Source organism: Acinetobacter chengduensis, assembly GCF_003664645.1.
GTDB classification, from domain to species: Bacteria; Pseudomonadota; Gammaproteobacteria; order Pseudomonadales; family Moraxellaceae; genus Acinetobacter; species Acinetobacter chengduensis.
In genome coordinates this window covers 1-57,671 of the sequence record NZ_RCHC01000001.1, presented here as the reverse complement: position 1 = coordinate 57,671, position 57,671 = coordinate 1, and the positions used below count along the sequence as shown (strand labels likewise).

General features: G+C 41.3%; 55 protein-coding genes (1 of these 55 running past the window's edge). 36 read left to right on the top strand and 19 right to left on the bottom strand.

The window, feature by feature from the left end; translation table 11 throughout:
• From D9K81_RS00280 to D9K81_RS00250, 7 genes are all read left to right on the top strand, one after another.
• Window positions 1-347, top strand: partial view of a helix-turn-helix domain-containing protein gene (locus tag D9K81_RS00280; protein WP_120374226.1) — the end only. It extends 442 nt beyond the left edge of the window; the window shows 347 of its 789 coding nt (coding positions 443-789); the start codon falls outside the window, past its left edge; it ends in the stop codon at window positions 345-347.
• 24 nt (window positions 348-371) lie between these two features.
• Complete coding sequence (gene ispG, locus D9K81_RS00275; protein ID WP_120374225.1) at window positions 372-1,487, top strand: flavodoxin-dependent (E)-4-hydroxy-3-methylbut-2-enyl-diphosphate synthase; 1,116 nt, start codon at window positions 372-374, stop codon at window positions 1,485-1,487.
• 7 nt (window positions 1,488-1,494) lie between these two features.
• A complete protein-coding gene (gene hisS / locus D9K81_RS00270; RefSeq protein ID WP_120374224.1) occupies window positions 1,495-2,790 on the top strand; it encodes a histidine--tRNA ligase in 1,296 nt (431 codons plus the stop codon).
• A gap of 29 nt (window positions 2,791-2,819) precedes the next feature.
• Window positions 2,820-3,518, top strand: a complete 699-nt coding sequence (locus D9K81_RS00265; RefSeq protein WP_120374223.1) for a YfgM family protein — start codon at window positions 2,820-2,822, stop codon at window positions 3,516-3,518.
• Entirely contained in the window at window positions 3,515-4,663 is a 1,149-nt protein-coding gene (gene bamB / locus D9K81_RS00260) for an outer membrane protein assembly factor BamB (protein ID WP_120374222.1), read from the top strand. The genes D9K81_RS00265 and bamB overlap by 4 nt, the downstream gene beginning before the upstream one ends.
• A 174-nt stretch (window positions 4,664-4,837) precedes the next feature.
• On the top strand, window positions 4,838-6,247 hold the full coding sequence (der, locus tag D9K81_RS00255; protein WP_120374221.1) for a ribosome biogenesis GTPase Der: 1,410 nt from the start codon (window positions 4,838-4,840) through the stop codon (window positions 6,245-6,247).
• Window positions 6,248-6,352: 105 nt separating this feature from the next.
• Window positions 6,353-6,991: a 4'-phosphopantetheinyl transferase family protein gene (locus D9K81_RS00250; RefSeq protein ID WP_227601995.1), complete on the top strand. Its 639-nt coding sequence runs from the start codon at window positions 6,353-6,355 to the stop codon at window positions 6,989-6,991.
• A 45-nt stretch (window positions 6,992-7,036) separates the two neighbouring features.
• Here D9K81_RS00250 and D9K81_RS00245 read toward each other — a convergent pair whose 3' ends face one another.
• Entirely contained in the window at window positions 7,037-7,807 is a 771-nt protein-coding gene (locus D9K81_RS00245) for an SDR family oxidoreductase (RefSeq protein WP_120374219.1), read from the bottom strand.
• A gap of 96 nt (window positions 7,808-7,903) precedes the next feature.
• On the opposite strand from D9K81_RS00245, the gene mazG reads away from it, so the two are divergent.
• The 9 genes from mazG (at window position 7,904) to yjgA (ending at window position 14,537) form a co-directional block, all read left to right on the top strand.
• The gene (gene mazG / locus D9K81_RS00240) at window positions 7,904-8,698 is read left to right on the top strand and encodes a nucleoside triphosphate pyrophosphohydrolase (RefSeq protein WP_120374218.1); all 795 of its coding nucleotides are present in this window, start codon (window positions 7,904-7,906) and stop codon (window positions 8,696-8,698) included.
• Complete coding sequence (locus tag D9K81_RS00235) at window positions 8,676-9,074, top strand: ComEA family DNA-binding protein (RefSeq protein WP_120374217.1); 399 nt, start codon at window positions 8,676-8,678, stop codon at window positions 9,072-9,074. The genes mazG and D9K81_RS00235 overlap by 23 nt, the downstream gene beginning before the upstream one ends.
• 134 nt (window positions 9,075-9,208) lie before the next feature.
• A complete protein-coding gene (pcnB, locus tag D9K81_RS00230) occupies window positions 9,209-10,669 on the top strand; it encodes a polynucleotide adenylyltransferase PcnB (protein ID WP_120374216.1) in 1,461 nt (486 codons plus the stop codon).
• Window positions 10,666-11,154, top strand: coding sequence for a 2-amino-4-hydroxy-6-hydroxymethyldihydropteridine diphosphokinase (gene folK, locus D9K81_RS00225; protein ID WP_120374215.1), 489 nt, complete (start codon window positions 10,666-10,668; stop codon window positions 11,152-11,154). Before pcnB ends, folK begins: the two co-directional genes overlap by 4 nt.
• A 42-nt stretch (window positions 11,155-11,196) precedes the next feature.
• Window positions 11,197-12,006, top strand: a complete 810-nt coding sequence (panB, locus tag D9K81_RS00220; RefSeq protein WP_120374214.1) for a 3-methyl-2-oxobutanoate hydroxymethyltransferase — start codon at window positions 11,197-11,199, stop codon at window positions 12,004-12,006.
• Window positions 12,007-12,009: 3 nt separating this feature from the next.
• On the top strand, window positions 12,010-12,858 hold the full coding sequence (gene panC, locus D9K81_RS00215) for a pantoate--beta-alanine ligase (RefSeq protein ID WP_120374213.1): 849 nt from the start codon (window positions 12,010-12,012) through the stop codon (window positions 12,856-12,858).
• Between the two features lie 25 nt (window positions 12,859-12,883).
• Entirely contained in the window at window positions 12,884-13,735 is an 852-nt protein-coding gene (gene rapZ / locus D9K81_RS00210; RefSeq protein ID WP_120374212.1) for an RNase adapter RapZ, read from the top strand.
• Window positions 13,732-14,001: an HPr family phosphocarrier protein gene (locus tag D9K81_RS00205; protein WP_120374211.1), complete on the top strand. Its 270-nt coding sequence runs from the start codon at window positions 13,732-13,734 to the stop codon at window positions 13,999-14,001. The genes rapZ and D9K81_RS00205 overlap by 4 nt, the downstream gene beginning before the upstream one ends.
• A 2-nt stretch (window positions 14,002-14,003) precedes the next feature.
• A complete protein-coding gene (gene yjgA, locus D9K81_RS00200) occupies window positions 14,004-14,537 on the top strand; it encodes a ribosome biogenesis factor YjgA (protein ID WP_120374210.1) in 534 nt (177 codons plus the stop codon).
• Window positions 14,538-14,668: 131 nt separating this feature from the next.
• Here the strand turns inward: yjgA and D9K81_RS00195 are convergent, their stop codons facing one another.
• A complete protein-coding gene (locus D9K81_RS00195) occupies window positions 14,669-16,309 on the bottom strand; it encodes an acyl-CoA synthetase (protein ID WP_120374209.1) in 1,641 nt (546 codons plus the stop codon).
• A gap of 424 nt (window positions 16,310-16,733) precedes the next feature.
• Between D9K81_RS00195 and D9K81_RS00185 the strand changes: the two genes are divergently transcribed.
• On the top strand, window positions 16,734-18,020 hold the full coding sequence (locus D9K81_RS00185) for a D-arabinono-1,4-lactone oxidase (RefSeq protein WP_120374207.1): 1,287 nt from the start codon (window positions 16,734-16,736) through the stop codon (window positions 18,018-18,020).
• A gap of 1 nt (window position 18,021) precedes the next feature.
• Entirely contained in the window at window positions 18,022-19,176 is a 1,155-nt protein-coding gene (locus D9K81_RS00180; RefSeq protein WP_120374206.1) for an alanine racemase, read from the top strand.
• A gap of 55 nt (window positions 19,177-19,231) precedes the next feature.
• Here the strand turns inward: D9K81_RS00180 and D9K81_RS00175 are convergent, their stop codons facing one another.
• A complete protein-coding gene (locus D9K81_RS00175; protein WP_198488286.1) occupies window positions 19,232-20,857 on the bottom strand; it encodes a glutamate synthase-related protein in 1,626 nt (541 codons plus the stop codon).
• A 337-nt stretch (window positions 20,858-21,194) separates the two neighbouring features.
• On the opposite strand from D9K81_RS00175, the gene thrS reads away from it, so the two are divergent.
• From thrS to D9K81_RS00150, 5 genes are all read left to right on the top strand, one after another.
• A complete protein-coding gene (thrS, locus tag D9K81_RS00170; RefSeq protein WP_120374204.1) occupies window positions 21,195-23,117 on the top strand; it encodes a threonine--tRNA ligase in 1,923 nt (640 codons plus the stop codon).
• A 5-nt stretch (window positions 23,118-23,122) separates the two neighbouring features.
• The gene (gene infC / locus D9K81_RS00165) at window positions 23,123-23,671 is read left to right on the top strand and encodes a translation initiation factor IF-3 (protein ID WP_120374203.1); all 549 of its coding nucleotides are present in this window, start codon (window positions 23,123-23,125) and stop codon (window positions 23,669-23,671) included.
• Window positions 23,672-24,006: 335 nt separating this feature from the next.
• On the top strand, window positions 24,007-24,624 hold the full coding sequence (locus D9K81_RS00160; RefSeq protein ID WP_120374202.1) for a glutathione S-transferase N-terminal domain-containing protein: 618 nt from the start codon (window positions 24,007-24,009) through the stop codon (window positions 24,622-24,624).
• A gap of 93 nt (window positions 24,625-24,717) precedes the next feature.
• Window positions 24,718-25,002, top strand: a complete 285-nt coding sequence (locus D9K81_RS00155; RefSeq protein ID WP_121523068.1) for a hypothetical protein — start codon at window positions 24,718-24,720, stop codon at window positions 25,000-25,002.
• A 25-nt stretch (window positions 25,003-25,027) separates the two neighbouring features.
• Window positions 25,028-25,453: a YqaA family protein gene (locus tag D9K81_RS00150; protein ID WP_120374200.1), complete on the top strand. Its 426-nt coding sequence runs from the start codon at window positions 25,028-25,030 to the stop codon at window positions 25,451-25,453.
• A gap of 149 nt (window positions 25,454-25,602) precedes the next feature.
• On the opposite strand, the gene D9K81_RS00145 is transcribed toward D9K81_RS00150, so the two are convergent.
• Both D9K81_RS00145 and D9K81_RS00140 read right to left on the bottom strand, forming a co-directional pair.
• The gene (locus tag D9K81_RS00145) at window positions 25,603-26,346 is read right to left on the bottom strand and encodes an energy transducer TonB (protein ID WP_120374199.1); all 744 of its coding nucleotides are present in this window, start codon (window positions 26,344-26,346) and stop codon (window positions 25,603-25,605) included.
• Window positions 26,347-26,446: 100 nt separating this feature from the next.
• A complete protein-coding gene (locus D9K81_RS00140; protein ID WP_120374198.1) occupies window positions 26,447-27,700 on the bottom strand; it encodes an MFS transporter in 1,254 nt (417 codons plus the stop codon).
• A gap of 231 nt (window positions 27,701-27,931) precedes the next feature.
• On the opposite strand from D9K81_RS00140, the gene rpmI reads away from it, so the two are divergent.
• The 3 genes from rpmI to D9K81_RS00125 all read left to right on the top strand — a co-directional run bounded on the left by rpmI (window position 27,932) and on the right by D9K81_RS00125 (window position 28,982).
• Window positions 27,932-28,126 (top strand): 50S ribosomal protein L35, encoded by a 195-nt coding sequence (rpmI, locus tag D9K81_RS00135; RefSeq protein WP_004804484.1) that lies wholly within the window; start codon window positions 27,932-27,934, stop codon window positions 28,124-28,126.
• A gap of 11 nt (window positions 28,127-28,137) precedes the next feature.
• Window positions 28,138-28,497: a 50S ribosomal protein L20 gene (gene rplT, locus D9K81_RS00130; protein ID WP_004723060.1), complete on the top strand. Its 360-nt coding sequence runs from the start codon at window positions 28,138-28,140 to the stop codon at window positions 28,495-28,497.
• Between the two features lie 272 nt (window positions 28,498-28,769).
• Window positions 28,770-28,982, top strand: a complete 213-nt coding sequence (locus tag D9K81_RS00125) for a KOW domain-containing RNA-binding protein (RefSeq protein ID WP_120374197.1) — start codon at window positions 28,770-28,772, stop codon at window positions 28,980-28,982.
• Window positions 28,983-29,048: 66 nt separating this feature from the next.
• Here the strand turns inward: D9K81_RS00125 and D9K81_RS00120 are convergent, their stop codons facing one another.
• The gene (locus tag D9K81_RS00120; protein WP_120374196.1) at window positions 29,049-30,071 is read right to left on the bottom strand and encodes a hypothetical protein; all 1,023 of its coding nucleotides are present in this window, start codon (window positions 30,069-30,071) and stop codon (window positions 29,049-29,051) included.
• Between the two features lie 156 nt (window positions 30,072-30,227).
• On the opposite strand from D9K81_RS00120, the gene pheS reads away from it, so the two are divergent.
• From pheS to D9K81_RS00105, 3 genes are all read left to right on the top strand, one after another.
• Complete coding sequence (pheS, locus tag D9K81_RS00115; protein WP_106986225.1) at window positions 30,228-31,208, top strand: phenylalanine--tRNA ligase subunit alpha; 981 nt, start codon at window positions 30,228-30,230, stop codon at window positions 31,206-31,208.
• A gap of 139 nt (window positions 31,209-31,347) precedes the next feature.
• On the top strand, window positions 31,348-33,729 hold the full coding sequence (pheT, locus tag D9K81_RS00110) for a phenylalanine--tRNA ligase subunit beta (RefSeq protein WP_120374195.1): 2,382 nt from the start codon (window positions 31,348-31,350) through the stop codon (window positions 33,727-33,729).
• Window positions 33,726-34,022 carry an integration host factor subunit alpha gene (locus D9K81_RS00105; protein WP_004649746.1) on the top strand — a complete coding sequence of 99 codons (297 nt, stop codon included), beginning with the start codon at window positions 33,726-33,728 and terminating at the stop codon, window positions 34,020-34,022. Before pheT ends, D9K81_RS00105 begins: the two co-directional genes overlap by 4 nt.
• A gap of 193 nt (window positions 34,023-34,215) precedes the next feature.
• Here the strand turns inward: D9K81_RS00105 and D9K81_RS00100 are convergent, their stop codons facing one another.
• The 3 genes from D9K81_RS00100 to trxA form a co-directional block, all read right to left on the bottom strand.
• Window positions 34,216-34,461 carry a hypothetical protein gene (locus D9K81_RS00100; RefSeq protein ID WP_106986223.1) on the bottom strand — a complete coding sequence of 82 codons (246 nt, stop codon included), beginning with the start codon at window positions 34,459-34,461 and terminating at the stop codon, window positions 34,216-34,218.
• 408 nt (window positions 34,462-34,869) lie between these two features.
• On the bottom strand, window positions 34,870-36,138 hold the full coding sequence (gene rho / locus D9K81_RS00095) for a transcription termination factor Rho (RefSeq protein WP_106986222.1): 1,269 nt from the start codon (window positions 36,136-36,138) through the stop codon (window positions 34,870-34,872).
• Window positions 36,139-36,466: 328 nt separating this feature from the next.
• On the bottom strand, window positions 36,467-36,793 hold the full coding sequence (gene trxA / locus D9K81_RS00090) for a thioredoxin (protein WP_120374194.1): 327 nt from the start codon (window positions 36,791-36,793) through the stop codon (window positions 36,467-36,469).
• A 267-nt stretch (window positions 36,794-37,060) separates the two neighbouring features.
• Between trxA and ppx the strand changes: the two genes are divergently transcribed.
• The 5 genes from ppx to D9K81_RS00065 are packed head-to-tail and all read left to right on the top strand — an operon-like array spanning window position 37,061 to window position 42,187.
• The gene (ppx, locus tag D9K81_RS00085; RefSeq protein ID WP_120374193.1) at window positions 37,061-38,581 is read left to right on the top strand and encodes an exopolyphosphatase; all 1,521 of its coding nucleotides are present in this window, start codon (window positions 37,061-37,063) and stop codon (window positions 38,579-38,581) included.
• A gap of 34 nt (window positions 38,582-38,615) precedes the next feature.
• Complete coding sequence (locus D9K81_RS00080) at window positions 38,616-39,440, top strand: acetyl-CoA carboxylase carboxyltransferase subunit alpha (RefSeq protein ID WP_120374192.1); 825 nt, start codon at window positions 38,616-38,618, stop codon at window positions 39,438-39,440.
• Window positions 39,377-40,768 (top strand): tRNA lysidine(34) synthetase TilS, encoded by a 1,392-nt coding sequence (tilS, locus tag D9K81_RS00075; protein WP_120374191.1) that lies wholly within the window; start codon window positions 39,377-39,379, stop codon window positions 40,766-40,768. The genes D9K81_RS00080 and tilS overlap by 64 nt, the downstream gene beginning before the upstream one ends.
• On the top strand, window positions 40,765-41,595 hold the full coding sequence (gene proC / locus D9K81_RS00070) for a pyrroline-5-carboxylate reductase (RefSeq protein WP_120374190.1): 831 nt from the start codon (window positions 40,765-40,767) through the stop codon (window positions 41,593-41,595). Before tilS ends, proC begins: the two co-directional genes overlap by 4 nt.
• Before the next feature lie 22 nt (window positions 41,596-41,617).
• Window positions 41,618-42,187 (top strand): YggT family protein, encoded by a 570-nt coding sequence (locus D9K81_RS00065; RefSeq protein WP_120374189.1) that lies wholly within the window; start codon window positions 41,618-41,620, stop codon window positions 42,185-42,187.
• A 114-nt stretch (window positions 42,188-42,301) separates the two neighbouring features.
• Here D9K81_RS00065 and polA read toward each other — a convergent pair whose 3' ends face one another.
• Window positions 42,302-45,067, bottom strand: coding sequence for a DNA polymerase I (gene polA / locus D9K81_RS00060; RefSeq protein ID WP_120374188.1), 2,766 nt, complete (start codon window positions 45,065-45,067; stop codon window positions 42,302-42,304).
• A 161-nt stretch (window positions 45,068-45,228) separates the two neighbouring features.
• Between polA and D9K81_RS00055 the strand changes: the two genes are divergently transcribed.
• Window positions 45,229-47,979 (top strand): DUF2339 domain-containing protein, encoded by a 2,751-nt coding sequence (locus D9K81_RS00055; protein ID WP_120374187.1) that lies wholly within the window; start codon window positions 45,229-45,231, stop codon window positions 47,977-47,979.
• 94 nt (window positions 47,980-48,073) lie between these two features.
• On the opposite strand, the gene D9K81_RS00050 is transcribed toward D9K81_RS00055, so the two are convergent.
• Together D9K81_RS00050 and D9K81_RS00045 are read right to left on the bottom strand one after the other, a co-directional pair.
• Window positions 48,074-48,997 (bottom strand): mechanosensitive ion channel family protein, encoded by a 924-nt coding sequence (locus D9K81_RS00050; protein WP_120374186.1) that lies wholly within the window; start codon window positions 48,995-48,997, stop codon window positions 48,074-48,076.
• 9 nt (window positions 48,998-49,006) lie between these two features.
• On the bottom strand, window positions 49,007-49,828 hold the full coding sequence (locus D9K81_RS00045; protein WP_120374185.1) for a hypothetical protein: 822 nt from the start codon (window positions 49,826-49,828) through the stop codon (window positions 49,007-49,009).
• Between the two features lie 101 nt (window positions 49,829-49,929).
• On the opposite strand from D9K81_RS00045, the gene gspE reads away from it, so the two are divergent.
• The gene (gspE, locus tag D9K81_RS00040) at window positions 49,930-51,417 is read left to right on the top strand and encodes a type II secretion system ATPase GspE (protein WP_120374184.1); all 1,488 of its coding nucleotides are present in this window, start codon (window positions 49,930-49,932) and stop codon (window positions 51,415-51,417) included.
• Between the two features lie 54 nt (window positions 51,418-51,471).
• On the opposite strand, the gene D9K81_RS00035 is transcribed toward gspE, so the two are convergent.
• From D9K81_RS00035 to D9K81_RS00005, 7 genes are all read right to left on the bottom strand, one after another.
• Window positions 51,472-52,716, bottom strand: coding sequence for a hypothetical protein (locus D9K81_RS00035; protein ID WP_120374183.1), 1,245 nt, complete (start codon window positions 52,714-52,716; stop codon window positions 51,472-51,474).
• 177 nt (window positions 52,717-52,893) lie between these two features.
• Window positions 52,894-53,319: an organic hydroperoxide resistance protein gene (locus D9K81_RS00030; RefSeq protein WP_120374182.1), complete on the bottom strand. Its 426-nt coding sequence runs from the start codon at window positions 53,317-53,319 to the stop codon at window positions 52,894-52,896.
• Window positions 53,320-53,520: 201 nt separating this feature from the next.
• Entirely contained in the window at window positions 53,521-53,913 is a 393-nt protein-coding gene (locus tag D9K81_RS00025; RefSeq protein ID WP_120374181.1) for a DUF4951 domain-containing protein, read from the bottom strand.
• 113 nt (window positions 53,914-54,026) lie between these two features.
• Window positions 54,027-54,872, bottom strand: coding sequence for a carbon-nitrogen hydrolase family protein (locus D9K81_RS00020; protein WP_120374180.1), 846 nt, complete (start codon window positions 54,870-54,872; stop codon window positions 54,027-54,029).
• 33 nt (window positions 54,873-54,905) lie between these two features.
• Complete coding sequence (gene gigB, locus D9K81_RS00015; RefSeq protein WP_120374179.1) at window positions 54,906-55,427, bottom strand: anti-anti-sigma factor GigB; 522 nt, start codon at window positions 55,425-55,427, stop codon at window positions 54,906-54,908.
• Between the two features lie 112 nt (window positions 55,428-55,539).
• The gene (gene gigA / locus D9K81_RS00010; protein WP_120374178.1) at window positions 55,540-56,508 is read right to left on the bottom strand and encodes an RsbU family protein phosphatase GigA; all 969 of its coding nucleotides are present in this window, start codon (window positions 56,506-56,508) and stop codon (window positions 55,540-55,542) included.
• Window positions 56,509-56,611: 103 nt separating this feature from the next.
• Entirely contained in the window at window positions 56,612-57,499 is an 888-nt protein-coding gene (locus tag D9K81_RS00005; RefSeq protein ID WP_120374177.1) for an MlaA family lipoprotein, read from the bottom strand.
• Between the last annotated feature and the right edge of the window lie 172 nt (window positions 57,500-57,671).

The following is a 57,671-nucleotide window of genomic DNA, read 5'->3' as shown; positions in this document are numbered from 1 at the left end:
CAATCGTGATGGCTGTGCAGAATATGTCATCAACGTCTTCAGACAGTGAAGGTACACCTGTAAAAACCTCTGATGTAGAAGTCATTAATATGGATGGTTCATCAGCTGTTTCTGGTGAGCAATTGGAATTGAATTTTAGTCGCCCAACATCAGTGAATATTGTTGATTCTACAGGTAAAGTGCTGGCGACTGGTCGTCAAGCAACGACATTGACTTTACATGGTGAATCACCATTCCAAATTCGTTTAGACGATGCAGAAGCTGTGACTCTAAGCCTCAATAATGAAAATATTTCATTGTCGCCGTATACCGTAAATGGTCGAGCAGACTTCCGTTTATCTCGTTAAGGCATAACAGAGCAGATTCGAACAATGATTGAAAATCCGATTAAACGCCGCCCAACTCGTAAAATCCGTGTGGGTTCGGTGTATGTAGGTGGTGATGCACCTATCAGTATTCAAAGCATGACCAATACTGAAACCTGTGATGTAGATGCAACGGTTGCACAAATTCAGCGCTGTGCAGATGCTGGTGCCGATATTATGCGTGTTTCTGTACCGAGTATGGAAGCGGCAGCTGCTTTTGGTGAAATTCGTAAGCAAGTTTCTGTACCTTTGGTAGCAGACATTCACTTCGATTATAAAATTGCCTTGGCTGTTGCGGACTTTGGTGCAGACTGTTTGCGTATTAACCCAGGTAATATTGGTTCGGAAGCCAAAATCCGTGAAGTAGTTGCAGCGGCACGTCATCACGATATTTCTATGCGTATCGGCGTGAACGCGGGTTCACTCGAAAAAGATATTCAAAAAAAATATGGTGAACCTACAGGCCAAGCTTTGCTTGAATCTGCAATGCGCCACATTGATATTTTAGACCGTTTAAATTTTCATGAATTTAAAGTGTCGGTAAAAGCATCAAACGTGTTTTTAACCATGGATGCCTATCGTTTACTGTCGCAACAAATTGATAATCCACTTCATTTGGGCGTGACTGAAGCAGGTATTTACCGCACAGGTTCAGTCAAGTCTGCAATCGCTTTAGGTGGTTTGCTGATGGAAGGCATCGGTGACACGATGCGTATTTCATTGGCTGCAGAACCTGAAGAAGAAGTTAAAATTGGTTTTGATATTTTAAAATCATTGGGCCTGCGTTCAAATGGCATTAACTTTATTGCGTGTCCGAGTTGTTCACGCCAAGAGTTTAATGTCATTTCTGTGATGCAAGCGCTTGAAGAGCGTTTAGAAGATGTACGTGTGCCAATGGATGTCTCTGTGATTGGTTGCAAAGTCAACGGTCCAGGTGAAGCGAAAGAAGCTGATATTGGTGTGGTGGGTGCAAGTCCGCGTTCACTGGTGTATCGTAATGGTGAAAAGAGCCATTTAATCGACACTAATCAATTGGTTGACGAAATTGAAGCGATGGTTCGTCAACGTGTTTTAGAGCTTGAAGAAGCGAAATCTAAAGAAATCATTCGCACCAGTTTTTGAGTAGGTCATGAGTTCAATTGTAGCAATTAAAGGTTTTAACGATATTCTCCCAACGCAAACGCCAGCATGGAGACGTTTAGAACAGCATTTAGCATCGTTGATGGATGCATACGGCTATCAACAAATTCGTTTGCCGATTGTTGAGCAAACAAATTTGTTTAAACGTTCAATTGGCGATGCAACTGATATCGTTGAAAAAGAAATGTATACGTTCTTAGACAAAGGTCAACCACCTGAGTCTTTAACCCTGCGTCCTGAAGGAACTGCAGGCTGTGTACGTGCAATGCTAGAACATAACTTGTTACGTGGCGCGACACCAAAAGTTTGGTATGTTGGCCCAATGTTTCGTTATGAAAAACCGCAAAAAGGTCGCTACCGTCAATTCCATCAATTTGGTGTAGAAACATTTGGTGTTTCAACGCCAGATCAAGATGCTGAATTGATTCTCATGACAGCGCGTCTTTGGAAGCGTATGGGCGTTGCAGATAAAGTTCAACTTGAACTCAATACATTGGGTGAGTCTGATGAACGTGCAAACTACCGTGCAGCGTTGGTTGAATTCTTGCAAGCGCACAAAACAGATTTAGATGAGGATTCACAGCGTCGTTTGACGACAAACCCGCTTCGTATTTTGGATTCTAAAGACGCAAAAACACAAAGCATTTTGGAAAATGCGCCAAAACTTCATGACTTTATGGGTGAAGAAACACTGGCACATTTTGCGCAGTTACAGCAATATTTGACTGATGCAGGCGTAAGCTTTGTGATCAATCAAAAACTAGTACGTGGCTTAGACTATTACAACAAAACTGTATTTGAATGGACTACAACACATTTGGGTTCACAAGGTACTGTTTGTGCTGGTGGTCGTTATGATGGTCTCGTTGGGCAACTCAAAGGTAAGCCGGATCAATCTGTACCAGCAGTTGGCTTTGCGATGGGGATGGAGCGCTTATTGCTTCTTCTTGAACAAGTCGAAGACAATACACCTGTACGTGATTGTGAAGTCTTTTTGGTGTCTGAACCTGCATATCAATCTAAAGCTTTGGTGCTTGCAGAGCAGATTCGTGACCAATTAGATGATGCTGCATCGATTATTCGTTTTAAAGTGGGCTCACAAGGTTCAATGAAATCACAAATGAAAAAGGCCGATCAGTCTGGTGCGCTTTTTGCCGTGATTTTGGGTGAACGAGAGTGGGATGCACAGCAATTATTGGTGAAAGAGCTTGCGACAGCGACACAAATAGAAGTTGCTGTTTCAGCCATTGTGCCATTTATTATCGAACAAATTTCTTCAAAATAAGCCATAACAGATAAGGAAAAGGGAATCACATGAGCGCATTAAGTGATGATGAACAGCTTGATAACTTGAAATCATTCTCTAAGAAGTATGGTTCTGCCATGATTAGTGGGATTTTAATTGCGTTGATTGCCTTTTTCGGTTGGGAATATTGGCAGAAGAAAAATCTGGCTGAGTCTCAAGTGGAAACAGCCAGAGTGCAACAGTTGATTGGTGATGCACAGTCAGCTCAAGGCGATGCATTTACTCAATTGTCGACATCTGCAGATAAAATTGTGAAAGATGCACCTGACTCAGCTCAGGCGATTCAAGCACAACTGTTAATGGCTAAATTGGCGTATGATAAGTCAGATTATGCAAGTGCCGAAAAAGCTTTGAAAAAAGTTGAAAATTCAAAAGTAAATGATCAGGGCTTGGTTCAAGTCGTGAAATTACGTTTGGCTTATGCACAATTGGCACAAAAGAAATATGATGAGGCCTTAAAAACCTTAGCTGCGGTAACTGATCCAGCATTTAAAGCAACAGCCGATGAAGCACGCGGTGATGTTTATGTTGCAAAAAATGATATTGAAAATGCGAAAAAAGTATATCAAAGTGCATGGGATGCGTTGGTAGAACGTAAAGAAGAACGTCAAATTTTACAAATTAAACTCGAAAGTGTAGGCGTTTTAGTTGATGATCCAGAAATTGAACGTCCGATATTAGATACACATGTGGAAGAAGCTGAATGAATAGAAAATACAAATTTGCATGTGCACTGACTGTTTTAACGCTTGCACTTACGGGATGTGCGAGCAAGGGGCCAAAGGTAGAAGAGCTTAAGCCGAATCCTTTACCAAAATTAGTCAACGCACAAACACTGACTCCTGTATTTTCTACCAGTGTTGCATCGACCAGCCAAGCTGATCCATTACGTTTACGTTTAGATTCAAACAACGGCGTGGTCTATGTCATTAATCCTAAGGGTGAGGTTGAAGCTTACCAAGGGAAGCAGCGTCTTTGGCAGAAAAAAGTGAGCAAACAAGGTCTGAGTTCTGGTATAGAAGCCGCTGAAGGTCTTGTGATTGTTGGTAATCAAAAAGGTCAACTGTTTGCTTTGGATCAAGCAACAGGTGAACAAAAGTGGACAGCACAATTGTCTGGTGCAATTTTAGCATCATCGCTAATTCATGCGGGTCGTGTGATTACGATTGCCAACGATGGTACTGTATATGCACATGAGCTCGGTACAGGCAAACAAGCGTGGACATACAGCTTGCCAAATGTACAGTTTAGTTTGCGTGGCCAAGCAGCGCCTGTAGCGCTCGATGCTCGAAATGTATTGATTGCATCTGCAAATGCATATATTTATGCAATTGATGCTTTAAGTGGTGCGCCGCGTTTACAACGTCGCATGGCAGTGACCGAAGGTCGTTCGGATATTCAGCGTTTAGTCGATATTGATGGCGAACCGACGGTTGCAGGTCAATTTTTGGTAACAACTAGCTATCAAGGTCAAGTGACAGTGATGGACATGGTGAGCCAACAAGTGATTTGGAGCGAAGATGCGAGTAGCACGCAGCGCCCTGAAGTTTCAGGCAATGGCGTGTTTGTTGCACAAAATGATGGCAAAATCACGGCTTATGAAATTACCACAGGTCATAAACTTTGGGAAAACGATCAGTTGTTGAATCGTAAACTGAGTAATCCTGTAATGCTCGGTCAAAACCTTGTGGTGGGTGATTTGGATGGTGTATTGCACTTGATTGATCCAACTACAGGAAATATTATTGGCCGTGCAAAAACCAGCGGTGATGTCCGTACTTTACGCGTAATTGACAATCAATTATTTGTTGCGACGCGTAAGGGTGCAATGAGCATTTGGCAGAACCGTTAATTTTTCGTTGGCTTATGCTAAAATAAGCTAACCGTATTTTTGAACGCGGGGTGATTGTTATTCAATACCCCGTGTTTTTATTTATTTTTGGGCCTAAATCCAATTCTTATTCTTCCCAAACTTTCTGATGTTCAGACCAGACCTAGCTGGCTGATCTTGAATAAAGGTTAATCTATGAAACCCGTAATTGCGCTCATTGGTCGTCCGAACGTCGGAAAATCAACGTTGTTTAACCAGATTACTAAGAGCCGTGATGCACTTGTTGCCGATTTTGCAGGTCTTACACGTGACCGTAAATATGGTGATGCAACGTATCAAAATAAATCATTCATTGTTGTTGATACTGGTGGTATTGGCGAAAATGAAGGTGGTATTGACTCCTACATGGCTGAGCAGTCAAAAACCGCAATCAACGAAGCAGATATCATCATTTTTGTGGTTGATGCTCGTGCGGGGCTGTTGGCATCTGATGAACAGATTGCACGAGAGCTACGTACATTAGGTAAAAAAGTTCATCTTGTTGCCAATAAAGTTGATGGTGTACATGCTGAAGCGGCACTGGTTGAATTCTTTAAACTCGGTATGGGCGAACCTTTGCAGGTTGCAGCTAGCCATGGTCGAGGTGTTCAACAAATGCTTGAGGAAGTCTTAACAGACGTACCTGAAGATGAAGATGCTGATGAACATGATAAAGATACAGGTTTACGTTTAGCGATTATTGGTCGTCCAAACGTAGGTAAATCTACGCTTGTAAACCGCTTGCTGGGCGAAGATCGAGTAGTTGCATTTGACCAACCAGGTACAACACGTGACTCGATTTACATTCCGTATGAACGTGATGGCCGTAAATACACATTAATTGATACAGCTGGTGTACGTCGTAAAGGTAAAGTCGATGAAATGATCGAGAAATTCTCGATTGTAAAAACTTTACAAGCGATGAAAGATGCCAACGTGATTGTGGTTGTTGTCGATGCGCGTGAAGGTATTGTTGAGCAAGACTTGCACTTAATTGGTTATGCATTAGAAGCTGGCCGTGCCATTGTGATTGCGGTCAACAAATGGGACAACATGACTGAATACGATCGTAAGCAATGTAAGCTTGATGTAGAGCGTCGCTTCGACTTTATTCCATGGGCAAGAGTTCACTTGATTTCTGCACTGCATGGTACAGGTGTAGGTGACCTTTATCCTTCAATTCACCGTGCTTATGACTCATCACGCTTAAAAGTATCACCAGCAAAAATTACGCAAATTTTGCAAGATGCAACTGAGGCACATCAACCAGGTATGGTTGCTGGTCGTCGTATCAAGATGCGTTATGCACATATTGGTGGTCAAAACCCACCAACAATTGTGATTCATGGTAACAAGGTTGATAAAACACCTGCAGATTATCGTCGTTATTTAGAAAATGTATTCCGTAAGGTGTATAAGCTTGAAGGTACGCCAGTACGTATCGAGTTTAAAACTTCCGAAAATCCATTCGAAGGGCGTAAATCTCAAATAGATGAACGCGTTGCAGCACGTAAGCGTCGTTATGTTCAGAAGTTTAAAAAAGCTGAAAAGAAATTTAAACGTTAATTCGTTGTGATTGAAAAAGCCTGCAATTGCAGGCTTTTTTAGCTTTAAGCTAAACTAACTGGGCGGTAGTTAGGAGAGTGAAAAAATGAAATGGAGTTCATGCTGATGGCGCAGATTCGGATTGATTTACAGCAGATTGTAGAAACACCAAATCCGCACCTGAATCGTCAGCAACTGATGCAGCGGCGTAAAGAATGGATAGCAGAAAGACGTAATACTTATTTATCTGCTGTGCTTGAGCAACCAATTCATAATTCAGATTTTGCAAGGACTGAGTATGGTAAGCCTTATTTAATGGCACACCCTCAATTTTATTTTAATCATAGTCATAGCCAAAAACATTATGCCTTGGCTACAAGCCACCGCGTAGCTGATTTGGGGGTAGATGTTGAAGACCTAGACCGTATTGTACGCTTTGAGGCTCTGGCTCAACATGCTTTTCACGCAGATGAAATGGCGAATTGGTCTAATTTAGAAGAAGATCGGGAGTATTGGTTTAAGATTTGGACCATTAAGGAAGCGGTATTAAAAGCATCAGGTTTAGGTATACGCATTAGTTTAAATGAACTGAATACACAAGCGCATGCAACGCAAAACAATGGAATATGTAGCCATCCAAAACTCGGTGTATTTGCATATCAATGCTATGTGATTGGTCGAGTAATGTTGAGTGTGGCTTGGCGCACAGAACTTTCTTGTCATGGATTTCGCTTGCCTGTGATCGCAGTTCATACTCATCCTTAAAAAATTAAAGTTTGAGCGATTCGATGCTGAGGCAAGCAGATGATTTTATTTTTTACTGATCCAGTCATTGCTCAAGCGGTTAATAAACTGCGGGCTGAGGTCCGATAGTGTCATTAACACCCGTGTTTTTAGCCCCACAGGTTGATGCGTTGCACTGAACACGGAGTTTTTTATCCGTACAGTTTTCAAAATTTGTGTAGCAACATCTTGAGCACTGAGGCTGACGCCCATATTTTGAATGCTACCCGCGTTCATATTTTTGACCATATTGGTTTGTACAAATAAAGGCATAATGTCGAACACGCGAATACCGTATTTTTGCCATTCAATGTCTAGACCTTCTGTGAGGCCTCGGACTGCAAACTTAGAGGCTGCATAGCTGACTAAATCGGGTTGTCCATAAATTGCGGACGCAGAAGATAAGTTGATGACACGCGCGAAAGACGCTTGGCGTAAATAGGGCAATGCCACATAGCAACCAGTTAAAACGCCCTTAATATTAATATCGACAGTTTTTAAGTGTGCGCTAAGTTCGGTATCTTCAAAAGGTCCAGAGTAGAGAATACCTGCATTATTCACCAAAATATTGAGTTCACCTGCCCAAGCGCTAAATTCTGCGAGTGCATTTTCCCAATGCTGGGTATTACTTACATCGAGTAAGCCAGCTTTGGCATGTGGGCCGAGTTGCTGAGCCAATTGCTGGGCTTGTACAACATTGATGTCATAAATGCCGACTTTATAACCTTGTTGATAAAATAATTGTGCAGTTGCTGCGCCAATCCCTTGTGCTGCCCCACTAATAAATATACTTTGCATTTTTATGATTCGCCTTATTTTTTCCCTATGCGATTTTGAGCATAGCAAAATAAAATGAGGAAATCTTGAGCAGTATTAAAAAGACCGAGGTGAAATGTGGAACGTTTATTGAATATCATGCAAGAGTTACGTGCGAAGTGCCCTTGGGATCAACAACAAACACCACAAAGCCTAACGAAATATGCCATTGAAGAAGCGTATGAAGTCGAAGCGGCCATTCGTGAAGGTCACATCGATGACATTAAAAATGAACTGGGTGATTTACTGTTACAAGTGGTATTTCAATCGCAAATGTACAGTGAAATGGGCGCCTTCAGCTTTGAGGATGTGGTCGATGCCATTTCAGAGAAATTAATTCGACGTCATCCACATGTGTTTCAAGCAGAACAATTTAGCCAATTAAATGCAGATGATGTTGCACAGCTTTGGCAGAAAATTAAAGCAGAGGAACGTGTAGGAAAAAGTGCATCACGTTTAGATTCTATTAAACCTGGCCCTGCATTAAATCAAGCTGAAGACATTCAAAAAAATGTTGCCAAAATTGGCTTTGATTTTCCAGATGTGCAACAGGCCTATGGCAAGGTCGAAGAAGAATTGGCAGAATTTCAAGAGGCTTTGGCTTCGCAAAATTCCGATGAAATTATAGACGAATTTGGAGATTGCTTATTTTCACTGGTCAATGTTGGTCGTAAACTAGGTATCTCAAGTGAGATTGCATTGCTGGGCACGATTCAAAAGTTTCGCTCACGTTTTGCATATATAGAATCTCAAGTTGCATTACACAATAACAATATAGAAGACCTGTCACTGGCTGAAATGGATCAGCTGTGGGAACAGGCAAAACAATATTTAAAACAGCAGGTACAGCATGAAACAGGGCGGATTGAGTAAAGCACAACTTCTTCTTTGGTTAATGATATTAATGACACTGAGCATCTCTTGGGCTAAGGCCGAAACTGCGCAATATACACAGTGGAAAGCGACGCAGCAGGCACATGATCAGCGTTTGAAAACGTCAGATACAGAGGCGAAGCACTATTTGTCTAAACCAACACTGAATGCCAATACTTTGGGCACTAAGGTAAATTTAAACACGGCCAATATTGAGCAGTTACAACAATTACACGGTATTGGTCAGAAAAAAGCTGAAGCGATCGTTGACTATAGAAGCAAAAATGGAAAATTCAAAACCATTGAGGAAATCCAACAAGTCAAAGGTATAGGGCCAGCTTTGTATAGTAAAAATAGGCCACGCTTAAGTTTATAAACACCGTAATTGTAGAAAATTCGACTGTAGGCAATACGCTTGGATTGACAGAATCAAATTGCCCTTTGATTGTGTTAGAGATATGATTACGGCATCTTAAAATTTTTACGTCTAGACGTAGGAGACAGCGTCTTTTGCAAACTTTGCGCGCGTCCAAATGCGGTTTATCTACCGCACAATTACCTTCTTCCATATTAGATGTGATTGATGCCTTAACTAAGGCAGGCTATGAAGCTTATATCGTCGGCGGTGGTGTACGTGATTTAATGCTGGGTCTGAATCCTAAGGATTTTGATGCGGTGACGAACGCCACACCATCACAAGTTAAAGAAGTCTTCGGACGACGTTGTCGAATTATCGGCCGTCGCTTTGAGTTGGCACATGTCTATTCAGGTCGCGAACTCATTGAAGTTGCTACATTTCGTGCACCTCCGAAAAAAGCAGTGACTTCTGCTGCAGGTATGATTTTACGTGATAACAACTGGGGAACCATCGAGCAAGATTTTGCACGACGTGATTTTTCAATTAACGCCATGTATTACCAACCTCGCAAAGGTATTGTGCTCGATTTTTGTAATGCTTATGAAGATATCAAAGCGAAAAAGTTAAGCTTATTGGGCGATCCAATGCTTCGTTTTGAAGAAGATCCTGTACGTATGTTGCGCACATTACGTTTTGCAGCCAAATTAAACTTCTCTATTGATCAAAGTATTTTGGATGTCTTCACGCCTGAAGCTGCGCAATTGCTCCGTGATGTATCTCCACATCGTTTATATGATGAGTCTCAGAAACTCTTTACCATGGGACACCTCAATCGTGTCATGCCAATGCTGATTGAGTTTGAGATCTGGCATCAGTTATTTGCTGATATTCAGCCAAACATCACGCCATTTATAGAGCGTGCAGCAAAAAATACCGATCAACGTATCTCGATTGGTAAGACCATCAATCCTGCATTTTTCTATGCAGTGTTGCTGTGGAAGCCTTTCCTTGAGCGCTGTGAGTTTTATGCGAAAAAAGGCGTAGTTGCAGCAGAAGCGCGTGCTCAGGCTGGTTTAGATGTACTGAAACGTCAAGCGACACGGACTGTTATTCCACGTTTTGCAGAAACCTTTATTCGTGAAGTTTGGGAAATGCAAACGCGCTTACTCAATCCAAAACCGCAGCAAATTGAAGCATTGTCTGGTCATGCACGTTTCCGTGCGGGCTTCGACTTTTTATTGCTCCGTGAAAAATCAGGTGATCAAACCACACAAGGCATGGGTGTCTGGTGGGATACTTACCAAACCCTCAGCACAGACGAAAAAGAACGTGCGATTGCGGACTACAATCGTCAACGTGCGAAAGGTCGCCGTAAAGGTGCTGTACAAGAAGACATTAAGCCATTACATCAAATTCAACAGGCTGAAATTGAGCCTTTAGTGAATGAGCCAGAACCTCGTAGTCGTCGTGCGCGTAAAGCCAAGCAACAGGCTGACTTTAAGGCACAGGCAGTGAATGGGGGTAATGATCAAATTACGGCAGATCACCCAATTCTAAAACGTAAGCGTGTTAAACGAGATTTGAGCACGGTTATTTTTGGGCCTACGCAATGAGTGTGATTACGTATATTGGCTTAGGAAGTAATTTGGGTGATTCACTACAAATTTTGACCGAAGCCGTACATAAGTTATCGACATTGGGTGCGATTAAGGTCTCTAAACTGTACCAAAGTCCACCTATGGGTCCACAGGATCAACCGAATTATTTGAATGCGGTTGTGCAATTGCAAACGGACTTAGAGCCGTTGGCATTGTTAGATGAATTACAGCGCTTTGAACAAGAGTCTGGTCGTGTGCGTTTACGCCATTGGGGCGAACGTACACTTGATTTAGATTTATTGATTTATGGGCAACAAAATATTCAACATGCGCGTTTAATTGTGCCTCATGTAGGTGTGATGGAACGCGATTTTGTGCTGATTCCGTTACTAGATTTAGATGCAAATCTACAGTTAAATGGACAGCAATTAAATACTTTACCCATTCTGAATCAGGTCAGTCTGACTGTTTTAGATTCAGGAAATTGGGCAAAAATTTAAATTTTTATTGGCTGAAAATATGGCCATAAGAGGAAATTCTAGATGATCAGTCTAAGCCACTTAAAAAAATTTAAAGCGGAAGGCCGAAAGTTTTCTTGCTTAACTTGTTATGATGCAAGTATGGCAAAAGCAATGGAAGTTGCTGAAATTGATACGATCCTAGTGGGTGATTCACTGGGAATGACCATTCAAGGTCATGACTCGACTTTACCTGTAACTGTTGAAGATATGGCATACCACACTGCAACGGTGCGTCGTGGTAATCAACACGCTTTTATTTTAACTGACCTGCCATTTATGAGTTATGCAACCTTAAATGATGCATTACAAAACTCGAAAACCATTATGCAAGCTGGCGCGCACATGGTGAAACTTGAGGGTGGGGCATGGTTAGCAGATACAGTGGCAACACTGACACGTAATGGTATTCCTGTCTGTGTGCACTTAGGTTTAACCCCACAATCTGTACACGTATTTGGTGGCTATAAAGTCCAAGCGCGCACACGTGAAACAGCAGATCAGCTCATTGCAGACTGTCAAGCTGTTGTGGATGCAGGCGCTGCAGTTTTATTGTTGGAATGTGTTCCAGCTCAAGTGGGTAAAGAGATTAGTGAATTATTCCCACACACACCTGTGATTGGTATTGGTGCGGGTGCAGACACAGATGGTCAGGTGTTAGTACAGCAAGATATGCTTGGACTGACATTTAGTCATGTTGCGAAATTTGTACGTAACTTTATGAAAGAACAATCAGGTGAAACCGCAATTATAGATGCATTTAAGGCCTATCATGCTGCGGTGCTCGATGGATCCTTCCCTGCAAAAGAACAAACTTTCCAAATTGAGTTATAAGAGATGAAAACTGAAACCACGATTCAAGGTTTGACTGCATCACTAAGTCCAGCAAAAGCATCACGTAAAATTATTGGCTTTGTCCCAACCATGGGGAATTTGCACGAGGGGCATTTAAACCTTGTGCGTGAAGCACGTAAACTCTGTGATGTAGTGGTGGTCAGCATTTTTGTTAACCCAATTCAGTTTGGGCCAAATGAAGATTTTGATAATTATCCACGTACTTTGGAGCGCGATCAGCAACTTTTAGCTGATGTGGGCTGTGACATTGTTTTTGCACCTACTGTAGAACAAATGTACGGCAACCAGCCACGTTTAACCAATATTTCAGTGAATAGTATCACCGATGATTTATGTGGTGCACAGCGCCCAGGTCATTTTGATGGTGTTGCCGTAGTTGTGACCAAACTCTTTAATATGGTACAACCAAACTTTGCATTTTTTGGTCAAAAAGACTATCAACAACTCGCTGTCATTCGTCAGTTTGTACGTGATCTAAATATTCCTTTAGAAGTCATTGGTGTGCCTATTGCACGCGCTGCAGATGGTTTGGCACTGAGCTCACGTAATGGCTACTTAAGCCCTGAACATCGTGAAATTGCACCAGTTATTTACCAAAGCTTACAAACAGCAGCACAACAACTCACTTCAGGCACTGCATTGTCAAATGTTTTAAATACAATTCGAGCAACGTTAACTGATGCTGGTTTTGTGGTGGATTATGTGGAAGCACGTAGCCCAGAACTTCAAAAAGTCGATAGCTTTAATCAAGATGTCGTATTGTTTGTCGCAGCCAAAATTGGTAAAACACGCTTAATTGATAACTTACAGGTTAAGTTTATTGCATCTTAATTTGCATGAAAGGACAGCACGCGCAATGAAACGAATTTTAATCGTTACAGGCCAGTCAGGATCAGGAAAGTCATCTGCCTTGCAGGTGCTGGAAGATTTGGGTTATTACTGTATTGATAATTTGCCTCTTGCGCTGTTGCCTGAAATTGTTGAAAAATTAGATCAGGAAAATAACCTTGAACAGCTGGCTTTAGGGGTAGATGTTCGAAGTACACGTCAAGATATGCAAGAGTTTGACCATGTTTTTTCTTCATTGCAAAAGCATGGTGCAGTGGATGTCATTTATTTGACAACGCGCGATCAAGAGCTGATTGCGCGGTTTAGTGCATCGCGCCGTCCACACCCATTATCTAACCGTTTCAATAGTTTGAATGAATGTATCCAACAAGAAAAAGATTTGTTGTTGCCGATTCAGTTTCGTGCGACAGTACATATTGATACGACGGATAAAAGCGTACACGATTTAAAGCATGTGCTCTTATCTAAATTAGGACAGGCCGACCAATTAATTGTTATTTTACAGTCTTTTGGTTTTAAGCATGGTATCCCCTTAGATGCGGACTATGTGTTTGATGTTCGGCATTTGCCTAACCCACATTGGGATTTAGAATTAAGAAAATTTTCTGGTTTAGATGCGCCTGTACAAAAATTCTTAGAAAGCAGTGCACAAACCAATGAAATGTTTAATGATATTTATCAATTTTTAGAAAAATGGTTGCCTGCTTTTGCAGAAGGACACCGCCATTATATGACGGTTTCTATCGGTTGTACGGGTGGACAACATCGTTCGGTTTATATTGTGGATAGACTCAAGAGAGCCCTTGAGGCAAAATGGTCTGTTCAGGTCTTACATAGAGAAATGAAGCACTGGTCATGATAGACACAACTGTTGACGTAATAAACAAACTAGGTTTACATGCGCGTGCGTCTGGAAAACTCATTGAAGTCACCACTAAATTTCGCTCATCGATTCAGATCGGCAAAGGTGATAAATTAGTAGACGCAAAAAACATTATGTCTTTGCTCATGCTCGGTGCTGGTAAAGGCACAACTTTGCGCTTAGTGATTGATGGTGTAGATGAAGAAAAAGCTTTGTCTGATATTCAAGCATTATTCGCAGCAAAATTTTATGAGGCAGATTAATCGTGGCACGTCGACCAACTCGTTTTACTGAAGATGATTTTGAATCTCTAGAAGGACGTGCAAGCAAAACCGAACAAAAGAAGGCCGTACAGCGTATGGCCGCTTTGGGTGAACAGCTTGCAGAGCTGAGTCCTAAACAAATAAAAAATCTTCCAGTGGAAGAACGCTTGATTGAAGCGCTTCTTGATATTCAATTGATCACATCGCATGAAGCTCGTCGTCGTCAATGCTTGCGTATTGGCAAGTTAATGCGTAATGAAGATGAAAGTGTCATTTTGTCGTATTTAACACCAAAGCAAGGTTTGAAAAAAACTGCGCAGTTGAATCGTTGGGTTGATCGTATTATTAAAGATGGTGATCCAGTCATTAATGACTTTTCTAAAACTTATAATGCGACAGAGCGCCATACTTTACGTCAGCATGCTTTACGTGTTCATCGTGATATTGCAAAGCACGCAACGGAAGAAGAAATTGCAGCATCTAGACTCAAATTATTTAACTATGTACAGCAAGTTGCGCTTATTTCAGACAACTAATGCTACAAGTGGTGCAATCAAAAACGGCTCATGAGAGCCGTTTTTTTATCTATTCATCTATATGTCTATGGATGATGCCTGTGCATAAAAAACGACCACTCACGGTCGTTTTTTCTTTTTTAATTTAAGGCTTAACTAAACTCACCTGTTGCGCGTTCTTTGGCCCAATCACGAAGTACAAATTTTTGTAGCTTGCCTGTCGATGTTTTTGGAATTTCTGTAATCACTACATCTTTAGGCACTTTAAAGCGTGCAAGATGTTGCTTACAGAATTCAATAATTTCTTCAGCTGTTGCTTCTTTGCCAGCCTTGAGCTCAATGAAAGCACAAGGGACTTCCTGCCAACGCGGGTCTGGTTTAGCAACGACCGCGGCAGTTAACACAGCAGGGTGTTGATATAGCACTTCTTCAACTTCAAGCGATGAAATATTTTCACCACCAGAAATAATCACGTCTTTAGAACGGTCAGTAATTTTTGCATAGCCATCGGGTTGGCACACTGCCAAATCGCCTGTGTGGAACCAGCCACCTGCAAAAGCTTCAGCAGTGGCTTCAGGGTTTTTCAAATAGCCTTTCATCACAATGTTGCCACGGAACATGATTTCACCCATGGTTTGGCCATCATTTTTCACAGGAAGCATGGTTTCTGGGTCCAATACTTTCATGCCATCCTGAAGTGGGTAAGGCACGCCTTGGCGTGAGTGAAGCTGCGCTTGTTCTTGAATAGACAGTTCTGACCAACCTGCTTGTGAGGCACACAGCGCAGAAGGACCATAGGTTTCGGTCAGGCCATACACGTGAGTCACATTAATGCCAATACCGCGCATGCCTTCAATAATCGCTGCAGGAGGTGCTGCACCCGCAACCATTACTTCTACACGGTGTTCAAATGAGGTCTTTTTCTCCTCAGGTGTATTAATGAGCATAGACAGTACGATAGGCGCACCACAGAAATAATCGACTTTATGCTCAGCGATTAATTTGAAAATTAGCTCAGGATCGACTTTGCGTAGACAGATATTGGTGCCACCATTGGCCGCCATCGTCCAGCCAAAGCACCAACCATTACAATGGAAGAGCGGTAGCGTCCAGAGGTACGTCGCGCGTGGTTTCATGCCACAGGCGATGATATTGCTGGCAGCATTAATATAAGCCCCGCGGTGATGATAGACCACCCCTTTAGGGTTGCCTGTGGTGCCTGAGGTATAACTCAGACTAATCGCATCCCATTCATCGCCTGGTAGATCCCATTCAAAATTGTGATCCCCTTGTGCAATCCAGTCCTCATATTCAATTTGACCAATGCGTTGGCTGGTACCTTCATATTCAACATCAGCTACATCAATAATGTAGATATCTTTATTGATCAAGGCTAAGGCTTCTTGTGCCAAGCTAATAAATTCTGGATCGACCAAAAGGACTTTGGTTTCAGCATGTTCTAGCATGAAGGCAATGGTTTTTGCATCTAAGCGGGTATTGACGGTATTTAAAACCGCACCTGCCATAGGCACTGCAAAGTGCGCCTCAATCATGGCTGGAATATTTGGAAGTAGAACAGACACGGTATCATTTTTTTGAATGCCCAATTGTTGTAATTGGTGGGCAAACTGACGACAACGTTGATAAGTTTGACGCCAGCTAATATGACGATCACCATGAATAATCGCATCTTGGTCTGGATAAATATATGCAGCCCGTTCTAAATAACGCAAAGGTGATAATGCAACGAAGTTTGCCGGTGTGCGAGGCAATTCATCATAAGGACTGACCATGTCAAAACTCCAAATTTATTTATTCTAATTTCCTGCTTACACAATATTCAGTATTGTGAATTGTTGCATTTATTCTTTAGTCGAGTATTTACTCTATTCTGTGCTTAAAGTCGAGTGCGCTGATCTTCTCTTTGGAGGTGGCGCAGAGAGGCTATGTGATTTAGCAATATTTGCTGGTGCTGAAGAAGGAGATAAAACATCACTTTGCTATGAAATGTTCAATCAATCAGATGCTATGAACTTTAGCTTAATAAATAGATGGATGTGTCATTTTCATTTTATAGATGAGTAGAAACCTAAAGTGAATTGACTTTTGATTATAAATTGAGCCATATAAGAAGGGTTGATGTCGCGTTGTACATTTTAAAAAAAATAAGAATAGTAATTCAGCACTGCGCTTAGCGCATAGACTGAGGATATAACAATGATAAAAATGCAATCGGAGTTTTGGTCGAACTGGTCTGGTTCGCAGCAAGCCTATCCTAAATTACTACGTCCAAACAGCCTTGAGCTATTGCAAAATGTGGTACGTACGCATCCTAAAATTAGAGCGATTGGCGCAGGACATTCTTTTAGTGGCTTGGCTCAAACCAATGACGTGCTTTTGAGCCTAGATTATTTTAAAGGTGTGGTTTCACATGATGATGAGCATTGCCAAAGCGTGGTGCAAGCAGGCACGCATTTATATGATTTAGGCGAAAAAATGTCTGCCTATAATCAGGCATTAATGAATCAAGGGGATGTAGATCAACAGACTTTGGCGGGTGCCATTTCGACAGGTACACATGGCACTGGGATCGATTTGCAATGTTTATCTGCTTATGTAGAAGGCTTTGAGTTGATTACTGCAGATGGCGATTTAATTTGGTGTGATGCGTTGCAACATTGTGAAATTTTTCAAGCAGGTCGCGTGGCTTTAGGAAGCTTGGGACTCATCACTAAAATTAAATTACAAAATCGCCCCATGTATAAACTTAAAGAGCAGGTCCGCAGTTGTCCATTGATAGAAGTGTTCCAGCATATCGAGCAATGGAAATCACAGCATCGGCATATTGAGTTTTGGGCATTTATTCATTCATCGAATGTTATTTTAAAAACCTTAGATGAAACCAACGAGCGAGTACAACCCAAAACAGAACAAATTTTGGATGAAGATGTATTTTTGCGAATTTGCTCTGAACTTACCAAGTCATGTCCGATATTAAATCCAGCATTGCAGAAATTAGTCAGCTTATTGGTACGACCAAGTACGGCCATAGATTGGTCCAGTCGAATCTTTCCTGCTATTCGTGAAACGCGTTTTAACGAGATGGAATATCAACTGCCAGTCCAAGCAGGGCTCGCTTGCTTAGAAGAGCTCATGCACTGCCTCAAAAAGCATAAAGTCCCGATGTTTTTTCCAATTGAATTTCGTTATGTCAAAGCCGATGACATCTGGTTGAGCCCATTTTATCAGCAGGACTCAATTTCAATTTCGGTGCATCAATATTATCGGCAAGATTATGTCCGTATTTTTAAATTGGCAGAGCCAATTTTTCAAAAATATGGTGGACGACCACATTGGGGAAAATTACACACGCTGGGTGGGCAGGAGTTGAGTGCGTTGTACCCTAAGTGGGATGATTTTATGCATTTGAGGCAACAGGTCGATCCTGAAAAAAAGTGGATCAACTCGCATCTTGAACACTTGTTTTGGGGGCGAAGCGCTTAATATGTCTGTAGCGTATTTTGAAACACTCAATCGACTGCTTGCACACGCAGGGACGGGGCAAGCACAGTTGCTGTTAGACCTTGATCGTTTAGATGAAAATCTAGCACAGTTGCGTGCTCAGCTGAGTGCTAAATGCAAGATTCGTATTGTGGTGAAGTCTTTGGCGAGTGCTGCGTTGTTGCAATATATTGCGCAGCAACTGTCTAGCCAGCGCTTTATGGTGTTTCATTTTCCACATTTACAACATATTCAAACTCTATTCCCGCAAGGCGATATTTTATTGGGTAAGCCTATGCCCATCCAAGCTTTACAGCAGTCGGATCACCAGATTTTAGGGTCGCAGAATATTCAATGGTTGATCGACTCAGTTGAGCGCTTAAACCAATACTTGCATTTTGCTCAGTCCAGACAGATTCAGCTTAGAGTGAATTTGGAAATTGACATAGGTTTGCATCGTGGTGGTTTTGCAGATGAGTCCAGTTTTGTAAAAGCATTGCAATTGATTCAAGCCAATGCGCCGTATTTAAAGCTCAGTGGTTTAATGGGCTATGATGCGCATGTGAGCAAATTGCCTCAGCCTTGGTTTAAACCAGAAATCGTTTTTCAGCGCACACAGCAACGCTATCAGTTTTTTCTACAGTGCCTAGGTAAGTATTTTTCTGAAGCTGAATTAAAGGACTTATGCTTGAATGGTGCAGGTAGCGCAAGCTTTGGCTTACATCAACATGGCACAGTTTGTAATGATTTGGCTGTGGGTTCTGCTTTACTTAAACCACTAGATTTTGAGTTAAGCGCATTAAAGGCGTTTTGTCCAGCCATGTGGATTGCAGCACCCGTATTAAAAGTGATTCCTATCGTACAATTACCAGAGATACCGCTATGGGCGCGACTGTTTCGCAATCAACACGCCGTTTTTATTTATGGGGGATATTGGCGGGGAAAGTGTGAGTATCCAGAAGGTGTTAAACCGCATGCTTTATATGGCCGAAGTAGCAATCAGGAAATGTTACAACTGCCTAAAGGCTGTCAAATACAGATTGATGATTATGTGTTTATTCGACCGAGTCAAACCGAGGTCATTATTTCTCAATTTGCCCAACTGCATGTGATTCGAGACATGAAATTATATGCAGTATGGTCCACATTTAGAGAGTAAATGTAGATCATACTTTATTGATGTACGTGCTTATTTAAATTTTTAAAAACATAAATTAGTCACTAAAGCCACCATAGTGAATGCCTGTGAGTTCGGACATGTCTTTTTTCCATGTGGTGAGATCATCTTTACAAAATTGATTTAGATGATGATGCCCGCAAGCACGTGCCATGACTTGCATCAGTTCAATGGATGCATGAAAGAAATTTGCCAATTGCTGTGCAGATTTTTCAACTTCGAGTCGAGCACGTAAGTGATCTTGCTGTGTGGCAATACCGACAGAGCAATCATTACTTTGGCAGGCACGCATACCCAAACAGCCAATTGCTTGCATGGCAGAATTTGACAAAGCAATTGCATCTGCACCTAAAGCCAAGGCCTTAATAAAGTCGGCAGGTACACGTAAACCGCCTGTAACCACTAAACTAATATCACGGCGACCTAAACGATCTAAATGACGACGCGTACGTGCCAGTGCTGGAATGGTCGGAACAGAGATATTGTCACGGAACAGGGTAGGTGCTGCGCCTGTACCGCCACCACGGCCATCTAAAATAATGTAATCGACACCAATTGCGAGGGCTGCATCGATATCTTTTTCAATATGTTGTGCAGAGAGTTTAAAGCCAATTGGAATACCGCCTGTTTCTTCGCGGATATAATTTGCAAAGTCTTTATATTGGGACAGCTCTGTCCAGTCAGGGAAAGTCGCTGGTGAAATTGCTGCCTCACCTTCAGGCAAATTACGGACTTCGGCAATTTTACCTACCACTTTATGACTGGGTAAATGACCGCCTGTGCCAGTCTTGGCTGCTTGACCACCTTTAAAATGAAAGGCTTGGCATTTTTTGACTTTTTCAATGTCATAGCCAAAACGGCCTGAGGCCAATTCATAAAAATAGCGTGAGTTGGCTGCTTGCTCATCGGCTAACATACCGCCTTCACCTGAGCAAATGCCTGTGCCTGCTCGTTCAGCTCCCATCGCAAGTGCTGTTTTTGCTTCTTGTGACAACGCACCAAAGCTCATATCAGAGACAAAGAGTGGAATATCTAAAACCAATGGCTTTTTGGCATTTGGACCAATCACTACTTTTGTTGCAACAGGTGCGTCGTCAAGTAGAGGGACTTTCCACAGCTGTGCAGTCACCAATTGAATGTCTTCCCATTTGGGTAGTTTATCAAAAGGGACACCCATGGCTGCGGTCGGCCCATGATGTCCAAAGTTTTTCAGGCCATTGCGCGCGAGCTCTAAAATAAATTTATTGTGTGGTTCTTCGGGTGCAGGTGCGGAATCTGCATATAAGCCTTGGTACTGATCACGTTTGTATTGCTGGGGATTGCGTTTTTCCCAAGCTGTAATTTCTTCTAGATCTACAAAAACTTGATCGTTCTCTACCCATGCTTTAAATTTTTGTAGGTTTTTATTTAGGTAGCGTGGGTTAATACCCGTTTTATAAATATAGTGCGAGCCATGTAGGCCACAGACAATTTTATCACCCTGAATATGCGCATCTGCCATGAGTGCGCCACGGTGCTGGCAACGACCATACATGACGACTACCTGTTCTGGGTCATCTTCAGGTAAACGAAGAACGATTAAATCGACATTGGCCGCTAAAGCATAAGCTGGCTTTAAAGGGGAAAGGTCATTCCAAGAAATTAATGAATGTGCTTGCATCATACCTGCCTAATTATATTCAGTGAGTAATTTTGCTAAAGAGATAAATTATTTTTGAAAATGATGAGTGGTATCGAAGACCATCAAAATTGGATTTTCAGCTCAAGCTTAATATGGAATGGCTGGATTATAGAGAGGCAAATTGTAAGAGCAGATGTTTTAGGAAATGTGCACATCTGTGGATAAATCCGCATTAACGGTTTATTAAACGGGCCAAGACGTGTAAAATTTAGATCGAATTTTATTTATCCACCGTTTTTATCTTTTGAGGGTTTCCCTCGATCATAATCTCGCGGTGATATGCTCTATTGTACGGGGCATCACTCCTTAAGGATTTTTTATGCCAATTATCACTTTGCCAAATGGCGATCAAAAAGAATTTGATCACGCCGTATCTGTGATGGAAGTTGCTCAAAGCATCGGTCCTGGTCTTGCAAAAAATACAGTTGCTGGTCGTGTAAACGGTCAACTGGTTGACGCATCTGACTTAATTATAGCAGACGCAACCTTGCAAATTATCACGCCTAAAGACGAAGATGGTGTTCATATCATCCGTCACTCTTGCGCTCACCTTGTAGGTCATGCAGTTAAGCAATTGTTCCCACAAGCAAAAATGGTAATTGGCCCTGTTATCGAAGACGGCTTCTATTACGACATCTTCAGTGAAAAGCCATTCACACCAGAAGATATGGCTGCGATCGAAGAGCGCATGAAAAAGCTCATTGATCAAGATTATGACGTCATCAAAAAAATGACACCGCGTGATGAAGTGATTAAAGAATTCACTGCACGTGGCGAAGATTATAAATTACGTCTGATTGAAGACATGCCTGACGAAACAGAAATGGGCTTGTACTACCATCAAGACTACTTGGATATGTGCCGTGGTCCGCACGTACCAAATACTAAATTCTTAAAAGCATTCAAACTGACTAAAATGTCAGGCGCTTACTGGCGTGGTGATGCGAAAAACGAACAGCTACAACGTATTTACGGTACAGCGTGGGCAGACAAAAAACAGCTTGCTGCGTACATCAAACGTATTGAAGAAGCTGAAAAACGCGATCACCGTAAAATTGGTAAAGCTTTAGACTTATTCCACATGCAAGAAGAAGCACCAGGTATGGTGTTCTGGCATCCGAATGGTTGGACTATTTATCAAGTACTCGAACAGTACATGCGTAAAGTGCAACAAGCGAATGGCTATGAAGAAATTCGTACACCACAAGTGGTTGATTTCACGCTTTGGGAAAAATCAGGTCACGCTGCAAACTATGCAGACAACATGTTTACGACTCATTCAGAGAACCGTAACTATGCTGTAAAACCAATGAACTGCCCATGTCACGTGCAAGTATTCAACCAAGGTTTAAAATCGTATCGTGATCTTCCTGTTCGCTTAGCTGAGTTTGGTTCATGCCACCGTAACGAGCCATCGGGTTCATTGCACGGTATTATGCGTGTGCGTGGTTTTACTCAAGATGATGCACACATTTTCTGTACTAAAGAACAAATTGGTACAGAAGTTGCTGACTTTATTAAACTGACTTTAGATGTTTATAAAGACTTTGGCTTCGAAGAAGTGCAAATGAAACTGTCTACACGTCCTGAAAAACGTGTGGGTGATGACAAACTTTGGGACATGGCAGAAAAATCTTTAGCAGATGCTTTAGATGCTGCTGGCTTAGAATGGGAACTTCAACCAGGTGAAGGCGCATTCTATGGTCCGAAAATTGAATTCTCATTGAAAGACTGCTTAGGCCGTGTATGGCAGTGCGGTACAATTCAATGTGACTTCAACTTACCAGAACGTCTAGATGCGTCTTATGTCACTGAAGATAACGATCGTGATCAACCTGTAATGTTGCACCGTGCAATTCTTGGTAGTTTCGAACGTTTTATTGGTATACTTATTGAACACTATGCTGGTTTTATGCCACCTTGGTTATCACCAATCCAAGCATGTGTAATGAACATTACAGATTCGCAAGCTGAAGCATGTGGGTCAGTCGTCGAGAAACTTAAAGAAAACGGTATTCGTGCCATTTCTGACTTGAGAAATGAGAAAATCGGCTTTAAGATTCGTGAACGTACATTAGAGCGTATTCCTTACTTACTGGTACTTGGGGACCGTGAAGTAGAAGAAGGTACAGTAAACGTACGTACCCGCTCTGGAACAAATTTGGGCACTATGTCAATCGATGCTTTCGTTGACTTAGTGAAAGCAGCCGTAGCCGAACGTGGCCGGTACATTGTGGAGTAAAAGCGATTAAACAGCCTGACCGTAATCAACAGGGTAGTAAATCAAACCGTCCTGCGTTGAATGATGAAATTCGTGCAAAAGAAGTCCGTCTTGTAGACGAAAATGGTGAGCAAAAAGGTATCGTCAGCCTAGCTGATGCAGTTCGTGCTGCTGAAGCTGTTGAGCTTGATCTTGTAGAGATCGTAGCGAATGCTGAACCACCTGTTTGTAAAATCATGGACTTCAACAAGCATTTGTTTGATCTTAAGCAAAAGCAGAAAGAAGCGAAGAAAAAACAACATCAAGTACAGGTGAAAGAAATCAAGCTACGCCCTGGTACTGATGTAGGTGATTACAACGTAAAATTACGTGCAATTATCAAGTTCCTTGAAGAAGGCAACAAGGTAAAAATCACCCTTCGTTTCCGTGGTCGTGAAATGGCACACCAACAACTTGGTTTGGCTCAATTACAAAAAATTGAAGCAGACGTTGTTGACGTAGGTGTTGTTGAACAGACTCCGAAAATGGAAGGTCGTCAAATGGGTATGTTACTTGGTCCTAAAAAACGTAAGTAATATCCATTTTGAGAAAAAGCCCTGCAATTGCAGGGCTTTTTTATGGCAGTCATAGGATTGAAGTTCTGATCTAAACGAAAGAAATAGAGATTTAACTTTCAGCATCCTCACTGATATATCCATAATAAGGGTTGAGGTATTACAAAAAGTAAAATAGATATGCATGGCTAATAATCGGATTTTGAGAAAAACATAGCTGAATTTGTTATCGTATCCGCTATATTTTGTGCTGAGTTTCAGTTTAAGTTAAGGTTTAAAAGCGCAATGCATGCTATAAACAGAACATAAACCAAGACAGTTGATATTAAAAATCAGAACATTGACAGGATAAGTATATGATTGATCTGTATTATTGGGGGACGCCCAATGGCCATAAAATCACCATTGCATTAGAAGAAATGAGCTTGGAATATCAAATTTTCCCAATTAATATTTTAGAAGATGATCAATTTCAGCCTGATTTTTTAAAAATCTCTCCAAATAACAAAATACCTGCCATTGTGGATCAAAATGGGCCACGTGGTGAAGCCATCTCGGTATTTGAGTCGGGTGCCATTTTACAGTACCTTGGCCGTAAAACTGGGCTGTATTATCCAGAAGATGAATTTGAGCGTGTTGAAGTCGAGCAGTGGCTCATGTGGCAAATGGGTGGCTTTGGTCCAATGTTGGGGCAAAATCACCATTTTAGCCGTTTCGCACCTGAGCGAATTCCGTATGCAACTGAGCGTTATATCAATGAAACCAAACGCTTATATAAGGTGTTAAACCATCAACTCATTGGGCAAAAATATGTAGCAGGTGGCTACTCGATTGCAGATATGGCTATTTTACCTTGGATTTTGCGGCATGAATGGCAAGGGATTCAGTTAGAAGATTATCCACAAGTGAAAGAGTATGTCGAGCGCTTAACAGCACGCCCTGCGGTGCAAAAAGCATTGGCTATAAAAGTCTGATGGCAATAACAAGGCATTGTGAAGCAGTTATGCTAAGATGATTGAAAATCATAAAACCACCACTTCTGCGGTGGTTTTTTATTGGATGAATACATGAAAGAATTTTTCTTAAATCTGACACGCATTGTAGAAGCCAATTCGCGGGTTTATTTTGCCATTATTGTTGCCATTGTGTTGTCTTTACTGTTATTTATTGCAGAGGCGGTACATATTCAAACCGTTGCCAATGCTTTGCAAACGCATGATCAAGTGAGATTAAAAGAAGTCATTCAACCTTTGACGACGCGTTATGGTTGGTCGCGTGCTTTCATTATTGCGGTCATGATTTTTTGGTCTATTTGGGAATATCGTAAGACCAAGAAGCAGTTAGGTCTATAAAAACGAGACTAAGGAATAGCATCGCATGAGTTTGTTGTTGTTATTCCTTGCTGCCTTTGGTGCGGCGACATTATTGCCTTTGCAATCTGAGGCCGTTTTGCTGGGCTTATTGATGCAACACAGCCATACAGTTGGGGTACTGATTGCTATTGCAAGTCTGGGTAATATTTTAGGCTCCTGCGTCAATTGGTATTTGGGGCTGAAAATAGAACAGTATAAGAATAAAAAATGGTTTCCTGTGTCAGTGCAAAAAATGCAACAGGCGCAAAGCTTCTACCAAAAATATGGCTACTGGTCATTGTTGCTCAGTTGGACGCCAGTGATTGGTGATCCTATTACACTGATTGCAGGTTTACTAAAAGAAAAGTTTTGGCGTTTTGTATTGCTGGTGAGTGTGGCAAAAGTCGGGCGCTATTATTGTGTGTATTTGATTTTTATCAATGTATTTTAATGCCTGAACAATAAGCCTTTTTCATAAATCATTTTTATCCAATTAAAGTTTTATAAAGACTCTTTTTTATCATGAGAGCTCTACAGATCAGGCATTTTAATTTTATGAGGCAGGTTTCATTCAACATCAAACCTGCCCTTTAGGGGGGATTAAGATGCTTTACAAGCATTGAGCTTAAATTGAATTTCATCTTTAAAGCTCGATTTTTTATATAACCATAAAGTACGTGCAGTGCGCTTCACACTAATTTGGCTGTCTGTTAAAGCTTGGCTAATGCTTTGATCTAAGGCGTAAAGGCCAGAACCTTGCTTGATTTTCACTGTTTTAATATTGCCATGTTTATCCGCTTTAAAGCTAAATTTGACTTGGCGGTTATGGCCGTTGAGTTGCTCTGAATTTAATTTGAACTCAGGTTTGGATTGATATTTAAAAGTGGTTTTTTTGCCATCTTGTTGAGCCTGCCAAACTTTTGAATCAAATTCATAATCACATAGCGCATCTTTGTTGCTGAGCTTAAGATTAAAGGCTTGATAACCAATTTGCGACACAGCGTGACCATCTTTAATATGTGGTTTTACCTGAGCATCTTCAACGGCATCAATTAAAATCCGGTCGAGTGCTTTGATGCCTGTACTTTCTTCAACGGTTGCATTTGTAACGTCACCTTTGGTGTTGGTCACTACACGAATAATCGCTGCCCGATTTTCATTTTTTAAATCGTCAACGCTATAATTCGGTTGTGGAAATTTAGCCCACTGTAAGCGCGTGGTTAAATGTGAGGTTGGTGAGACGTCAATGGTTTGTGCAGGAAGTTGGTGAACTTGTTTGGTCGCCGCACTGTAAGCCGTCAATGGGAGGCACATTAAAGTAGATAAGCACAGAATTTTTTTCATAAGTTAAAGGCTTTAATCACGCAATGTGATGATTGGTCAATATTGAAGCGCAGTATTTCCTGAATTAGAAATACTGGCAAGTCTAAATACACAGTTTTCGCTATTTTTCTGTACCCTTGGTGATGTCTAAGCCAAATAAATCTTTGGTTTTTGACCAGCTCATCACAACAACAGCTAAGGTCATACATCCACCAAAGAGGGTAGCCATGACCGTCCCCATGTATTTAGCGGCTAAACCAGACTCAAAAGCACCTAACTCATTACTTGAGGACACAAACATGCCATTTACAGCCGCCACACGGCCACGCATATTTTCTGGCGGATAGATTTGTAAAATAGTTTGGCGAATGACAACTGAAATACTGTCACAAGCACCTGTCATGGCGAGTGCAAATAAGGATAGCCACAACATATTTGAGTAAGCAAATAATAGTGTGAACAGTCCAAATCCTGCCACAGCCAACAGCATATTGCGCCATGCGTTGTGGGTCGGTGGAAATTTAGTGAGCGCAATCATGGTAATAAGGGCACCTATGGATGGTGCAGCCCGAAGATAGCCCAAGCCTTCTGGTCCCACTTTTAAAATATCTTCTGCAAAAATGGGTAAAAGCGCAATGACGCCACCAAAAAGTACAGAAACTAAATCAAGTGAAATGGCCCATAGTACAATTTTAGTTTTCCAAATAAAACGGAATCCATCGCTTAAACTCTCCCAAAGATTATCAGTTTCAATTTTGGGAAATTGACGTTTTTTGAGTAAATTAATCAGTATAAAGCATAGTGCCAATAAGCCAGCGACACTGATTAAACTATTTTCACGCCCCCAAAAAGCCAACATAAAGCCACCCAGCATCGGGCCTAAAATGACACCGCTTTGCCAGCCAATCGTGGTCCATGTTGCGCCATTCGCATACAATTCACGCGGAATTAAAAACGGCTTTAAAGAGGTTGCTGAAGGATTATAAAAGCCACGAATGGTACCTAAGCCAAAAATGACTGCATAAATTCCCCAAGACAGCGTTTGTACTCCAATCATTGCTTGCCCATATAAATGGAACAACCACCATAAAATAAGGGGCATAGGGATGGCAAAGAATAAGCAAATTTTCATAATCAATTGCTTATTAAAACGATCAGCAAAATAACCACCCCATAGGGACAAACTAATAAACGGAATGGCTTCGGCCAAACCAATCAGGCCCAAAGTAAGAGGGTCTTTGGTAATTTGATACAGCGAATACGCCACAATAATTTCTTGAATCAAAATCGCTAAAGTAAGGCTAAATTGATTAAGCGTAATAATCGAAAAATCACGATAGCGTAAGGCTGCAAATGCATCATGTGCAGGTGTCATAACTGGCAACTGGAGAGGAGATGCACAAATTATAAGTCGCGCTTGGCGCTAGGTTGATATTTCATCATGTAAAGCTTATAGGAAATAAAACTAAGTTAGTTCGATGTAGATTTTAATTTTCGATGGTGCTTTTGTTTTGAGCAAAGATGCTTTAGAATACTGGCTCCCTTACCTGCAGGGCGTAATCGTAATGGTGCGAACGTGCCGAACAGGTGTTCAAAAGAGGTTGTTATGCCTAAGATGAAAACTCGCCGTGGTGCAGCTAAACGCTTTAAAGCGACTGCAAACGGTTTTAAACGCAAACAAGCGTTCAAGCGCCACATTTTGACCAAAAAATCTGCTAAGCGTATTCGTCAATTACGCGGCTGTGTAATGGTTCACGTAAGTGACGTTGCTTCAGTTCGTGCTATGTGCCCATACATCTAAGGAGATTTTAAATGGCTCGTGTAAAACGTGGTGTACAGGCTCATCGCCGTCATAAAAAAATTCTAGCTCGTGCTAAAGGTTACTACGGCGCGCGTTCACGTGTTTATCGTGTTGCGTTCCAAGCAGTAATCAAAGCGGGTCAATACGCTTACCGTGACCGCCGTCAAAAGAAACGTCAATTCCGTGCTCTATGGATTGCGCGTATCAATGCTGGTGCTCGTCAAAACGGTTTGTCGTACAGCCGTATGATCGATGGCTTGAAAAAAGCTCAAGTGATCATCGACCGTCGCGTACTTGCTGACATCGCTATGCATGATTCAGTTGCATTTGCAGCTTTAGCTGAAAAAGCTAAAGGCGCATTAGCTGCTTAATCATCTAAGATGATAAAAAAGACCGCTGTTTAGCGGTCTTTTTTTTGCTTTAATTTTGGCTAATGCCTAATTTAGATGATTCAAAAAACACGCTCAGAAAAATAGCTTAAAATTATTAGTGTGTTTAAAGATTTCTTTTAAACGTTATATATGCTTCTCACCTTGATCATTTAAACCTAAAAAAATCAAAATCAGCCGTTACATAAATCAGCTTTAATACTTGCTCGGCTACCTGCTTAATATTTAAAAAAACCAAACATCAGGATAAGAATATGCTGGCAGAAATAAAAGGAATGGGTCAGGGCACTATTACCCTAGAACTACAGATGATTCCACGCAAAGGGGAATCCGTTAAAATTATGTATGGTGCAGATGCGGAACTCGAAGGCGAAGTGATTTCGGTCAATCACTATATCAATCAGCATGCAGATACACACAAAGTGCAAATAGAAATTCGGCCATTTAACTATTTAATTACCGCTTAAATACAGCAAAAAGCATCCATTGAGGATGCTTTTTATTGGGGCATTTGAATTTAATGTACTTATCGATTAAAGCCCAAAATAATAGCCACATAGACAGATAATAATAGTCACTACAATGAGCGCAAAAACACCAGTTTTATTATTGCTAGAGTGATCTGCTGAAGGCTTATGGTATGCATTCTTCTTTTGACTATTAGGAAGTTGTACATCATCCAAAGGTGATGGAATTTCTTTTACGGTCAAACGTGCAGTTTTATAGTGGTTTGCAACTTTAACAATAAACTTGCTCCGAAGGTCATCTAGCTTTTGCGAAAAATGACGCATATTGAGCTGTTCTTCTGGTGATAGGGCTTCACCCTCGGCATTGTATGGATGCTGTATTTTGGCTTGAATAAATGCATCAAGTGCATCTAAGCGAATTAAGGTTTGATGTGCATAATCAGCTTGATAGTCTGTAGGCAGTAAGGACAGCGGGGTTACATCTGGCTCTAATTGCTCGATGCTCAAGCCATAGTAGGGATGGTCTAACTCACTCGGTTCAATAAAGCCTTTGGCAAATTTGCTATCAAACAATTCATTGTCTGTATAAAGTTGAATATCATCCCAATTGGGCTGTTGTAAGTCGCTATCTATCCGTTTAGCTAAAGCGGAATTGAGCTCGAAGCGCCAAAAAACTTCGAGGCGTACGCTAGATCGCTGAGATGCAGGCACTTCATAATCATTATCTGCGTTATACCATTCTGCTAATTCTTTACCAAAGATCCAAGCCTGTTTTTTGTGGGCGTCGTGGCTCACAATAAAGTGCGCAATGGGTAAAAGCTCGACATTAGCATTTGGGTTTTGCTCATCATTTAATAGTGCCGAGCGATGTAAGCTAATGCGCTGTACGCCTTGTTTTTTTAAGCCTTCTAACCAAATTTGAAAATGCTGTGCCAATAAATGTTGGGACATCAAATCACGAAATACAAAATGGTGCTGATCAAAAATAGCATGCTGCAACCAGCGTTGAAAACTTAGATTCTGTGCTAAAAACTCATTTCCATAGGTGACCAGTGTGAGTTGCTGTTTCCAAATTTGATCGAGCGCCATAATGAAAGATCTCATTGATAATGCGCCTATCTTATACTTTTTTTAATTCTCGATGCTATTGCAATTTTTACTTATGAATGCGCTTCATCATCGCGTTCAAAAACTGTTAGAATATGGGGTTTTATATTTTTCTAAATTGTTGCTTTGAGAGTTACTATGTCACTGGAAGCCCTGACCACTGAAGCGCTCGCTGCGATTGCAGCAGCAGATGACCTTGCTACACTTGATCAAGTTCGAGTGCAGTTTACGGGTAAAAAAAGCCAGCTCGCGGAACAATCTAAAGCACTGGGTAAAATGGACCCTGAAGAGCGTAAGGTTCACGGTGCGGCTATTCACGCTGTGCGTGAAGCGATTAACGCGGCTTTAACTGAACGCCAAACTCAATTACAAAAAGCGGCGCTAGAACAAAAACTGGCAAGCGAAACAATTGATATTACTTTACCAGGTCGTGGTCAAGCGATTGGTAGTATTCACCCAGTAACGCAGGTGCAAGAGCGTATTTGTCAATTCTTTACTAAAGCTGGTTTTACCGTGGCAACGGGCCCAGAAGTGGAAGACGATTACCATAACTTTGAAGCCCTGAACATTCCGGGACATCACCCTGCACGTGCAATGCATGACACTTTCTATTTTGATGTGAATCATTTGCTTCGTACACACACCTCTGGTGTACAAATCCGTACCATGGAAACGCAACAGCCTCCGATTCGTATTGTATGCCCAGGCCGTGTATACCGCTGTGACTCTGACCAAACGCATTCACCAATGTTCCACCAAATTGAAGGTTTGTACGTTGCTGAAAACACTAGCTTTGCAGAATTAAAAGGCTTGTTGGTTAATCTTTTAAATGAATTCTTTGAAAAAGATTTAAAAGTACGTTTCCGTCCATCTTATTTCCCATTCACAGAGCCAAGTGCTGAAGTGGATATTATGGATGAGCGTGGTAAGTGGCTAGAAGTTTTAGGCTGCGGTATGGTGCATCCAAATGTATTGCGTTCAGCAGGTATTGATCCAGACAAATACAAAGGATTTGCATTTGGTCTAGGTGTAGAGCGTTTTGCGATGCTACGTTATGGCATCAATGACTTACGTATGTTCTACCAAAACGATGTGCGTTTCTTACGCCAATTTGCTTAAACAGATTTTTTAAATTTAAAGGTATTAGAATCCCCCTAAATCCCCCTTTATAAAAGGGGGACTTCCACGAATAAGAATGAAGCGTGGGATTTCCCCTCTTTCTCAAAGAGGGGTTAGGGGAGATTAAGGAAATGAATGTATGAAAATTAGCGAAAATTGGTTGCGTACATGGGTAAACCCAGCCATTGATAGCAATACTTTATCTGACCAGCTTACCATGCTTGGTTTAGAAGTTGATGAGCTTGCGCCAGCTGCAAAACCGTTCACAGGTGTTGTTGTGGGTGAAGTTTTGACGGTAGTTCAGCATCCTGATGCAGACCGTTTACGTGTAACAACAGTGAATATTGGTTCTGGTGAGCCTTTGCAAATTGTATGTGGCGCACCAAACGTACGTGAAGGTATGAAAGCACCCGTTGCTACGATTGGTGCTGTGCTTCCGGGCGATTTCAAAATTAAAAAAGGCAAACTTCGTGGTGTTGAATCACAAGGGATGCTATGTGGCGCTTCAGAAATTGATTTAGAAGACAAAATTGACGGTTTGTTAGAGCTGCCTGCAGATGCGCCTGTGGGCGTAAACATTCGTGAATATCTTGATCTTGATGACCATGTCATTGACATTAGCATTACACCAAACCGTGGTGATTGCTTCAGTATTCGTGGTATTGCCCGTGAAATTGGTGTAATTAACCAATTGGCTGTGAACGCTCCTGAAATAAAAGAAGTGGCTGCAACCATTGCAGATGAGAAAAAAGTTGTTGTTACAACTGAAGGTTGTCCGCGTTACTTAGGTCGTGTGATTAAAAATGTAAATACTAAAGCACCAACACCTGAATGGATGGAACGTGCGCTTGCTCGTTCAGGTATTCGCCAGCACAGCATTTTGGTTGATATTACTAACTATGTATTGATGGAATTGGGCCAACCGCTACATGCATTTGATGGTGGTAAAGTTCAAGGTGCAGTACATGTACGTCAAGCAACGGCTGCTGAAAAGTTAACACTTTTAAATGAACAAGACGTTGAGCTGAACGAAAAAGTGATGGTGATTGCAGATGATGAAAAAGCATTGGCAATTGCAGGTATTATGGGTGGCTTATCTTCATCTATAACAGATGAAACCAAAGAAATTTTCTTAGAATCTGCATTCTTTGCACCGCTTGCAATTGCAGGTCGTGCGCGTAGTTTTGGTTTACATACAGATGCATCTCAGCGCTATGAACGTGGCGTAGATTTTGAATTGCCAATGATCGCTATGCACCGCGCATCTCAGTTAATTGCTGAACTTGCTGGTGGTGAATTCGGTCCAATCACGGTTGCAGAGCAAGCAAATGTACTGCCAACACGTGAAGTGATTGAATTAAAACAAGCGCAAGTTGATCAACTCTTGGGTTATAGCGTAGATGGTGAGTTCATTGCAGATGCTTTAACACGTTTGGGCTGTGCTGTGACTGTAAATGCTGTAGGTGAATGGACTGTTGTTCCACCATCACATCGTTATGACATGGCAATTTACCAAGACCTGATTGAAGAAGTTGCACGTATTCATGGCTACGACAATATTCAAATGAGTCTGCCTGTTATTGACGTAAAATTGGCAAAATACCAAGACCAATTCGAGCTTGCTCAATTACGTCAAACTGTGGTGGCTTTGGGTTATCAAGAAGCAATCAGCTTTAGCTTTGCAGATTTGAAACTTGAAAAACAATTGAATCCAGCAGTGAATCCATTGGCATTGGCAAACCCAATCTCAAGTGATTTAGCAGTCATGCGTTCAACTTTATTATCAAGTTTGATCCCATGTGTGCAATACAACGTAAATCGTCAGCAAAGCCGTGTACGTTTCTATGAGCTAGGTTTGCGTTTTGACTATCAAGATGCAGCGTCTATTCATGATCTCAAACAAATCCCAACATTTGCGATGATTGCTACGGGCGCACGCAATGTAGAATCTTGGCATGGTAAAGCAGCGCCAATGGATTTCTTTGACTTCAAAGGCGATGTTGAAGAAGTTTTAGCAGCAGGTCGTTTAGAGGTGGAATATGTACGTTCTGAACGTGCATGGTTACATCCAGGTCAATCTGCTGAGATTTTGCTTAATGGGCAGTCGATTGGTTACTTAGGTCGTTTACACCCATCTTTAGAAGATGAATTGGATTTAAGCACGACTTGGGTTGCTGAACTCGATCAACAGGCTGTTTTGCAAACTTATGTATCTAATTTTACAGAATTATCACGTTTTCCGTCGGTAAGACGTGATATTGCGCTTTTAATTAGTGATAAGATTAATGTTAGCGAAATTCAGCAGCTTATCGGAAAAACGGGTGGCGAGCTTTTAGACTCTACTTGGTTGTTCGATGTGTACACTGGTCAAGGTGTTGAAGAAGGCAAGCGCTCATTGGCATTTGCATTACTTTGGCAGCATCCATCTCGTACACTTGAAGATGCTGAGATCAAATCCGGTATGGATAATATTCTCCAAGTGTTAGAAAACACTTACCAAGCGACATTGAGGGCTTCATGACAGCACTAACAAAAGCAGAAATGGCTGACCATTTAAGTGAGCTCACGAGTTTAAATCGTCGTGAAGCGAAACAAATGGTCGAGTTATTTTTCGATGAGATTAGCCAAGCGCTAATCTCAGGCGAGCAAGTTAAACTTTCAGGTTTTGGTAACTTCGAGCTACGCGATAAGCGTCAGCGCCCAGGCCGTAACCCGAAAACGGGTGAAGAAATTCCGATTTCTGCACGCCGTGTAGTAACCTTCCGTGCGGGACAAAAATTCCGTCAACGCGTTGGAAATGAGCAGATCGATTGATCTGCTTTTTTTATGCTCCATTAATAGCAAGATAGAGAATCTTAATCGACTTGTATGTGGAAAGAGATGCTAGGGCAGTTCTGGTGAAAGGTAATTGTGTACTGATCTTTCTGTTTATTGTGTTTTGAGATTTTTTCTTGTAATAAAAAAGAGAGCCAAATGGCTCTCTTTTTGTGCTTTATAATCGGTTAGATTATTTAGCTTCAGAAGCAGCAGCTTCAGAAGTAGCAGCAACAGCTTCAGAAGCAGCAGCAGTAGCTTCAGAAGCAGCAGCAGAAGCTTCAACAGCAGCAGCGTCAGCAGCAGCAGAAGCTTCAGAAGCAGCAACTACAGCTTCAGAAGCAGCAGCAGCAGGAGCTTCTTCAGTTTTTTTAGCACAACCAACGAAAGCTAAAGTAGTAGCAACTGCAGCAGCAACAGCGATTTTTTTGAATAACATGGCATCACTCTCTAAATATGAGATTAAAAAAAACCTTAGTTAGCACTGTTATTTGCTTTTATTACGCCTAATTTTTATTAGGTATGAACAATGCAGAGCAGTGTAACTGGTATGCGAATATGCTATCACTGAGTATTTTGAAATGCTACTGCTTCACAGTCAAAAAACATAAAAAAGTGGTCAAAAAATGGCTTTTTTTAACAGAAAATAACAATCAAGGAAAAGAAATATATTGGATAAATGCTAAATAACCCCCTAAAAACAATAGGGTTTTTAATAAAATTATTTTTATAATCATTCACTTGAAAAAAACTTTACAATTAGCTGAACTGATTGTGTATTTATGTAACTGAAGTCAACCAAATAAAAAGGCCATCGTTATAGATGGCCTTTTTAAATTTACATCGATTAATTTGTTGCTTTACGCTTCATTTGGTCGAAGAAATCATCATTGGTTTTGGTTTCTTTCATACGGTCAAGTAAGAATTCCATTGCTGCAAGTTCGTCTTGCGTATGTAATAGCTTACGTAGAATCCATACTTTGCGTAGATTGTCTTCAGACATTAAACGCTCTTCACGACGGGTACCAGATTTCTTGATGTTCATTGCAGGGAACACACGTTTCTCCGCAATACGACGATCAAGAGTAATCTCTTGGTTACCGGTACCTTTAAATTCTTCGTAAATCACTTCATCCATCTTACTGCCTGTTTCAATCAATGCGGTAGAGATAATGGTCAGTGAGCCACCTTCTTCAATGTTACGAGCAGCACCAAAGAAACGTTTTGGACGTTCAAGGGCATGTGCATCTACACCACCTGTGAGCACCTTACCAGAAGAAGGAATCACGGTATTGTAAGCACGAGCAAGACGGGTGATTGAGTCAAGTAAGATTACAACGTCTTTCTTATGCTCAACCAAGCGTTTTGCTTTCTCAATCACCATTTCAGCCACTTGAACGTGACGCGCAGGTGATTCATCAAATGTTGACGCAACCACTTCACCACGAACAGTACGTTCCATTTCTGTTACTTCTTCAGGACGTTCGTCAATCAGAAGGACAATTAGGAAGCATTCTGGGTTATTACGAACAATCGACTGTGCGATGTTTTGTAATAACATGGTTTTACCCGCTTTAGGCGGTGCAACGATAATTGAACGTTGGCCTTTACCAATGGGTGCAACCAAGTCAACCACACGTGCAGTTAAATCTTCAGTTGTACCGTTACCCAATTCCATAACCAATTGCTCAGTTGGGAATAATGGCGTTAAGTTTTCAAATAAAATCTTGTTACGAGAGTTTTCAGGCGTGTCGTAGTTAATTTGGTTTACTTTAAGAAGGGCAAAATAGCGTTCGCCTTCTTTTGGTGGTCGAATTGTGCCAGTAATGGTGTCACCAGTACGTAGGTTAAAACGACGAATTTGTGAAGGGCTGACATAAATGTCATCAGGACCCGCTAAATATGAGCCAGCCGCTGAGCGTAAAAAGCCGAAGCCATCTGACAGAATTTCCAAAACGCCATCACCAAAGATCTCTTCACCATTCATTGCGTGGCGCTTTAAGATGGCAAAAATAATGTCTTGCTTGCGGTTACGTGCCATTCCTTCTAGGCCCATAAACTCGGCAATCTTGATGAGTTCGCCAATCGGTTTTTTCTTGAGTTCGGTTAAATTCATAGGTGGTCAGATAGAATCTAAAATTCTGGGATACAGGTTAGAAAGGGAGCAACATTAGGCCGCAGGGATACAATAAAACGAAAGCAATTGAATATGTACAATCACAATTCAGAGGTCTGATTCATTGTTAGAAGAGAAATGTGAATAACAAATTCTTAGCCGAGCGGCATCTTATGTGTTGAGTCTCATAAGAAACTGAGAGGATTTAAGATCCTTTATTTCTTGAGCATGCAATATAAGAGAGATTCAATTTTTTGTCAATTTATCAGCAAAAAAAATACGCAACACTTGGTCGCGTATTTTTATTTTTATGCACTTTAATTGAAGATTAGATGTTTTCTTCAATGAATGTAGTTAATTTAGATTTAGGTGCTGCACCTACTTGAGTTGCAACAACTTCGCCATTTTTAAACATTAGCAAAGCAGGAATGTTACGGATGTTGTAGTTCACAGCAGTTGCTTCGCAAGAAGTCACGTCAACTTTAACGATTTTAACTTTGCCTTCAAATTCAGTAGAAAGAACTTCTAATACTGGCGCGATTGCTTTACATGGCGCACACCAGCCAGCCCAGAAATCTACAAGTACAGGTACGTCAGATTGTAAAACGTCTGCTTCGAAGTTTGCATCAGTTGTGTTTACGATATTCGCTGACATGGAATTTGCTCCAAATAAATTTTTTAAAGATGACTCTATAATTATTAGTATTACATAGCCGTCTTTAACAATGTAGGGGGATTGCTGAATTTTCGTTGATAAATTGAATTTTGTCTAATTGATGCTGACGATAGTTGCAATCGTGTCATGCAATTGTCACATTAAAGACTAAAATAAGGCAGTTTTACTCCATGCACATAAATGGCTTTTAAATTGCATGGTTGTGAATTACTCTAAGCACAATTCTGTATAGGTTTATTTGAAATCATGTCTGATTTTTTGATTGATGAAGAACTTCTCGCTGCGATCGATATGGGATCGAATAGCTTCCATCTTGCGATTGCACGTGTAGATCATGGCGAAGTAAAAAAAGTCGCATCAATGTCAGAAAAAGTACAACTGGCAGCAGGTTTGGATGAAAATAAAAATTTAACCGAAGCCGCTCAACAACGGGGTCTGGCATGTTTGGCTCGTTTTGTGGGGCGTTTGGGTTCAGTACAGCCAAAACGTTTGCGTATTGTGGCGACCAATGCACTACGCCAAGCAAAAAATGGACATGAATTTATTCAAAAAGCGGCTGAAATTTTACCTAAGCCGATTGAAATTATTGCGGGTCGTGAAGAAGCGCGCCTAATTTATTTGGGCGTTTCACATACTATGGCCAACAGCGGTCGTCGTTTAGTGATTGATATTGGTGGTGGTTCTACAGAGCTCATTATTGGTGAAGAATTTGAACCGATTCATACCGAATCTGTGCAAATGGGCTGTGTGGCCTTTACCAAAGCCTATTTTAGTGATGGCGAAATTAGCCAAAAGGCATTTGATAAAGCGGTTACTGCAGCACGTAAAGAAATTTCAGGCCTTGCCACCACCTATAAAGCCGCGGGCTGGGATACAGTGGTTGGCTCAAGCGGTACGATTAAAGCTTGCCGTCAAATTACAGTTAATATGGGCTGGAGCAATGAGCAAGAAGAGTTAACTCGTGAAGGCTTAGAAAAACTAAAAGACAAATTACTTAAATATTCAAATGTAACGGATATGGAATTTGATGGTCTAAAAGAAGACCGTCGAGCAGTTTTGCCAGCAGGTATTGCGATTTTATATGCGGTATTTGATGTTTTAAAACTTGAAAAATTAGTGTATTCGGATGGCGCATTACGTGAAGGGGTCATGTACGACCTCTTAGGGCGTTTCCAACACGAAGATATTCGAGACCGTTCGGTACATGCCTTAATGGGGCGTTATAATGCCGATGTAAAACAGGCAGAACGTGTGGTTGCAACAGCACAACAACTGTTTAATGGTGTGGCGGAGCAATTGGAATTAACCAATGATGACAGTGATTTACTGCGTCGCGCAGGCTATTTGCATGAAATTGGTTTAGCAATTAGCCACAGTGGTTACCATCGCCATGGTGCATATTTATTGCAACATTCAGACATTCCTGGTTTCTCACAAATTGATCAAAATCATTTGTCACATTTGGTGGCACATCATCGTCGTAAGCTACGAAGCGACGCTCGTATAGATGTGATGAAAGTGGGCGGAACAAAGCTCGTGAACTTGTGTTTGCTACTTCGCTTAGCTGTTTTACTCAATCATAGTCGTAGCGATGAGATGCTTCCTGCCATTGAATTAGTCGCCCTCAATGCGCAACAATGGCAACTTAGCGTTTCTGGCGATGCCAAACAATGGCCACTGCTTGTTGCAGATTTGCATGATGAACAAGTGCAATTCAAGCATTGGGATATTGAATTGAATATTCAGTCGGAACAATTTATCGATTAACAGATCAGGTTAATTTAGGGATAATGGTCGACCTATGAAAAATAAAGCTGCTCAATCTAAAGCTTGGACAACGGTTAAAATTGCACGTCATCCAGAGCGTCCACAATTTTTGGACTACATAAGTGAAATTTTCACTGAGTTTGATGCGCTACATGGTGACCGTTTATTTGGTGATGATGGCGCTATGCTCGGTGGCTTGGCTCGTTTAGATGGCCAACCTGTAATGGTGGTGGGTCAACATCGTGGTCGTAGCACACGTGAAAAATTGCAACATAACTTTGGCATGAGTAACCCCGAAGGTTACCGTAAAGCACAGCGTTTAATGTCAATGGCAGAGCGTTTTGGTTTACCTGTATTTACCTTTATTGATACGATGGGCGCTTACCCAGGTGTGGGTGCAGAAGAACGTGGACAGGCTGAAGCAATTGCGACCAGCCTTGCGCAAATGTCGAGCTTGAAAGTTCCTGTGATTGCAACAGTATTGGGCGAAGGCGGTTCAGGTGGTGCGCTGGGTATTGGTGTTGCTGACCGTGTAGCGATGCTGTCGCACAGTATTTATTCTGTGATTTCACCTGAAGGTTGTGCCTCAATTTTATGGAAAACTGCAGATAAAGCAGAGCAAGCGAGTGAAGCACTTGCACTGACTGCAGACAAACTCCAAAAAATGGGTATTGTGGAATATGTAGTTGACGAAGGTGAAGGTGCACATGTGCATCCTGAACAAGTCATGCAAAATTTGAAAGTGGTCTTGAAAGAGGCATTGGCTGAACTTCAGCCAATGGATGCAACTGAACGATGCGAAGCACGTTACCAACGTTTAATGAAATTTGGCAGCAGCAATTTAGGACTAGCTTCTTAAGTCGAAGCCAAGTTTTTTCAGCACAGACTCGATTTTTAATTGGATGCAGTGGTGGCATGGATTCCATGTTGCTACTGCATTTAATGTCTGAGCTGTGCCCAAATCAAATACGTGCCATTTATATTGATCACCAGCTTCAGTCGCACAGCGCCAGCTGGGGGGAATTTGTATTTGAGCAATGCCAACAACGTAATATTCCATGTGTTGTGCAAGCTGTTGCGGTAGCAACAGGCAATTTAGAAAACCAAGCACGCCAAGCGCGTTATGATGCTTATTTACAACATTTAGCACCGAATGAAGTGTTGGTGTTGGCCCATCATCAACAAGATCAAGCCGAAACATTGATGCTCAGATTATTATCTGGTGCAGGTATTCATGGTTTAGCTGCCATGCAAGCTGTAGATATGCACGAAGTAATGACCATTTGGCGTCCGTTTTTAGATCTGTCTCGTGAGCAAATTGGCCAATGGGCCCAGCAATTAAACGTCCCTAATATTGAAGATCCTACCAATTTAGACACGCATTATGATCGTGCATGGTGCCGTGAAGTATTGTGGCCTTTGCTTGAGTCGCGTTATCCCAAAATGCAGCAGGCTTTAAGTCGTACCAGTTATTTAATGCAAGATGCGGAAGAAATTTTAGCATCGGTGTTGGTAAGTGATTTAAAAGCTTGTGGTACAGAGCGCGTGCTGTGCTTAGAAGTACTTTTGGCTTTATCTGAAGCACGACAGCGCCAGCTTTTGTCTGCTTGGATGAAAGGCCAAGCGCAGTACCGTCCGGCCTTTGAAATGGTGCAACGCTTGCTGAACGAGGTGATCTTGGCCAAAGCGGATGCACAGGCTGCCTTACATTGGAATGGTTTTTATTATGTGCGCTTTGCGGGTTCGGTTCATCGCTTGCCTAAGAGTGAATATCTTGCATCGGCCCAAGAAAACAGCCCAGCAAGCACATTAAATTTAGCCATGCATCAAGTGTTTCATGTATTGTCAGGTCAGTTTCAAGTACGAGATACTGAGTCAGCACAGGCAATCGGATTGTCGTATGAGTTATTAAACAAGACCTTAACACTCACAGTACGACAGGGTGGCGAAAAAATTCATTTACAGGGCCGTATTGGCTCTTGGCCATTGAAGAAGGCCATTCAACAAGCACAAATATTTCCTTGGCAACGTCATACTATACAAATATTAAGCATAGATAATGTTATGCTAGGTGTCTTTACGCCCAAAGGTTTTTGGTTGGCTGTTTCATCGTATTGTGTAACAGGTGGGTGGCGACCAAACTTAATTTCTACAGTTGAAAATATCACAAGCGGATTGGAATCATGAGCGCAGTATTAAACAGTAATATCACTTTTATTGGTGGTGGTAATATGGCACAGGCCTTAATTGGAGGCTTGATTGCACGTGGCTTACCGCCGACACGTATTACTGTTTCAGATCCTGTAGATAAAGTTCGTGAACATTTGGCAACCAAAGAATTACACGTGACTAGTGACAATATTGCAGCCATTCGTGATGCAGACATTGTGTTATTTGCAGTAAAACCACAAGTTTTAGCCAGTGTTTTACAACCTTTAAAAGGCTTGTTAGAAGGTAAATTGGTCATTTCAATTGTGGCTGGCGCAGACTTAGCAACTATTGGTGCATTATTAGGCACGACGCGTATTGTACGTGTAATGCCAAATACACCAGCACTGGTTCAAATAGGTGCACATGGTTTATATGCTGAAGCAACTGTATCAGCAGAAGATCGTGACTTGGCAAGCCAGGTCTTAGCTTCTACAGGTTTAACCATTTGGGTAAGCACTGAAGCACAGATTGATGCTGTGACTGCGGTTTCTGGTTCTGGTCCTGCATATTTCTTCTATATGATGGAAAGCATGATTCGTGCAGGTAAAAATTTAGGGCTAGATGAAAAAGTTGCTACAGCATTAACTTTGCAAACAGCATTGGGTGCTGCGCAAATGGCCATTACCAGCGCAAGTAGCCCAGCAGAATTGCGTAAAAATGTGACTTCGCCAAATGGGACGACTCAAGCGGCGATTGAGGTATTTGATCATGCGCATATCTCACAAAATATTCAAGCAGCCTTGGCTGCCGCGCAAAAGCGTAGCCAACAGCTGGCGCAAGAACTCAGCGACAGCATTAAGTAATCTAATTTAGGAACGTTCAAGTATGGGTGCAAGTTCTGCGCTAATTTTTGGCATTATCATTAACGTCGCAATTTTGCTCGTATTCTTCCGGTTTTTAATGCAGTTGGCAGCGGTAAGCCCGTACAACCCTGTTGTATTGTCGACTGCAAAAGCGACCAAGATTGTTGATCTGTTCAGTCGAATTTTTCCAACAGTAGGTAAAGGTCGTGTGAATACTGCGGCTTTGGTTTTGCTGATCATTTTGTATATTTTAAAAATGTTTGGTTTGATGCATTTATCAGGAGCTTCACTCAATAGTCCTGTGCATTTGCTGATTATGACTTTTGTTACGATGATTCAGGATTTGATTCGCTTCTGTCGCTATTTGATTTTTGCCACTATTATTTTGAGTTGGGTGGTAATGTTTACTCAATCGCGTTCACCGTATATTGAGGTTATTCAAGAATTGGCAGAGCCTTTACTTGCACCATTTCGTCGTATCTTACCCAACATGGGGATGATTGATTTGTCACCTATTGTGGCTATTTTGGCGTTGTTGGTTGTAGAAACGATTATGAAAGAAGTTGCGATTGCACTGTTAACAGGCCTGTAAGCTGGTTGCTGTATATGCAATAAAAAAAGGACTCCACGGAGTTCTTTTTTTATGTGCTTATTTTTGGTAGAAGCATACTTGCATGCCAGCATTCCTCTTGAAAGGAGGAAGGAGTTAGTGCGCTTCGTCCCAGTTGTTGCCTTTACCAACTTCAACAACTAATGGTACAGAGAGTTGCAATACAGACTGCATTACTTCCGCCAGTTTCACTGCGAGTTCATCCGCAATTGCTTCATCAACTTCAAATACCAATTCATCGTGCACTTGTAAAAGCATTTTGGCTTGGTCTTTTGGAAGCATTTTTTCCACTTCAATCATTGCCATTTTAATAATGTCCGCGGCTGAGCCTTGTAGCGGAGCATTAATTGCAGCACGTTCAGCACCTTGTTTCACCATTTTGTTGCTGGCATTAATGTCTGGTGTATACAGACGACGACCTAAAATGGTTTCAACAAAGCCTTGCTCACGGGCAACTTGGCGAGTGCGTTCCATATAATCCAACACGCCAGGGTAACGTTGGAAATACTTGCCAATATAATTGCGTGATTCTTCACGGCTAAAACCAAGCTGACGCGTTAAACCAAATTCAGACATGCCATACAGTAGACCAAAGTTTACGGCTTTGGCTTGGCGACGTTGATTGCTGGTCACTTCATCTAAAGGAATACCCAAAACCTCAGCGGCTGTACGACGGTGAACGTCTTGGCCATGATTAAATGCATCCACCAAGGCGTGGTCTTGTGAGAAATGCGCCATGAGGCGTAATTCAATTTGTGAGTAATCGGCTGCCAGCAGAACACGGCCTTTCGGTGCAATAAATGCTTTACGGATTTGGCGCCCAATGTCTTCACGTACGGGAATATTTTGTAGGTTCGGATCGGTTGAAGATAAACGACCAGTAGCCGTCAGTGCCTGATGGTAGCTGGTATGCACGCGGTGCGTATCATCATTAACTTGCTTGAGTAAGCCGTCAGTATAGGTACTTTTTAGCTTAGACAAGCCACGGTATTCCAAAATCAATTCGGTAATCGGATGCTCAATTTTTTCCAGTACACTTTCGCTGGTGCTGTACTGACCGGTAGCAGTTTTTTTGCCACCTTTGAGCCCCAATTTATCAAACAGGATTTCGCCAACTTGCTTTGGTGAGCTGACATTGAAGGATTGGCCAGCCAATTCAGTGATCTGATTTTCTAGGTCCTGCATGGTCGTGGCAAATTCAACACCAAGTTGATCCAAAAACTCCATGTTCAGCTCAATGCCATTTTCTTCCATCATCGTCAGTACACGTGCTACTGGCATTTCGACATTGTGCAGAATATTGATCAGTTCAGGATGCTGTTTCAGTTTGGCATCTAAAACTTCATACAGACGATAAGTCACATGCGCATCTTCAGCCGCATAGTGCGCTGCCGTTTCGAGTTCAATTTGATTAAAGGTTTTTTGTTTTGCGCCTTTACCTGCAACTTGCTCGTAGGTGGTGGTTAAGTGGCTTAAATACAAACGTGCAACGTCATCCATACCGTGGCGTGTAGCTACAGAGTTGAGTACATAAGATGCCAGCATCGTATCGAAATACCAGCCTTGTAGCAGAATGCCGTGATTTTCTAAAACATGCGCATCATATTTAAGGTGATGCCCAATTTTTTGAACAGAAGCATCTTCTAAAATCGGTTTGATTTGCGTAAGGGTTGTATCACGGTCTAGTTGTACAGGTGCGCCTTCGTAGTCGTGCGCGAGCGGTACGTAGTAGGCATCTTGTGCATCAAAAGCCACAGAGAATCCGACAATTTGAGCCACGCGATAGTCTAAGCTTGTGGTTTCTGTATCAAAGGCAAAACGCTTTTCTGTACTCAGGCGCTTAAACAGATTATCCCAATCCGCTTGGCTGAGCACAGTGTGATATTGTGCTTCACCCAAAACATCATCTGTACTGGTGATGCTTGCTTGATCTTCTGCTTCAACTTTTACAGTCGCGTGTGTGTTTTGAATAATGGCTTTAGAGTTTTGTTTATAGGTTGCGCTATTCGGGTTGTTCGGATGATCTAAAGATTGCAACTGATTACGGAATTCTAATTCTGTATATAAATTGCGTAGCTCTTCAGTATTTGGATCTGTCAGTTTTAGGTCGTCATAGGTCAAGTCCATATCCAAATCGCAGACAATACTTGCAAGTTGGTGGTCAAGTGCAATACCTTCAACATTATCTTTCAGGTTTTGCCCAACTTTACCTTTAATTTTGTCGACATTTTCTAAAATGCCACCAATAGAGCCGTATTCAGTCAGAAGTTTGGCTGCTGTTTTTGCACCTACACCCGGAACACCTACAATACCATCTGAAGCATCGCCCATCAGGGTGAGGTAATCAATAATCTGGTTTGGCCATACACCGAACTTTTCAAATACACCATTTATATCCATTGGCTTATCTTTGAAGCTATCTTCCAAAGTTACGCGCTCTGTTACCAGCTGCGCCATGTCTTTATCGCCAGTGGAAATGAGCACTTGATGGCCTGCTGCTTCTGCGCGTTTGGCTAAAGTGCCAATAATGTCATCGGCTTCTGCACCCGGTAGCATGTGTAGTGGAATGCCCAATGCGCGAATGAGTGCATGTAGGTAAGGCACTTGCTCAGACAATTCAGACGGCATTGCTGGACGGTCACCCTTATAGATAGGCGAGAGTTCGTGACGGAAGGTTGGTTCTGGTGTATCAAAAATCACGGCCATGTGCGTTGGCTGTGTGCGACGCATGAGTTTTTGAATGGCGGAAATCGCACCGCGGACGGCATTGGTGTGCAACCCAGTTGACGTGGTTAAAGGGGGTAATGCGTGAAAGGCGCGATATAAAAAGTATGACCCATCGACCAAGACAAATGGCGGCATCGAAAATTTCCTAATCCAAAAAACAGTTTTATTGTACGTGATTTTTATCGCCTGCGCTGAAGCTTGATGTTTTATGTGCGTTACCGAATATCTGATAAACATACAAAATATTGCTGTAGAGGTGCGCTATGATCAATTTAAATAATTAGAGCGAAGACAGTATGCTGAAAGGGCAGAATGAAATTCGAATGATGTGGTTGATGGTGCTCATCATTGTGGCCATTGGACTATGGTTTGCTGATTTAAAAGAGGTGAGTGCACTCTGCATTTTAGCTTTTGGAGTGAGTGTCATGCACTATGTGGATGATTTACAACAACCCGCAGATCAACTCAGCCAACAGCTTGGATTAAGATGGCAAAGTACCTCAAGAGCGCCGTTGTATATCGCATCCGTGATTGCTTTAGTTGGTGGCGTTGCTGGATTTCACTTGCTTACTGGACTGGGTTTAAGTGCATGGATTTTCTTTTTTTTGCGATGGTTAAAGCGTTTAGAGCGACAGCTTTTACAAACACAGTATGACCTGCAACAGCAGCAAAAGGCATCAGTAACACAGCCCTTGGAGCTTCAGCCATCAAGTAGCACTCTAGTGCTAGAACAGGCTATACCACGAGCAGAGAACATTGAACCTATAGCAACAGAGAAGGGCTTAAATTTAATTGATCAGCTTCAATTATGGTTATTTAAGGGAAATCCAGTTCTAAAAGTTGCGATTGGCGTTTTGGTCATTGGCATTGTGTTGTTACTTCGCTTTGCCACGGAGCACTGGCAGCTGAGCCTGACTGTCAAATTATTGCTGGTGGCGGGTGTAAGTGCTGCAATTACGGCTTTGGGTTATAGATTAGTTTACAAAAATCGTAGCTTTGCACTGGCTTTAGAAGGCTTGGGGCTTTCCAGTTTATCACTCACATTGTTTTTTGCTTATTACAATCAAGTGATTCCAAGTTTGGCAGTAGCTAGCTGTTGCTTTGCGCTCATTCTTGTAACAGCAGTTTGGTTGAGTCTAAAACAACAAAGTATTGAGCTTGCACTCATGGCCATGATGATGGCTTATATTGCGCCCTTTACCTTACCAGTACGCAGTGCAAGTGCGGTTGAGTTTGTGAGCTATTATTTGGTTATTAACATTGCCGTTGCGGTGTTAAGTACGCTTCGACCATGGAAGTTTCTCAATCAAATTGCATTTTTAATGACTTTGTTCGTGGGGGGGAGCTATGCCATATATCATGCTGTAGATACCGAGCGTCAAAGCTTAAGTATTTTAATTTTTGCACATGCCTCAATTTTTATCTGGTTGGGTTTTCGCTTTAGCCAATTGCTGGCCAAAGAGAATCTGAGTCAATTTGAACTTAAACCAATTTTAGATTTGGTATTAATTTTTGGCACACCCATTGCCAGTTATATCTTTTTATATCTGATGTATTTTGACGACAATGGCTGGCAGGCGACGTTCAGTCTGGCTTTTGCTGCAATTTATGCATTGCTTTATACAATGGCAAAACGCTATCAGGTGATTGAGCAAATCACGCAGAGCTATTTTAGTCTCATGCTGATCTTTTTGGCTTTTGTCCCTCCTATTTTATTGACTGAACATTGGAGCGTCGCGGGTTGGGCGCTTGAAGGTGCTTTCATTTTTATTTATGCGCTGTATCGTCAGTCGCGTATTAGCCATTATGTGGGTATGGGCTTACTGTTCATGGCGGGTTGCTCAGCAGTGTATTATTTCTCTGTGGAAAATGTTTTTCCAAGTCCTGTGTATTGGATTCTGGCTTTTAGTTACCTCAGTACTGTATGCATTGCCAATGCTGTGCCCAAATTTCAACAGCAATTGAGTGGAGGGACGGTCAGCTTTTTTTGTTTACAGATGCTCTCTGCCACCATTTTGTTGTTTGTACTTTTACTTGATGTCATTGACAGCAAAAACCAAGTGACATGGATACTACTCATACTGAGTTTGAGTTATGTGCTGGTCAATGAACTTTTATTGAGACGTGGTGCAATCTGGTCGTGGTTATTGCCTAAATGGATTGGGTTAATTCCGTTGTATGCGGTCGCATATTATATGGTGATTGATGTCAGCCATCAGGGTGCTTTGTTATGGCCTTCTGCTTCCGATCGTGTATTGGTAGCGACCACAGGCTTGTTTTTAACTTTATTGTGGCTTCGTCCTCTGCTTGGGCTAAGAGCAGAAAAAGAGTGGGTGAGTTTAGGCGTATTGTTGAGTTTAGCACTCAGTAGCTTAACGCTTGTCCCGAGTATGCCATTTATTAGTGTCGTCATACTTCCGCTGTGTTTTGCTTTGTGGTGCGCGTGGCGTCAATCTGATTGGCCTATGTTTTGGCAAGCACGCAGTAGTTTAGTTCTTATGTCGTTATGGGTTATTTTATCGCAAATTTTTAGTCAGCAAGCTTTTCAACTTTATTTAATGCCTGTACTGAATCCATTTGATTTGGTGAGCATTGCGATGTTGGCAGGTTTCATTTGGATGTTGAACCAACAAATGAAAGCAGGTTTAGACAACAGCCTTGGAGCGATGATGATGGTGCTTGGTCTGCTTTGGCTGAGTAGTTATGTCGTATTACGTGCTTTACATCATTACTTAGCCACACCCTATAATCAATGGCAAATGTGGCAAGATGCGACCATACAATTAAGTTTCACTCTGTTATGGGTCAGTTTAGCTTTTATTTGTATGTTGCTTGCCAGTCGATGTCAGTTACGTTCTTTATGGTTCTTTGGTGGCAGTATTTTGGTATTGGTCACTTTAAAGTTAGTACTATTTGATTTGTCTCATATTGGTACTTTAACGCGAGTGATTTCATTCTTAGGCGCAGGTTTTGTCATGTTAATCATCTCTTATATTGCCCCCATGCCTGAAATATCAAATCAACCCCGCCCGAGTAAGCATTCATAAACATGAAATTAGAGCGTGACTGAACTTTAGATCAAAAAGGGAGACCATGAAACGTCTCCCTTTTTTTGTGTGCATGAATGTGGCTAAACGAAGTTTATTTTAAGTTTGGCTCACGTTTTAAATCCTCTGCATTGGCATAGCTGTCAATTTCTTCATTATGCAAAGTTTGAGCAGAAGGGCGATCGACGAAGCCCATTTTGGGTACGGGAATTTCAATTTGATTATCAAGAAAACCATTTCGAATCCGTTCATGCATTTCATCACGAACTTTAAGAAAGTTTTCTTGTTGGCACCACACGGCAAATAGAAGTTCAATAGATGATTCTCGAAATGCTGTGACGGTGACTGCAGGTTTCGGATCGGCCAAAACCAAAGGATATTTATTGGCGACATCCAGCAACACTTCACGGACTTTAATAATATCTTCGTGGAAGTTAATGGCTAAGGTAATCGGAATTCGCCGTATAGGAAATTTCGACAGGTTATGCACAGGTGCGCGGATGAGCTGTTCATTCGGTAGGCGGACATACACATTGTCTTGAGTGAGCAATTTGACGGAGAGCAAATCAATCGAAATTACTTCGCCTTCGATGGTATGACCCCGAATTAAGGTGATTTGTATGGTGTCACCAATTTCAAATGAACCTTCACCAATTAAAAATATACCGCTGATGAGGTTGGATGCAGAGGTTTGTGATGCAAAACCCAAGGCCACCGTTAAAATACCAGCTGCACCTAAAAACACACTAAGCTTGAAGCCCGCTTCTTTGAGGCTGGCCATCGCGAAGATCATAAAAATAAAATAGAAAATACCGCGTCGCCAAACTAAGCGTTGGTGTTCGTTAAAACGTGTCCCAATGGTGCGAATAAAGGTATTCGATACAAAGCGTGCAATTAAAAAGCCTAAAATTGCAAGGATAATAGCAACCACAATTTCTGTGAGTCGATCTGTATTAATATTTTTAACAATACCAGTCAGACTGCTGGTCACTTCTGCTGGAATATTGGTATTGGGCATCCATCACTCCTAGAACAGTGAATCGAACATATTAAATAATGCACCCGCAGGTTCGCGTGGAGGGTGCACATACATAACTTCACCTGCATGGGGTGGTGTACGGTTTTCAATTCTTACACGTGGTGGTCGATCAGGGCCTTCATGAATGACCTTAATTTGAGAGGTCCATAATCGACCAGTACTCTCGCTATAAAATAAAGGCAAAGCGGGTACAGGCACATTCATTCGGTCAAAACGCAATTGCTCATGACTGGTGTTGTGAAACTCAATCGGCGTAACAGCGCGAAAGGCACGAATTTTAAGTTGATGTAGCTCTGTACGGCCGTCCACAGCGGTGGCATAACAAATTTCACCTGTACGTTTATTGGGGCCAAACCAAGTGTCTTTGGGTAAGATGACTGGGATATCAAATAAAGGGTCTTTTTGGCCTTCAACAAAGCCTGCAATCCATAAAGGCGTACTGATATAAAGCGTGCCACGTTGACCTGCTGGAATATAGATTGGATCTACAGGACGAATCACCACAGAGCGATTGGCTAAGCGAGGCATAATTTGAATTTTTTCATGCGTGTTTTTAAACATATAGCGTTCAATATGTACGGGTGCAGGAAACGCAAATTCAGGATCATCAATACGGTGCCATTGCTGTTCATAATCAAACTGTACGCTAGGACGGTGATATTCCATTCGCCATTCTTGCAGACCACGGGTCAAGCGAAATAACAAAGAGCCAAACTGCCAAGATCGAGGCCGATTGAGTTCAAAGTGATGTTCACCCCACCATTTTACTTTTGATGTTTCCGTTTCAAGTACGCCACTCAATAAAGACAATGGTATTTTTCCTTATATCATTAAAAGCTACAAAACATGCTTCACGCTGTCATGTGCTTAGAGTACACTCAAATCACTTTTATTCATCATTATAAACTGTGATGCAAGTACTTAAACAATTACAAATACCATATAGTTTTGCCAAGCGTCATGGCGTGTTGCTTCGTTATGAGGGTGACCAAGCAATAATTATTCGTCGTGACAACACGCCACTTTTGGCGCTGCAAGAAGCGCGTCGTTTTCTGGGGCATCCAGCGAGTTATCAACTGTGCACGGAGCAAGAGTTTAATCAACTACTCAGCTCAAGCTTTGCAGGCGATACAGGCGAGTCACAACAAGTGGCCGCTGGGCTGGAAGATCATCCAGATTTGCTCAGTCTTGCAGATTCTGTACCTGAAGCAGAAGACCTGATGGATCAAGAAGATGATGCCCCAATTGTGCGTTTGATCAATGCATTGCTGTCTGAGGCAATTCGTGTGGGTGCATCAGATATTCACATTGAATCTTTTGAAAAAAAATTATCTGTACGTCTACGTGTGGATGGACAACTCCGTGAGATTGTCCAGCCCCGCCGTGAACTGGCGCCTTTGCTGGTATCTCGTATTAAAGTCATGGCCAAGCTGGATATTGCCGAAAAACGTATTCCACAAGATGGTCGTATTTCATTACGCTTAGCTGGCCGTGAAGTCGATGTGCGTGTATCGACCTTGCCATCATCTTATGGCGAACGCGTGGTGATGCGTTTGCTAGATAAGCAGGCAGGTCGTTTAAACATGACGCATTTGGGTCTTATGAACAATGACTACGAGCGCTTAAAAGTTTTAGTGCATCGTCCGCACGGTATTATTTTGGTTACAGGGCCGACAGGTTCGGGTAAAACCACCACCTTATATGCGGCATTGTCAGACTTAAATGATGGTTCTAAAAATATTCTCACTGCGGAAGATCCGATTGAATATCAATTAGAAGGTATTGGTCAGACGCAGGTGAATACCAAAGTAGATATGACCTTTGCTCGCGCTTTAAAAGCCATGTTGCGCCAAGATCCAGATGTGGTAATGGTGGGTGAGATCCGTGATTTGGAAACTGCGGAAATTGCGGTACAAGCGTCGTTAACTGGTCACTTGGTGTTGTCGACGCTGCATACCAATACAGCCATCGGCGCCGTAACCCGTTTAAAAGATATGGGCATTGAGCCATTTTTGTTGTCCAGTTCGCTTATTGGTGTGATTGCACAGCGTTTGGTACGTACTTTATGTTCTCACTGTGCGACGTGGCATGATGCAGATGATTTTGAGAAGAAATTATTTTCAAATATTCAGCATGATACGGTGTTAAAGCTTCCTAAACCGAAAGGTTGTGATCACTGTTCACATACAGGTTTTAATGGGCGTACCGCAATTTATGAAATTGTGCCTGTTGATGAACCGATGCGCCGTTTAATTCACGGCAATGTTGCAGAGTATGAAGTGGAAGCTTATGCACGTCAGCATTCGGGTTCTATTCGTGATGATGGCTTACGTAAAGTACTGGCAGGTAAAACTACCCTGGAAGAAGTGCTTCGCGTGACGAATGAAGCAGAGGAGTGATGATTTTTTATTGGTTTTAAAGAAAGATGCGCTAAATGCGCATCTTTTAAAATTTTAGTTTGGTTTTTGATAAGGCGCTAATGCAGTTCCTGCTTCTCTGACCAACTCCATTAATACCTGATATTCTTTATAGCTATCATTTAAATATTCAAGTTCAGACTCTCTTTTTTCATTACTCAGAATGTTTTGATGAAATTGATAACGCTTTTGAAGATAGTTTTTGTCCAATCCTAAAGCAATAATCATAAATTCTTGTGACCAATGCATTTGCACGAGCACATGATCAAGTACATCCCCATAAGCCCATGCCTGTAGACTTTGCAGATTTCCATCTGAAAAGTGTTTATTAAGGAACTTCACAAATTTATCAAATTCCTGAAGAAACGTTTTAACGCCATAAGCACTTTCCCATTTACAACTAATAAAATCAAAATTTAGATCATATGTACCATGTGATTCTCTTGTTATATCTCTAATATCTGATAAGTCGATTCTAAATTTGAGTTTCTTGCCAAACTTTTCTTTTAACTCGGGTGTTAAAAAGTGATTAGTCAAATCAAACGAAAAGTTTATATTGTGCGAAGTCGTAAAACTGCGCAGTTTAAAATATAATTGATAATAAATATTTTTACATTCATTGAAAAATATAAAGTAGCGTTGTTTGCTAGCTATCGCTGTTTTTGCATCTGGCTCACATAATCTAGGCTCTATAAAATCATACCTATTATAAAAAGTATGTAATTCTACATTTTTTAACACTGATTGATGGGAACACCATAGCTGGAATAACTCTTCTGCCTTTTTTATATTTCTCGGTGCTTCAATACTATCCAGATCAAAATTTTGTTGCTCTGTATTCAAAGGGGCTAAATGAGATTTTAAAACTTGAGCCACTGCATTATCTGGAACCTGTAAAACACTAAATCCCCACACAGCAAAGCGCGGTTCATAAAAACCGACACCGGTTTCCTTAACAGCTTCATAAAAAACCCGATACAAGGCATCACCTTGGGCAATATGGTCAAAATGATCCAGCTCTAGGATCGCACGTGGTTCAGCTAAAAGTTCTTGCTGTAAGTTAATACACCATTGTTTTGTTTCTTCAGGAAAATAATCACTATAGGCATCATCAGTCAGTTTATTGACCATAAATTCAGCCCAGTCTCTAATCTTTTTTCCTTTGGGTGATGTATTTCTATGCTTTTGGTAAAGCTCATAGGCTGTACGTTCAGTTTCATTCAAGTTTGGAAATTTACCTGTAACATCAGGCTCCCATAAATAGACTGCACCTAATGACATATTTTTCCCTAAAAAATGCTGACAATATTTTTGATGTTAAAGCGATATTTTGATATGACGTTTAGTGTTCTGATTTTTATTTAATATAATAGATTTTTTTATTTTAAGTCTATATTTTATAAATTATTTTTATGATCTGTCCCTATCCTAAAGCAACTTTAGGATAGGGCTAATTAATTACACAATCAAATTCAGCGTTACATCAATATTGCCACGCGTTGCGTTTGAATACGGGCAAACAATATGCGCAGCATCCACCAACTTTTGCGCCTCAGCTTGCTCTAAACCTTCCAAATGAACATTTAAAGTCACTTCAATACCAAAACCCGTTGGAATTGGGCCAATGCCGACATCCGCTTCAACATAGGCGTCGGGGGTGATTTTTAAATGATCGCGGTTGGCAACAAATTTCATTGCACCTAAAAAGCATGCCGAGTAGCCAGCAGCGAATAGCTGTTCAGGATTCGTTCCACCACCAGCACCGCCCATTTCTTTAGGTACTTTGAGCTGAATATCTAAAATACCATCGGAAGAGGTTGCTCGGCCATCGCGACCACCAGTTGCTTTTGCGTGTGCTGTATAGACTGCTTTTTCTAAGGTCATTGTTATTCTCTAAATATTTCTAAGGGAAATATTATCCTGTCTGAAAAAAGCGGAGGAATAAGCAGTGATTTTGTAAATATTTGAACAGACTTTATTAAAAAATCGATAAAAGAATCTGAAAAGATGACTCAAATGAAGGTGCTAATAGGCAGGAGCTGTTCACTGATAGCCGTAACTACCAATGAACAATCTAGGAGCTACTTACCAAAGGCCAGCAATTTTTTTCATTAATTGTGCACGGAAAGGGGCAGTTGGGTTGCCTGCATTACGCTGAGTTTCATTTTCATAAAACTTTTGCCATGTTTGAACCATTTCTAAAGTCACATCTTGAGTTTTTAGCTTTTCAACGTCTTGTTTTGTAATGTTATTTAAGCGTTTTTCAGCACCATCTGGGCCAGTACCCCAACCAATAATACCCTGACCAAATGCAGGCAAAGACATATTGTTTGGTGTAGGTGGAATAGCTAAACGGTCAATATTCGGATTAACTAAAGATTTAACTGTAGGGCGAACTTTTTCTGAAATTTGAATATCAGCAAAAGAGGCAACAGAAACGGAAAGCAGTACAGCAAAGAGGAGAGCGGATTTAAACATTGGAGTAAAACCAATTTTAATAAATAAGAATCATTATTATAAATAAGCTGACAGGGATTAACAGTGCAACATTAACTTAAATCGCGTGCTATTTACTAAATTAGATAAGCACACTAGTTGCTATATGAATCAGTAGGATATTGCAGTAAAACACGGTGCTGTAATAGAGGCATAGATGCTCGAACCTTATCTTGTTCATCTAAACTAAACGGAACAGTAATTAAACTAGCCCCTTCAGTTTTTATAATATCAAGCAATTGACCGCGACTGTCGGATGCACCTGCATGTCCCCAAGTTTGGCGTTTTTCACCATGCCAACCTTGTTGTGCAGCGCCTAAAACTGCGCATTGTGTGTCCATAGCACGTGCTTGCAATAACAGTTGCCAATGCATCTGACCTGTAGTGTAGGTAAAGGCGGCTGGGGCAGTTAAAATATTTGCACCTTGTGCTCGTAGTGTGAGTGCAAGCTCTGGAAAGCGTAAGTCATAGCACACCATTAAACCAATGTTGCCAAAAGGTGTTTTAGCAACTACAGGTTGTGTCCCTGGTTCAAAGAACTTAGATTCTTGATATCCACCCACACCATCGCCGACTTGTACATCAAATAAATGAATTTTGTCATAACGTGCTTCTGTGCGTTCTGGGCTAATACATAGACTCACTGTACGCACACGACCGTCTTGAATAGTTGAACCATCTGGACGAAAAGGACAAGGTAAAGTACCCGCCACAATCCAAATACTATAACGATGTGCGAGCTGTTCTAAGCGTTGTTGATAAACTTCGAATTGGGCTGCTGTTTCACGTTGTTTGCCTGCTGCAAAGCAGACAAAATTTTCAGGAAACACAATGAGCTCTGCTCCCTGAGCTTTACTTTGTTGTATCAATGATTCAATGACAGTGAAGTTTTCTTCAATATCATTTTGCGAGTTCATTTGAGCAACAGAAAGAAAAGTCATGGAGTTCTCAATGTAACAAAGGGGAGAGGGAGATTAAGCGTTGTGTTGTACAGCTGTTTGATCGATGGAATCTTGCTCTTTTTGCAGTTGTTTCACCAATGGCTCAAACATATTTTGATTACTTTCATTCAGTTTCATCAATGTTTTATGCGCATCTAATACGGTGCAAAGCATATTGTTATGCGTTACATGTTCTTCCATTAATGTACGAGTGCATACATTAGGATCACCACAATAATTCAAAATCACAAAGACCTGCCCAAGCCCCATACTGTTGGCAAGGGTAGTAATATCTGAATTTGTCGAAAGCATGACTGCTTGAATTTGATGTACTTGTTTGAGCTTTAAGCCCAGCTTAGCCAAAACGCCTAAAACTGTACTATCAATAAATGTGGTTTGGGTTAAATCTACGATTGCACCAACAACATTTTCTTGCTGTTCAATTTTATTTAGCAGTTTGTCTAAACTAATGCAAGATTGGGCACGCACTTCGCCAATAAGCTTAAAAATATGCGTTCCATTCAAGCTTGCATATTCAACATGACCTGTTGACATATAAATGCCATTTGCAGAGGAGGATAGTAAATTATCCCATAGGGACATCGCTTACTCAAGTATCCCAAAGGATGATTGTATGGTGAAAACCGATAAATAGTTGATTTATAGATTAATTGATTCGACGTAAGCTGAGTATGGCAATATCATCAGCTACATGTTCTGGTGCTTGAAATGATTGATTTTGCAAATGATGTACCAATTGGCGTAGCTGTTCATTCAGGCCACCATCGAATGGCTCGAGTGCACCATCTGAACAAATAATAAACCGAGCATTGGGTTTAAGTTGGCATTCAAACTCTTCGACTTCTAAATCTTCAGTTAAGCCTAATGGAAAACTACTGGTGGTTAAAATACGTGGTTCTTGATCTTTTTCAAATAAAATAGCTGGTGGATAGTGACCTGCACTTGACCAACGCAAATGGTGCGTTTCGATATTTAAAATACCAGCAATCATGGTGATGTGCTTTTCGATATTTTCTTGTACCAGCATGCCATTGAGTTTTTTTATCAATTCTCGTGGGTTTTTAGACCGACCATGAAATGCTGCCATCCATGAGGTTAATAAACTACTGGTCACCCCATGGCCAGAAACATCGGCCAAATAAAACATGACTTCTTTATCGCTAATTTTCCAGTAATCATACCAATCACCAGACAAATAGGCAGAGGGTTGAAACAATGTTTCAATTTTATAGTTCAATAATTCGATAGGATTGGGTAGTAATTTTTTTTGTAATTCAGCGGCTGACGGTAGATCACGGCTATCTTGATTGCGCTTATATTTTGCATCAATTCTAATAAGTGCTTCTTGTGGATTTGCTGGAAGCTTGCTCCAGATCCAACCTGCAAGTGCACCTTGTTCCCACGCTGCTGACAGAGCAAGCCCTTCATCTTCTAAGGCAAGTGCAATAGTGGGTAAAGTCCACTGATGGGTGAGATAATCTTGTACGTCAGCAATAGCAATAATAGTCGGATCATACAAATGGAGATCTTCAATGCGAATCATTTGCACACTGGGGAGTGTGTCTAGTACCTGATCTAGATGTGGAATATCACGGGTCGGTTGAATGAAATACATAAAGAAATAAGATGATCCTGAAGTATCATGAGCAATATACTATATCAAGCAATAGCCACGTGGAGGAGAAAATCATTATCCTCCACGTTTAAATAATAAAAACTTATTCTGTTACGTTGTCGTCAGAAGAATCGGTATCTACTGGATCTGAAGACTCATCATCTATGTCGTCGCTTTCATCACTAATAAACATATTTTCGTCAGCAAGGCCTTTTTTCTCAGCAACAATAAAGTGTAGGCGTTGTAAATAAATATCGCGGATTTGAGCGTACTTATCACCCTGTAACACTTTTTCAATATCTAGTAACTGTGCACGGCTATCTACAGCACGTAATGTTTGCTCAGTCCAATAGGCTCCTTTATGGTCTTCTAAAATATAACGCTGAGGACGTGCATAACTATCCGCGGCAAAACCAACCGATTCACGAATTGTACTCGGGCCAAGTACAGGTAAAACTAAATAAGGCCCTGTCGGAATACCATAATAGCCAAGTGTTGTGCCAAAGCCTTCGGTTTCTTCTGTTAAATGTAAGCGACGTGCAGGATCAGCAAAACCTAAAGTAGTAAGGGTGTTAATGGTAAAACGACCTAAGGATTTTGCTGCACGCAAAGGACGACCTTGAGCAAGCTGGTTAACAGCATTCCAAGGCTCATTTAAATTTTTACGAAATTGACGATATGAGCCACGAACAGGTTCGGGTACTTTTTCTGAATATTGCACTGCAATTGGACGTGCAACGTTACGGTCTAATACATCATTAAATTGATAAACCTTACGGTTCCATCCTTCAAAGGGATCTTTTTCTTCATCTGCTTGTGCGGCTGAAGCATTAACAGTGAGTTTTTTAACGACTGCACTGGACTTTGTCGCAAACTTTGAATTGGCTGATGTTGTAGATGAAGATGATTCATCTATTGTCTCAGCTGCAAAAGCAGGTGAAATCGCAAGTGTAAATAGCAAACCTGCAGAGAAAAAAGAAAAATGATGCATACAGAATGATCCCAAAATTTATTATTTGCTTAATAAAGCTGACTCAATAATAAATAAAATCGCTTTAATAATCTTGAATATCGAACTATTAAAGCAAATTTGCTTAAAAAATGAATCAAAAAAATGAAAAATGATTAAAAAATATACGCATGAGTGCTATTTTTTTAAATAA

Bases quoted from the DNA above. Each gene is read 5' to 3' on its own strand.
- D9K81_RS00205 (WP_120374211.1), top strand. From the start codon at position 13,732: ATGATAGACACAACTGTTGACGTAATAAACAAACTAGGTTTACATGCG.
- D9K81_RS00080 (WP_120374192.1), top strand. From the start codon at position 38,616: ATGAAAAATAAAGCTGCTCAATCTAAAGCTTGGACAACGGTTAAAATT.
- ispG (WP_120374225.1), top strand. From the start codon at position 372: ATGATTGAAAATCCGATTAAACGCCGCCCAACTCGTAAAATCCGTGTG.
- D9K81_RS00150 (WP_120374200.1), top strand. From the start codon at position 25,028: ATGAGTTTGTTGTTGTTATTCCTTGCTGCCTTTGGTGCGGCGACATTA.
- rpmI (WP_004804484.1), top strand. From the start codon at position 27,932: ATGCCTAAGATGAAAACTCGCCGTGGTGCAGCTAAACGCTTTAAAGCG.
- D9K81_RS00020 (WP_120374180.1), bottom strand. From the start codon at position 54,872: ATGACTTTTCTTTCTGTTGCTCAAATGAACTCGCAAAATGATATTGAA.
- rplT (WP_004723060.1), top strand. From the start codon at position 28,138: ATGGCTCGTGTAAAACGTGGTGTACAGGCTCATCGCCGTCATAAAAAA.
- D9K81_RS00005 (WP_120374177.1), bottom strand. From the start codon at position 57,499: ATGCATCATTTTTCTTTTTTCTCTGCAGGTTTGCTATTTACACTTGCG.
- folK (WP_120374215.1), top strand. From the start codon at position 10,666: ATGAGTGTGATTACGTATATTGGCTTAGGAAGTAATTTGGGTGATTCA.
- gigA (WP_120374178.1), bottom strand. From the start codon at position 56,508: ATGTATTTCATTCAACCGACCCGTGATATTCCACATCTAGATCAGGTA.
- thrS (WP_120374204.1), top strand. From the start codon at position 21,195: ATGCCAATTATCACTTTGCCAAATGGCGATCAAAAAGAATTTGATCAC.
- D9K81_RS00185 (WP_120374207.1), top strand. From the start codon at position 16,734: ATGATAAAAATGCAATCGGAGTTTTGGTCGAACTGGTCTGGTTCGCAG.
- D9K81_RS00245 (WP_120374219.1), bottom strand. From the start codon at position 7,807: ATGCAAAGTATATTTATTAGTGGGGCAGCACAAGGGATTGGCGCAGCA.
- panB (WP_120374214.1), top strand. From the start codon at position 11,197: ATGATCAGTCTAAGCCACTTAAAAAAATTTAAAGCGGAAGGCCGAAAG.
- D9K81_RS00235 (WP_120374217.1), top strand. From the start codon at position 8,676: ATGAAACAGGGCGGATTGAGTAAAGCACAACTTCTTCTTTGGTTAATG.
- panC (WP_120374213.1), top strand. From the start codon at position 12,010: ATGAAAACTGAAACCACGATTCAAGGTTTGACTGCATCACTAAGTCCA.
- D9K81_RS00120 (WP_120374196.1), bottom strand. From the start codon at position 30,071: ATGGCGCTCGATCAAATTTGGAAACAGCAACTCACACTGGTCACCTAT.
- D9K81_RS00025 (WP_120374181.1), bottom strand. From the start codon at position 53,913: ATGTTTAAATCCGCTCTCCTCTTTGCTGTACTGCTTTCCGTTTCTGTT.
- D9K81_RS00250 (WP_227601995.1), top strand. From the start codon at position 6,353: ATGGCGCAGATTCGGATTGATTTACAGCAGATTGTAGAAACACCAAAT.
- D9K81_RS00050 (WP_120374186.1), bottom strand. From the start codon at position 48,997: ATGCCCAATACCAATATTCCAGCAGAAGTGACCAGCAGTCTGACTGGT.
- rapZ (WP_120374212.1), top strand. From the start codon at position 12,884: ATGAAACGAATTTTAATCGTTACAGGCCAGTCAGGATCAGGAAAGTCA.
- D9K81_RS00180 (WP_120374206.1), top strand. From the start codon at position 18,022: ATGTCTGTAGCGTATTTTGAAACACTCAATCGACTGCTTGCACACGCA.
- D9K81_RS00030 (WP_120374182.1), bottom strand. From the start codon at position 53,319: ATGACCTTAGAAAAAGCAGTCTATACAGCACACGCAAAAGCAACTGGT.
- D9K81_RS00105 (WP_004649746.1), top strand. From the start codon at position 33,726: ATGACAGCACTAACAAAAGCAGAAATGGCTGACCATTTAAGTGAGCTC.
- D9K81_RS00100 (WP_106986223.1), bottom strand. From the start codon at position 34,461: ATGTTATTCAAAAAAATCGCTGTTGCTGCTGCAGTTGCTACTACTTTA.
- gspE (WP_120374184.1), top strand. From the start codon at position 49,930: ATGCAAGTACTTAAACAATTACAAATACCATATAGTTTTGCCAAGCGT.
- bamB (WP_120374222.1), top strand. From the start codon at position 3,515: ATGAATAGAAAATACAAATTTGCATGTGCACTGACTGTTTTAACGCTT.
- pheS (WP_106986225.1), top strand. From the start codon at position 30,228: ATGTCACTGGAAGCCCTGACCACTGAAGCGCTCGCTGCGATTGCAGCA.
- D9K81_RS00055 (WP_120374187.1), top strand. From the start codon at position 45,229: ATGCTGAAAGGGCAGAATGAAATTCGAATGATGTGGTTGATGGTGCTC.
- D9K81_RS00265 (WP_120374223.1), top strand. From the start codon at position 2,820: ATGAGCGCATTAAGTGATGATGAACAGCTTGATAACTTGAAATCATTC.
- D9K81_RS00195 (WP_120374209.1), bottom strand. From the start codon at position 16,309: ATGGTCAGTCCTTATGATGAATTGCCTCGCACACCGGCAAACTTCGTT.
- pheT (WP_120374195.1), top strand. From the start codon at position 31,348: ATGAAAATTAGCGAAAATTGGTTGCGTACATGGGTAAACCCAGCCATT.
- gigB (WP_120374179.1), bottom strand. From the start codon at position 55,427: ATGTCAACAGGTCATGTTGAATATGCAAGCTTGAATGGAACGCATATT.
- der (WP_120374221.1), top strand. From the start codon at position 4,838: ATGAAACCCGTAATTGCGCTCATTGGTCGTCCGAACGTCGGAAAATCA.
- tilS (WP_120374191.1), top strand. From the start codon at position 39,377: ATGCGAAGCACGTTACCAACGTTTAATGAAATTTGGCAGCAGCAATTT.
- rho (WP_106986222.1), bottom strand. From the start codon at position 36,138: ATGAATTTAACCGAACTCAAGAAAAAACCGATTGGCGAACTCATCAAG.
- ppx (WP_120374193.1), top strand. From the start codon at position 37,061: ATGTCTGATTTTTTGATTGATGAAGAACTTCTCGCTGCGATCGATATG.
- D9K81_RS00145 (WP_120374199.1), bottom strand. From the start codon at position 26,346: ATGAAAAAAATTCTGTGCTTATCTACTTTAATGTGCCTCCCATTGACG.
- D9K81_RS00140 (WP_120374198.1), bottom strand. From the start codon at position 27,700: ATGACACCTGCACATGATGCATTTGCAGCCTTACGCTATCGTGATTTT.
- trxA (WP_120374194.1), bottom strand. From the start codon at position 36,793: ATGTCAGCGAATATCGTAAACACAACTGATGCAAACTTCGAAGCAGAC.
- D9K81_RS00035 (WP_120374183.1), bottom strand. From the start codon at position 52,716: ATGTCATTAGGTGCAGTCTATTTATGGGAGCCTGATGTTACAGGTAAA.
- polA (WP_120374188.1), bottom strand. From the start codon at position 45,067: ATGCCGCCATTTGTCTTGGTCGATGGGTCATACTTTTTATATCGCGCC.
- D9K81_RS00160 (WP_120374202.1), top strand. From the start codon at position 24,007: ATGATTGATCTGTATTATTGGGGGACGCCCAATGGCCATAAAATCACC.
- hisS (WP_120374224.1), top strand. From the start codon at position 1,495: ATGAGTTCAATTGTAGCAATTAAAGGTTTTAACGATATTCTCCCAACG.
- D9K81_RS00155 (WP_121523068.1), top strand. From the start codon at position 24,718: ATGAAAGAATTTTTCTTAAATCTGACACGCATTGTAGAAGCCAATTCG.
- D9K81_RS00175 (WP_198488286.1), bottom strand. From the start codon at position 20,857: ATGATGCAAGCACATTCATTAATTTCTTGGAATGACCTTTCCCCTTTA.
- proC (WP_120374190.1), top strand. From the start codon at position 40,765: ATGAGCGCAGTATTAAACAGTAATATCACTTTTATTGGTGGTGGTAAT.
- D9K81_RS00065 (WP_120374189.1), top strand. From the start codon at position 41,618: ATGGGTGCAAGTTCTGCGCTAATTTTTGGCATTATCATTAACGTCGCA.
- D9K81_RS00125 (WP_120374197.1), top strand. From the start codon at position 28,770: ATGCTGGCAGAAATAAAAGGAATGGGTCAGGGCACTATTACCCTAGAA.